Genomic DNA, 56,805 nt, shown 5'->3' on the forward strand with positions numbered 1-56,805 from the left:
CAGAAGCGGACGATCGAGGAGACATGGCGACACATCGGCCATCTCGTCTCAACCATCCAACCCGGCGAATGCGAAAACTACTTCGCAAACGCCGGATACGCTTCCGTCAAATCGTGAACGACTCTAACCGAGAACCCATGGGTCTTCGGGGTCGTCGCCGAAGAGGATGGGCGCATCGTCGGCTCCAATTTCCTGTCGGAGGGGGACACGATTCGCGGTCTCGGCCCGATCACCGTCGATCCGAATGCCCAGGGCGGCGGCGTGGGTCGGCGGCTGATGCAGGCTGCCCTGCGCCGTGCAAACGGCGCCAGGGGCGTCCGCTTGCTCCAGGACGCCTTCAATATGCGTTCGATCGCGCTCTATGCCTCGCTCGGCTTCGAAGTCCGGGAGCCCGTGCTCGTGATGACCGGGCGCCCGACCAGTGAGCCGACCACCGGCATCACGATTCGCCCGATGGGCGAGCACGACCTGGACGCCTGCGATACGCTCGGTCGTCAGGTGCACGGCATCTCTCGGCGCCGGGAGCTGGCGGAGACGCTGCAATCTTTGTCACCCCTCGTCGCCGAGCGCGCGGGCCGCATAACGGTATACATGACGGCTCCGAAGTTCTGGATTGCCAACCACGGTGTTGCAGAGACCGAAGCCGATATGAAGGGACTGCTCCTGGGAGCGGTGGCCGTGCGCTCCGAGCCGCTCTCCCTCCTGCTGCCGCCTCGGCAAACGGGATTGCTCCAGTGGTGTCTCGAACAAGGCATGCGAGCGGTGAAGCCGATGACACTCATGTCGATCGGCGAATACCACGCGCCTGCTGGGGCCTATATGCCGTCCGTCTTCTACTGATGAACACAGGATGGGCCGCAACTATCTCGCCCACGCCAGCGGAGATGCGGTCAACGCCATCCTGGCCGCCGCCGGTTACAACTTGTCCCTCCTGCTCGGTGGCTGAGGGCTTTTTTGTGGCTGATGATCGTCGCGCTACTGTTCCGGCCCAAGCCGCTCGCTGCTTATTACTACTACGAGGCGATCGAGAAGCGTCTTGGCGGCCAGGCGCGGCGCGATGAGCGGTCCGCGGTCTGATGAGCGGTGTCGGGGCTTTGGTCGCTCTGACATTCTCGGCGGCCATCGACAATTCTGCCGGCGGAAATCGAACGTCAGCTTCTACGACTACGACAGCCACTATGTCCTAGTCGTAGAAGCTGACCAGGAAGTATTAAGCTGGTGCGCCACCAATCGGGACAACCTTCCCAGTCTAGCGGCAGATGCACTTCAATGCGCGGCAGGGGATGGGTCCCGCTGCCTGTGCGTTCCGGTCCTTCGTAACGGACATTAACCTCCGCCTGTACGCGACGCTTTGATAACCGAAGCATCCTCAGTCGAACGTGCCGAGCATCGCGACGAGTTCGCCTTGTCTATGCGTGCCTGTCTTGTGGAAGATCGCCTTGCTCCTGTGGCGGGCCGTTTCGATCGCTATGCCGAGGAGTCCGGCGGCCTCGGCGAGCGAATCTCCTTTGGCCAGCCGCTCACACAGCAGAATCTCGGCCGGGGTCAGTCCGAATTGGGCCGAAAGCGAAGAAAAGTCTGCCGAATGCCGCCTGCGCGCGTTCAGGTCCCGCACGAGCACGAGGACCATCGGGCCCGCGGGGAGAAGTGCCGAGACCCCGGTTTCAGCGCGCGACACGGACGGGAGCGCTGCCAATGAAACCTGCCAGTTTCCTGCACCGTTGCTGAAATGGATCCGGGATCGGTCAGTGGGAAACCCTCGTGACAATGCGGCGACTGCGCGGCGGAAGAGACTGTCAGCCTCCAGCTCCGCGATGCCTACGCGGCCGTGCCGCAGCGCTGCCGCCAATCCTGACGAGAACAGGTCCACGGCTTGCTGGTTGGCATCGCGGAGATGGCGGTCGCCGTCGATGACGAACGCGGCGCAACAAGCCCGCTCGACCAGCGCGGCTCCCGCTACTGCCTCTTCCGACCGTTTCCTCAGCAACTGTGCGAGATTGACTGCCCTGGCAAGATTGCCGCGGACACGGCCCAGGACTTCCACCGCCGGTCCGTCGTAGACGCGGCCCAGAGACTGCGGGTAGTGCATCGGCATGCGGAACAAGTCTTTGGGGCCGCCATCGATCTTGATGCCCACGGCGGCTTCGATATCTTTCTGGGGCCTCAGCCACTCATTGTAGAACTCCGTATGGGAGAACATGCGGGCCGGGCAGTCTTGCTCGGCGATGAGCACTTTGCCGCTCTCGGCCGAGTCCCAAAACGCCGCCCACGGATTGATGCGAGCGTAGTGGTTCAGGTAGGATTCCAGGAACTCGTTGTCGATGTTGTGCACCGACAGGAATTTCACTTTTCCCTCGGCAATGTTCTCGTTGCTGAAAGAAACCATTGAGCCGGGGAACGCCTCACCGATGGTCCTCGGCACCAAGTCCCAGGAAGCGGTCCCAAGCGCTGCCGCGTCGATGGCCTCGGCGGCGGCGCGGCCTATCGCGGCAATGCGGTTCTCGTCATAGGCGGCAGGTGGTCTTCGCCCCATCCTGTTGTCGCACCGGTCGCTTGGGCACGCTCCAATCCCAAATCAGCCAAGCAGAAAGCCAAGCCGGATCGGACGACGCTATCCCATGCTGACTGATTATCCAACAGGGCAAAAGTGATGAAATCCAGGTCATGAATTACCCAAGTTTGCTTAGTTGCCAGGCCGCGACGACACCCCAACGGAATACGGCAATGCCTTCGATCACCAACCCCCAAACGGGTGGTGACAACTCGGTGGGACGGGGCGCAGTGTTTTGACCCGGCATTTGCCGGGCGGTGCCACGCTTTTGTTGGGAGGATGCCATGGATAGACTGCTGACTTCGATCTTTACCCTACTTTGCCTTTGCCTATTTGCGTTGTCCCCTGCCAAGGCGGACGCGATCGAGGACCAGGTGAAGGCCGCTTACTCTGACTGGGATGCCGCGTTCGGCGAGGCAGACGCCAAGGCGATTGCGGCGTTCTACACCGACGATGCCATTTTCCTGCCCGCCACACATGACGTGATCAAGGGGCCGGAAGGGGTGGAGAAGTTCTTTGCCGGAATCTTCGATATGGGCGTCACAGGCCACAAGCTTGAACTGATCGAGGCTCAAGGCGACGGCGACCTGCTGTTTGGCACGGCGAAATGGTCAGCCAACGGCAAAGACACCAATGGCGCGGATCAGCCGTGGGGAGGGGTGGCAACGCACATCTTCGAAAAACAGGCAGACGGCAGCCTGAAACTGAGGCTGCACACCTTCAACTGAAGGCATCGCGGCGCTTGCCGAGCAAAACGGCAGCGCCGTCCTCTTGAATTCGCCTGCAGGATGTCTCCCTTCCGATGACGGATGCAGGCGAATGCTTCTCCGAGACCTCCCCGCCCGAAATAAGAGTCTTCGTTAGACGTAACCCATCTGGGTGTTTCGCGCCGCCGCGGTTTTCTGGAGTATGGGGAGTCAACGGCAATTCGCCACTCTGATGTGAACGGGGAGAAGAACGATGTTGCAGAAAAAATTGTTCAGCGTAGCGACTTTCGCAGGAACGATCGCCGCGAGCTTGTTGGCTCTGGCTCCAACCGCGTCGGGCGGCCCGCTCGGGACGGCGGAAGGCCAAGACCAGTATCTGCCGGTCCAGAGCATCAGCTACGAATTCGGCTCAAAATACATGAGCGGGTATTTCGTGCAGGAGACCGCGATGTGCTTCGTTGCCCTGATGGTTATCGAGAAAAGCGATCCCGAGGCGGTGCTGCCGGTTACGGCCACGCGTGTCCGCCTGGTCCTCAACCCGGGGCAGATTGCCGGCCTCGACAGCGAGGAGGGTCGTTCGCTCAACTTCACCTGCGGCAAGGACGCCGCGACAATGCTCGTGGACGTCGGCGAGAGGGAAAAGCTCGTCGCACGTCAGGCCATGGCGCTGCCGACCGACATTGCAAAATCGCGGTAGAGTTCAGCCAAACCGCCGTATGCGTCGTCCAGATCTGATGGCAACCATCGACAGGGGTGCCCCGTGCCGAGAAGTGCGGCACGGGCAGACGATGCTACCAATACGGCAACTGGTGTTGTCGACCGTGATTGCTTGTATTCTCGCAGCCAGTCCGGGTGCGTCTTCGCAAGAGGAGCCGGCCGCCGGCAAGTTCTACAGGGTGGTCGACGGCAAGGCCGATGCGCGGACCTACAACGGCTTCCGGCGCTATCATGCGGGCTGCAGTCACTGTCACGGGCCGGATGGCGTGGGTTCGACATTCGCCTCTTCGCTTGTCGACCGACCGCTCGACATCGAAACGTTCCGGCGCGTCGTCCGCGAGGGCCAAAGCAACGGCGCTTCGGTCATGAAAGGGTTCGCTGACGACCCCAATTTCGCTCCGTATGTGGACGACATCTATGCCTATCTGCAGGCGCGCGCCGACGGCGCCCTCGGCCGTGGTCGGCCTGGCAGACTGGAGCCGTGATATAACGGTCCCAATAATCTCACTAGTTTGCCGAACATCGCATCACAAACGTCAGAGGCATTGCAGCTGGGAACCTAGTGCCAAAGCAATGAAGGGCAGTTCCGCTCCGTTGCCTCACTCGGAGAGAGGGGACTTTCTATTGAGCGCAGGGTGACTCCGGTGTGGCCGATGAAACTCTCTTCCGCGCTTCGTTCCGGCTGTCATCGGCGGCGACACGGTCTTCATTGTTCAGATGAAGTGCGAAGCCGCTCGCGCCGGGATTGCTCAGCTCTGTGCGGCGGCACGGAGCGGTTTGAAATATGCCGTTGCGCCAGATGTCACCTTTCGGGCATTCGGGCGCGAAGGATCCCACCACGGTGTCGAGGATTATATGGAGCCGACATAGGTATGCGTGTCCGTTTGACGCCTCTGATTCTGGTTGGACGAATTGCGGCTGGCTGATCTGCGGAAGCTCCTATGGCGAAAATGCTCTAGCAGTCCCAAGGATTGACCCGGTAAGTTCCCTTCGTATAACTGCTCAGAAACAATGTAGATGGGAGGAACGCATGAAACTGGGCGCTTCTATTGCTGCGCTGGTATGCACGCTGGCCACCGCGGGATCGGCTGCTGCACAGACGCAGATCGAATTCTGGCACGCCTTCACAGGCCGCCTCGGCGAACTGGTTGCCGAGCAGGTCGAAACCTTCAATGAGAGCCAGGACGACTATCTTGTCAACGCTTCCCACAAAGGAAATTACTCCGAGACGCTGAATGCCGGCATAGCGGCGGTAAGAGCCGACGAACAGCCGCACATCCTGATGGTTTTCGAGGTCGGCACGGCAACGATGATGGCCGCGGAGGGTGCTATCAAGCCGGTATACGAGTTGATGGCGGAGGCCGGGGCGGATTTCGATCCGGATGCCTTCATCGGTTCGGTGAAGGGCTATTATACGACCACCGAGGGCGAGATGCTCTCGATGCCGTTCAATTCCTCCACGCCCGTGCTTTGGGTCAATCGCGACGCCCTGCAGGAAGCCGGCATAGACCCCGATACCGACATGACGACCTGGCAGAAGGTGGGTGACGTCCTCGACGAGCTCAAGGCCGCTGGCCACGAATGCCCCCTGACCACGGCATGGCAGAGTTGGGTCCATCTGGAAAATATGTCAGCCTATCACGATGTCCCCTTCGCGACGAAGGAGAACGGTTTCGCCGGTCTCGACACCGAACTCGCCTTCAACGGCCCCGTTCAGGTGCAACACATCCAGGCTATGGGCGACTGGGCCGAGGATGGAAAATTCATCTATACCGGACGGCGCAACGAGGGCGGCGCGAATTTCCGCGCCGGAGAATGCGCGCTCTTCACCGAGAGCTCGGCCGGATATGCCGGCATCGAAGCGGAGGCGGAATTCGAGTTCGACGTGCGGCCGCTTCCCTATTGGGAAGGCGTGGAAGGCGCGCCGCAGAACACCATCATCGGCGGGGCCTCCCTCTGGGTTCTTGCCGGCCATGAGCCGGAGGAGTACGAGGGTGTCGCGGCCTTTCTGAATTTCCTCTCGTCGCCCGAAATCCAGGCGAAATGGCATCAGGATACCGGCTATCTTCCCATCACCACGGCGGCCGGCGAGCTGACGCGCGAGCAGGGTTACTATGAGGCCAATCCCGGCACCGACATCGCGGTCAAGCAGATGACCGCGAATGAGCCGACCGAGAATTCCAAAGGACTGCGGCTCGGTTCGTTCGACCAGATACGCGGCATCGTCGACGAGGAGCTCGAGGCCGTGTGGTCGGGGGACAAGACGGCGCAGGCCGCACTGGATTCGGCGGTGGAACGCGGCAACAGGCTGCTTCGCCGTTTCGAACAGGCCAACCGCTAAGGCGGAAAACGCGCCCCGGCTCCAGCCGGGGCGCGCGTTCTCATGGAAAAGCGGGTCCGTTTCAAAGGATATCTGCTGCCGATCTGCCTGGTCATGCCGCAGATCGTGATAACGGCTGTCTTCTTCTTCTACCCGGCTGGCCAGGCGATCTGGCAATCTCTGTTCATCCCGGATCCTTTCGGGTTTTCTGCGCAGTTCGTGGGGCTCGGAAATTTCGAGTTCCTGCTCTCCGACCCCTTTTATCGTGCGTCGTTCATCACCACGGCCATCTTCTCGATCCTGGTGACCGCCGTCTCGATGGGCGTAGCCCTGTTCCTGGCGGTGCTCGCTGATCGGCTGATCAAGGGTTCGGGCACCTATCGGACGCTGCTGATCTGGCCTTACGCGGTTGCACCCGCCGTAGCCGGCGTGCTGTGGCTCTTCATGTTCAACACGCGGGTAGGCGTGGTGACCTGGTATCTCGGCGTACTGGGCTACGACTGGAACCACGTGCTGAATCCGGGAGAAGCGATGGGCCTCGTGGTCCTGGCATCGTCCTGGGGGCGCATCAGCTATAACTTCCTTTTCTTTCTCGCCGGCCTCCAGGCCATACCGCGTTCCGTTATAGAGGCGGCGGCGATCGACGGCGCGCATTTCTGGACGCGGTTTCGGACGATCGTGTTTCCGCTCCTGTCTCCGACGACCTTTTTCCTGCTCGTGGTCAATGTCGTTTATGCCTTCTTCGAAACCTTCGGGGTGGTCCACACCATCACGGCCGGCGGCCCGCAGCAGGCCACGACGATCCTGGTCTACAAGGTCTACTCCGATGGGTTTGTCGGACAGGACCTCGGCTCGTCCGCCGCGCAGTCGGTCATACTGCTGATCATCGTCAGCGTCCTGACCGTCATCCAGTTCAGATATATCGAACGCAGGGTACACTACTAATGGCGGATACCGGTGGAATGGTGGAAAAGCGTGGCGCGGCGCTCTGGCTCACCCATCTGGGTCTGATCGTCGGCCTGTTCTTCATCTTCTTTCCCATCTGGCTGGCGTTCGTGGCCTCTACGATTTCCCAGCCGGAGATCGTTCGCCCTCCGATGCCGTTGCTGCCGGGCGATCGTTTCCTGGAGAACTACTCGAAAGCCCTGGTTTCGGGCATCAACGCGCCGGTTGCGCGAATGCTCTTCAATTCCGCGGTGATGGCGCTGGGCATCGCATTCGGAAAGATTGCCATCTCGCTGCTTTCCGCCTTCGCCATCGTCTACTTCCGCTTTCCCGGAAGGCAGCTTTTCTTCTGGCTCATTTTCCTGACCCTCATGCTGCCCGTGGAGGTCCGGATCGTGCCCACATACGAGGTGGCGGCGCAGTTCGGGATGCTCAACAGCTATTCCGGACTGATCTTTCCGCTGATCGCCTCCGCGACCGCCACCTTCCTCTTCCGGCAGTTCTTTCTCACCGTTCCCGACGAGCTGGCTGAGGCTGCTCGGGTGGACGGTGCTCGGCCGATGCGGTTCTTCTGGGATATCCTCCTGCCCATGAGCCGTACCAACATCGCGGCGCTTTTCGTGATCCTCTTCATTTACGGATGGAACCAGTATCTGTGGCCGCTGCTGATCACGACGGACCCGTCGATGAACACCATCGTGATGGGGATCAAGCAAATGTTCCCTTCCGGCGACGACACCGCGGATTGGCCGGTGATCATGGCGACATCGCTACTCGCCATGCTGCCGCCGATCCTGGTGGTGATCGGCATGCAGAGACTGTTCATTCGCGGCCTAGTTGAAAGCGAGAAGTAGATGGCGACCGTCACCCTGGAAAACCTGAAGAAGAGCTTCGGCAGGACCGAGGTGATCCACGGCGTGAACATCGACATCGCCGACGGTGAATTCATCGTCATCGTCGGGCCTTCCGGCTGCGGCAAGTCGACCCTCTTGCGGATGGTCGCGGGGCTCGAGACCGTTACCTCGGGAAAGGTCTTCATCGGCGGCCATCTGGTCAACGAGCGCGAGCCCATGGACCGCGACATCGCAATGGTGTTCCAGAACTACGCGCTTTACCCGCATATGAGCGTGTTCGACAACATGGCATACGGCCTGAAGATTGCCGGGAGGTCGAAGGCCGAGATCGCCGAGCGTGTCGCAGCTGCCGCCCACGTCCTTCAGATAGAGCCCTTTCTCGACCGCAAGCCGCGCGAACTTTCCGGCGGGCAGCGCCAGCGTGTCGCCATGGGTCGGGCCATCGTCCGCAAGCCGGCCGTGTTTCTGTTCGACGAGCCGCTTTCCAATCTGGACGCGAAGCTTAGGGTCCAGATGCGCCTGGAAATCAAACAGCTTCAGCGGGAACTGGGGGTGACCTCCCTCTACGTCACGCACGATCAGGTGGAGGCAATGACGCTCGCCGACAGGATGATCGTCATGAATGAAGGCCGGGCGGATCAGATCGGTGCGCCGCTGGAGGTCTACGCCAACCCACAGACGGTCTTCGTGGCCGGCTTTATCGGCTCTCCCCCGACAAATTTTCTCCCGGCCTTGTCGGTCTCCAGGGGAAGCACGGAAGAACTGCTGGGCATCCGCCCGGAGCACCTGCGTATAGTCGGGCCAGATAAATGTGAGCTACGAGCACGCGTGGTTAATGCCGAGGCCTTGGGCGCTGAGACGCTTGTACACACTCGTATCCACAGCGGGGAGTATGTCACCGTGCGTCAGGAGGGCAGCCGGCCGGTTCCTGAAGAGGGGGAGGAGGTTGGCCTTGGCTGGGCGAAAGAAAACGAAATGCTCTTCTTCACCAACGGCGCGCGCAGGTATTAGGCACTCCCGGAGTAAGGACGGTTTTGCGCTGGTGATGCAGGAGATGCTCATAGGCGAAATCGCGATCGGCGCGGTAATATCAAAAAGCCGACGGATGGCCCGTTGCGGCGCTCCATATCACCGGCTCGTTCTCGGAGTGGCGGCAACAGGACTTCCGTGACCGCTTCGCCCCACTCGCGATGGAGGCCGCAGCTGCCCTGTGGCAGTGATCGCTTGGCCTTCCATCGGTCACCAATGCCGGTGCCCGGTCCCGTCTGAGCAAGGCGCAATTTTGGGGCGTGCGGGAACCCGCTCTATGTCGCGATGACCAGTAGGACGACGCCGTAGACAGCTAGAGCGAGCGTGCTCTCGAAGCCAACCCTGGCGAATCCCGCGCGCTCCCGGTGGAGCTATGTGCGCAATGAGGAAAGCTGCAGGCCAAGCGAATGGCACCAGGCGCTCCACGACGGCTTCGCCATCGATGGCATCCTGTGTGGCGGTCTATGGCCCCTGCTGGCGCGCCACGCCGAGTACCTTACCGCCGGCGTAGTTCGAGGTTGGAAGGGCGCGCTCAGAAGGCTGGCGTGATCAGCGTCAGTGAAGGGAAATAGGTCTGGTAGCGGCCGACATCGCGGGTGAGCAGCGGCAGCCGACTGACCGCCGCATGAGCGCCGATGAAGAAATCCGGCAGCACACCGGTCCGTGTCCCGCCTGACTTGCGGTAGCGGCTGAACACCTTTCCGGCAAGGAACAGCGCCGGCCGTGGCATCGCCCCGATCTCGAGGCCAGCAGCGTCAAGAAACCCGTCGAGATCCTCGATCCGACTGTAGCGGACCGAGAGCTCTGCATAGACGACGTCGTTGATCAGCAACGGTCCGCGCAACGAGGCGCCCTCGAGTTGCTCGATCGACCACTCCGCCCAGTGCTGATCGTCGGTGACGAGGTCGAGTAGAACGTTGGTGTCGACCAGCGTCACGCTTCGCCGCGCGTCAGCGCCATGATCGCCTCTGTGCTGAGCCCCTTGCCGGCATGGCCACGCAGCCTGGCAAAGCGACTTGTCGGCCGTTTTTCATCGGCAAGCACCAGCACTACGCTGCCGTCGGCGGCGCGGCGGAAATCTACCTTGCTGCCCGGTGCGATTCCCAGCAGATCACGAACCGGCTTAGGGATCGTCACCTGGCCTTTTGCGGTTACAGTCGCGGTCATTGCACCCTCGGTAAGGACGTTTCGCAAGAAGGTATTACCTCTCGGCAGGGGATGCAAGCGATCGATGCAAACACAGCCCCGGAGCAGGCCAGTCACGTCTTCGGTGTGAAGTTGTAGGACAGAACCGTCGGCGCGGCTGAGTGCCCTGTTGGCGCTTTCAGAGGCAAGCCAGCGGGATCGTAAGCCATTGATTCTTTTGTATCCGATCCGGGTCGTGCCCCGCTGAGTGGTGTAGCTCGGCGGTGACGAAGCCGCTCGCGAGCGCGCCCTCAACAGCGCTGTAGCGAGCGAGCGGCGAGCAGTGGTCATCGATGTTCTCCGGTAGGGTCGGGTTGCTCACACCAACCTGATTCGAAGGAAGCACCGATGACCAACGACATGATGAACCTGCGCACGCTCGTAGAGAAGACCCCCGACGCCGATATCCTGCGCGAGATGATCGGCTTTGCCGCCGAACGGCTGATGGAGATGGAGGTTGGCGCTGCCACCGGCGCTGGCTATGGCGAGAAGAACCCGCTGCGCACGGCCCAGCGCAACGGCTATCGCGACCGGGACTGGGAGACGCGGGCCGGCACGGTCGAGCTGCGCATCCCCAAGCTCAGGAGGGGGTCCTATTTCCCCTCGTTCCTGGAGCCGCGGCGCATGGCCGAGAAGGCGCTGACGGCTGTCATCCAGGAAGCCTATATCCAGGGCATCTCGACGCGCTCGGTCGACGACCTGGTCAAGGCGATGGGCATGAGCGGTGTCTCCAAGAGCCAGGTCAGCCGGCTGTGCGAGGAAGGCTTTCCTCGACCGACCCATCGAGGGCGACTGGCCGTATCTCTAGGTCGATGCCACCTATCTGAAGGTGCGCCGTGGTGGGCGCATCGTCTCCGTCGCCGTCATCATCGCCGTCGGCGTCAACAGTGATGGCCGCCGCGAGGTGCTCGGCATGGAGGTTGGCGCGTCGGAAGCCGAGCCGATCTGGACGGAGTTCCTGCGCAAGCTGACGCGGCGCGGCCTGCGTGGCGTCAAGCTGGTCGTCTCCGACGCTCACGAAGGCATCAAGGCGGCGGTTTCCAAGGTTCTGTGCGCCACCTGGCAACGCTGCAGGGTTCATTTCGCCCGCAACGTGCTCGCCCATGCCGGCAAGAGCGGCCGCCGCGTCGTCTCGGCCTTCAGCGCCACCGCCTTCGCCCAGGAGACGGCCGAGGCGGCAAGCCTGCAGTGGCGCGCCGTCGCCGACCAGATCCGGCCCAAGGTGCTGAAGCGCGCCGCCATCATGGACGAGGCCGAGCACGACGTGCTGGCCTACATGAGCTTCCCCAAGGAGCACCGCGTCAAGCTGCACTCGACGGATGACATCGACAAGTCTGACGTTGGCTCATTCGTTTCTTTGTTCGGTTCCGGTGAGCCGTTTCTTTGTGCTATGGTCGCCCAGCACGGACGACCACGTGGCGAAGAGTGGCGCGAGAGGATGAAAGCGCCGCCGCGCAGCCTATAGTCGCTCCTCCTTTGTGGCGTCCGTGCGCCGCTTCGGCCCTCGTGATCGCCAGTGCCGGACCATCAGCTCGTAGGCATGCTCGGCATTTTCGGCCGCGGCCTTCTCCCGGTTGCGCACCTCCTTCACATTGTAGGCGTAGGCCGCTCCGCGGCGCCCAACACCGCGCTGGCTCGGCGCGCCGGCCTTGAGGGCGCGTTGCCGTTGCTTCGCCGCCACCAGCGCAGGGCGGACCCAGAAGTAGCCCTGCTCCCTGGTCAGCAAGTGCCAGATCAGCACGGCGAGCTTGCGGGCAACGGCGACCGCCGCGACCTGATGGCCACGTTTGCTGCGGATGCGCAGGAAGAAGGCTCTGAGTGGGCCGGGCGCCTTCGCCGCCGCCCAGGCAGCCTCGACCAGCACGGCGCGGGCATGGGAACGCCCATGTTTGCTGATCCGCCCATACTGAGCGATGCCAAGGCCGGATTGGCGGACACGCGGATTGAGGCCAAAGTAGCTCACCAGTTTCTGTGGCTCATTGAACCGCCGGATGTCGCCGATGGCGGCGATGATACCGGTTGCCACGATGGCATTCACGCCGGTGATCGTTTGAAGCCGACGGACCTGCGGGTCGTCGACCGCCTCCATGGCGATGTCGACATCAAGGTCTGCCAAGTCCTCGGCCAGGCGATCAATCTCGCGAATGTGGCGAGCGATGGCGGCCCGCTCGTCGTCGGGGAGCACCTGCCGCTCGAGCCAGGCCCGGCCGCGATTGTTGAACAGATCGGCATGCGGGCACTTCGGCACCAGATGCGCTTGCAGGATGCCATGCACCTCGTTCTTCACCCGCGTGCGGTGCCGTACGACCTGATTGCGTCGGGCGACAAGACGGCGAAGACGCTCGGTGCGCTCGTCCGGAACCCACACTTCCGGCAAAAAGCCACCGGCCTGCAGCTGCGCCAGAACGCCAGCGTCGATCTTGTCGGTCTTGATCCTCGCGTGGGCGATCGCCTTCACCTGCATCGGGTTGGCGACAATCACCCGGCCGACGAAAGGCGACAGCACCCGCACCACCGCCATAGCATTGCCGGTCGCCTCGACAACGACCTCGTCCTTCTTGCCCAGACTGCGGCCGAACCCTTCCAGTCCCGAGCGGGTCATGTCGATCCGGCCGTGATGGCGCAGCCGGCCGTCTTCCCAGAACACCACCTCCGCGAAGGTGCGGTGAATGTCCATTCCAATCACACGTCTCATCGGCTCCTCTCCAAAAACAGTCGGGAGCCGGCGGGCGACGCGACACCTACGGATCCGCGCTCTCGGCGCAACCGGGCAGGTCGCAGGGGCGGCCAGCTATTAACGCGAGCTCGCAGCTCATCGAATGGATCGGCCTGCCCGCACTTGGCGTGCTCCCGGTGCCCCTGTCCCGGATGGTCGCACCATACGCCGAAAATCACGCATCTCCAGCGCGGACCGGATGGCACCGTCATGATCATACCGGCTATCAATCCGATCGAGCGGCTCAACGGCGAGATCAAGCGGCGCACCGAGGTCGTTGGCATCTTCCCCAATGACGGCGCCATCGTCCGCCTCGTCGGCGCCTTGCTGCTTGAACAGAATGATGAATGGGCCGTGCAGCGGGCCCGATACATGACGCTTGTGTGGATGCCAGCCGTTTTGCAAGGAAGATGTTGAACCTTTGAGCACGTGATCGAGTGCGGTCTTGTGTCAGGCCTTCATTTTGCGGCCATCGAAGTGCCGCGGGCCGGTATGGTGATACGCGGATCAGGTCCAAATCTAGAAAACGAGCGCGAGGCTCGAAGCGTCATTCTGGTTCTCCTGACCCCGATCTGATCGATCATTTGCCCATGCAGTTCATGCCTTCCTCACATCCCCGACGGACCGGCTTCAGCTTTCCTGGGCCGTGGTCATACAGGCGCCGCCGCCGGATACCGGTAGTTCTCTCCTTTCGTCAGCATGGCCCAAATCCCGCGCGCCATTTTGTTGGCCAGCGCGACAGCCACCAGCATGCGTGGCTTCTTGGCCATCATCCGGGCCAGCCAGGAGCCCCGTGGAGCCCCCTTCCGGGACGCCCATCGAATAACGGCCATTGCGCCAATTATGAGCAGCCGTCGAATGTCTTGCTGGCCCATCTTCGATACCTTCCCCAGCCGCTGTTTCCCGCCGGTCGAACTCTGCCGTGGTACAAGTCCAAGCCATGCGGCAAAATCGCGGCCGCATTTGAACGTTGCCATGGGTGGCGCAAAGGTCTCGATCGCAAGAGCGGTGATAGCGCCCACGCCCGGCATCGTCCGCAAGCGTCGGGACGTCTCGGCCCGGTCGGATAACGCATCTATCTTCCGGCTCAGCGCTTCGACCCGCCGTGTCAATTGCGAGATCTGCCCCAACAGGTCGCGGCAGATCTCGCGCACCAGAGCCGGCACATTGGACTTCGCGTCCTCAACGATCTCCTCAAGGCGGCTTAGGTAACGGATTCCTTGCGGTGCGATTTGGCCGAATTCATAGAGGTGCGCACGCAATGCGTTGACCAGTTCGGTGCGCTGATTGATCAGCTGTTCGCGGGCGCGAAACACAATCGCGCGAGCCTGCTGCTCTTCCGTTTTGGCCTCGACAAAGCGCATCGTCGGCCGTTGTGCAGCTTCAACTATTGCTTCCGCATCAGCAGCATCGTTTTTTGCCGTTTGAGGAACGGCTTCACATAACGCGGCGCGATCAGCCTCGCTTCATGGCCAAGTCGGGCCATCTCGCGAGCCCAATAGTGCGAGCCGGCACACGCCTCCATGGCGACAATGCAGGCCGGCTGGACCGTCATAAACCTACGAAATTGGAAACGCGTCAGCTTCTTCCGGAATATGACTGAGCCGTCAGCCGCCGCCCCATGCAGCTGAAATACATTCTTTGCCAGATCAACCCCGATGATGGTAACCGTTCTCATGGATGCCTGCCTCTCCTTTGCGTGGCCTAACACCACAACCTTGGCACATTGCGATGCCGTCGGAGAAGGCTGGCATCCACCCCATCTTGAGACCATCAGCCAGATGAGCGATGATTCGCTCATCAGCCTGCCGGCAGTGGCACGCTGATCATTCCGGCCCTGCCGGAGAGCGCGGCGACCAAGGCCGTCAGTTACACCACCTCCGTGGGCACAATCCCGATCCGCGTAACGGAGGCTATCGTTGCTATCACTTCCGTCACCGCGGATGATCTTCGGCATCCGTTCTCCCTAGCGATAATGACTTCACGTCGGGACTGTACAGGACTGCGCCCTGGAGGCCTCAGGGGCCTGAAAAGCGCTGATCTCTGACGGTTTCGAAGCCGTAGGGACGGTGAGAAGGCGCTCTAGAGACGTTTGTGTTTGTACAGCGGCATTGCGAACGCCCATTTATGTCGATATATTTGCGAATCATCGACACATTTCAATGATGTGTCGACGCTATCGACATTTTCCGACGACGTGTCGATCCAGATAGGAACCATCGACATGCCGTTTCGGCCGGACCGCCCCTACAACGATCTCCCTCCCCTGCCCCCGCAACAGGATTTGGAGACGAAAGCCATCTTGAAGGCGTGTATCGCGGCCCGCGCCGCACTGGCCGAGGTCAGAGTATCGGGTCAACTCATTCCGAACCAGGCCGTGCTGATCAACTCTATACCGCTCCTTGAGGCACAAGCGAGCTCGGAAATCGAAAACATCGTCACAACAGCTGACCGCCTGTTCCGTTTCGCCAACGAACCCGGGAACCAGGCCGACGCGGCGACGAAGGAGGCGCTGCGCTATCGCACCGCTCTCCATCAGGGATTCAGGATGCTCAAAGATCGTCCACTATCGACGTCGATGGCAGTCGAAGTCTGTCGGACAATCAAGGGTGTCGAACTTGACATTCGCGCTACGCCTGGCACCGCACTGATGAACGATGCCACCGGGCACGTCATCTACACACCGCCTGAAGGCAGAGAGCTGCTTCGCGATAAGCTCGCAAACTGGGAGCGGTATATCCACGAGGCCGAGGAGATCGATCCCCTGATCCGACTCGCTGTCATGCACTACCAATTCGAGGCGATCCATCCATTCACCGACGGCAACGGCCGAACCGGGCGTGTCCTGAATCTGCTTTATCTCGTCGACAAGGGCCTTCTCGACATCCCGGTGCTCTATCTCAGCCGATACATCATCCGCAACAAGCCGGCCTACTACCGCCACCTCCTAGGGGTCACAACCAACGGCGCCTGGGAGAGCTGGATCCTTTTCATGCTCGAGGCTGTGCGGGAGACGGCCGAGTGGTCGACGAACAAGATCCGCGCGGTACGCGAGCTGCTCGATCAGACTGCCGAGCGGATGCGGCGAGACACCCCGAAGATCTATTCGCGTGAGCTCGCCGAAATCATCTTCGTCAACCCCTATTGCCGGATCAGCGATTTGGTCGCAGCAGGCATCGCCAAGCGGCAATCAGCATCGGTTTATCTGAAGGCTCTTGTGGAGCGAGGCCTGCTTGAAGAGATCAAGGCTGGCCGCGAGAACCTCTACATCAATCCGGCCTTAATGCGCCTTCTGACAGACGGACGGGTTAGCGAGGCGCAACGATGAACTCTTCTGCTGCTCATGGTCGGTTATCAGAAATCGCTGACCTGTCGGCGCCGAGCGTCATGCGGCGCGCCGTGGGGCCGGCGCCCGTTTGACCGCTGTTCAGCCCGCCGTTGTAGGCTGTGCTTGGCGTGCAGGTGACACCGAGCCCCCCGTGGCGTCGACTGCGCTGTCCAGCACGCGCACGTCCTTGTCCGGACGACCGCGACCAAGCAGATAGTCGACATCGATATGCGGATCGACGACGACGGCAGGCGCAGCGTCGAAAGGGAGAAGGTCTTCATCTACATTTACGACATCGGCCTCGGGCTGGGAGAAGGGGCAGGTCGAAAACGAGCTCGGATGCGCTTCAAGAACTACACAGCTGGCGCTTGGAATAACAGCACGTTCCGGGCCGCATGTGGCATACTGCTGAAGTAAAACCTGCCACCGCCTGTCGTGGCGCAGTCGCCACGACAGGCGACCTGCTACCTCACTGTAGCGCGAAGCAGTAGAACAACCCGTCTCCGCCAGTGCCTTGCAGGGCTGTTTGGCTGCATCCGCGAGACGGGTGCGATGAATTCCAGGATTTCGCTTCGGCGGACTCGTCAAGGCCCATTCGGTCATGGTGGCCTACCATTGCGCTCCCGTCATCTGCATTGGATGTCCAGTCCTCGCATGTGGCCTCATGCACTGTCCCATCCGGCATTGACCCTGTCAGAATATCATGGCGATTTGGGTCGTCGCCGCGGCCGTTCACCATCTCACCATGTTCGTCGAGCGCCGTCTCTTTGCTGATGCGGTTCTGTTCGCTGTGCAGCGCATCCAAACTCTCGGCGATTGTTTCGCCCTTAGCATTGACCCATGGGCCGGCGCCTATGCGATCACGCGCGTTGGTATCGCTGGTACTAAGATAGGCTGCCCAAGTTTTGCCTGTAACGCCTGCCGCTTCGGCGAGACTGGAACAGTGGGCATCGGCTCCCTCCAACCCACCTAAATTGGCGCCGTCACCCGATCCCTCGCTGGTGACGAAGAAGCTCATGGAACCGTCTTGCGCAGTAGCGACTGCAACGTTGGAGAGGGCAAGAATGACTGAAGCAGACAGTATGGTGACATGTTTCATCGTTTCCTCCCGGTTCCCCGCCGCTGGAAACTTAACTCGCGGAGGGCTGGAGGCGGTAATCAAAATGGCGTGTGGCGGGCCCGATTATGCTTTTGCGGTGCCGCGCAATTCCCAGAGCGCCGTTCTCAGCCTACGGCAATCCCGTTCGCGGATAATGGTTGTCTCATCAGCGGCCTCCGCGAGTCACTTGACGGTATGGGAACAATGGTCGGAGTGCCGAGGTCTGGCTCGCCAGATCATGCCTGCTTCCATTCTCTCCAGATCCGTCTTTGCCCCGCGGGCTCCCAAGGGGCTTTTGCGTTTCATTCAGCTGCACATGAGCCAATTCCTCGCTTGGCTCGCGCGGTTTCGGTCGCTGTCAACGCGACCACTGCAATCCCGTGGCCCAAAAGCCCGCTTCCTCTGCTACCCGACTTCACGAGACCAGTCGTCAACCTGACGCTCGGCCTCTTCCTTTGCGATGCCATAGCGTTCCTGAATCCGGCCGACAAGCTGGTCGCGATTACCTTCAGCCCGGTCGAGGTCGTCGTCGGTGAGGTTGCCCCACTGCTCTTTCGCCTTACCTTTTAACTGCGTCCACTGGCCCTTGATCTGGTCCCAATTCATCTCCTTCTCCTTTCGCTGGGTGAACTAGAACGAACATAGGCGGCCGATGTTCCGAACGCGTGAAATAGCAGGACGGGCCGGAGGAACAGCCGGCTTTGTACGTGTCGTAGTGGTTTCTGTTGGGGGCGCTGCCACCGCGGTGACGGCGTTGCCCCTTATCCCAAACAATGAATGGTGGATCAGGATCTGGGATTTCCCACGAATTCAGGTAGCGGTCGTACTGCTGCTGGTTCTGGTTACGGCACCATTCGTGATGCCCCTTCAGCGCCGTGGAAGTGCTGCCTTTATGGGTCTGGTGGTGCTGGCGATTGGATGGCAAGCCTACAAGATCGCCCCCTATACGCCGTTTCATCAAACCGAGGCAGAGGCTGCCCGACTATGCAAGATGGACTCGCGCCTTCGGCTGCTGGTTATCAACGTTGTGGCGAGGAACAAGGACGGGGCGCCCATTCTCGCGATAAGCAAGCGGGCTGGACCTGACCTCCTCCTTCTGGTCGAGACCGATCGCTGGTGGGACCGCCGCCTCGAACCGCTCAAGTCATCTTATCCCCACGTGATCAGTCACCCCCAGGACAACGGGTACGGCCTCCACCTGTTTTCCCGTTTTGAGCTCGTCGAGCCGAATGTGCGCTTGCTCATCGAGGACGACGTCCCCTCGATCAAGGCGGGTGTGCGCCTCCCCTCCGGGGCCTTGATCGACTTCTATGGCCTGCATCCCAAACCCCCGCCCATCCAGGACACCGCAGAGCGTGAAGCAGAGCTTCTGATCGTAGGACGGGAAGTGAGGGAGCTGCGCCCGCCATTGTCGCCGGCGACTTGAACGATGTCGCCTGGTCGCGGACCAACCGCCTGTTTCAGGAGATCAGTGGCCTTCTGGATCCGCGGATTGGTCGCGGGCCATATGCGACCTTCATGCCAATTGGCCGCTGTTGCGATGGCCGCTCGACCATGTCTTCTTCGAGCACTCTTTTCGCCTCCTCGAGATTGCGGTCCTGCAGGACGTCGGCTCGGACCACTTCCCTTTTTTCGTTTCGCTTTGCCACGTTCCCCGGGGAGGCAAACGTTGGTGTGCAGCCGGATACCGGGCTTTTAGAGATGAAAGCCGCGGAAGAGGCGATCGAGGACGGGCGCGAAGAAGCCGGTGAGTAATGGCAGCTCGAGCCGCGGGCGCGTGCATGGGAGAGTACGTCATGACGGACGACGCGATGGCGAAACGGCACATGCCGAAGATGGGCGCCTTGATAAGGGCGAGCCTTGTGGTAGGCGGCGTTATCGTCGGGGCGCTCCTGTTGTGGCACTCTCGAATGTGCTGCTGCTGTTTTTCGGAGCCGTCGTGATGGCGGTCATTCTCCGCAGCGGGGCCAAGGCGCTTGAAGACCATACTCCGCTTAAGGCTCCCTGGTCGCTCGTCCTCTCCATTCTGGCGATAGCGGTGCTGATGGCCGGCTTCTTTTTCTGCTTGGCGCCCAGATCGCAAGCGAAGCCTCCAGTCTCGTGCAGCGGTTATGCTCTCGGGCGACACAGCTTACGAGCCCGCGGATGGATCGTCGCTTTCATGAGATTGCTCCGGCGGCTTCGAGAATCTGCGCTTCATCTTCGCGCTGCGTCCGACCATGAATTTGGCATTGTCCAACGCCCTCAACGCGCGGCGGTGTTGTTCATGGCAAACGAGATCGGCGACCTCGGGCTCCTGCGCGGCATTCTCGAATTGGCACGCTCATACGAGCGGTAGGTCGCGTCCTCATCTTGAGAGGAACAGCGGCCGACATTTTGCCGGCCGCCAAGCTCAAAGGCCTCAGCCGATATATTTCTCCCGCTGAGCGTATAGCGGCACATCGTAAAGCCGTTTGTATTCGGAGGCGCGCTTCACATAGCCGTAATAGCTATCCATCAGTTTGCTGACGAAGCCGCTGGTGCCGGCGACTTCGTCCATCACCTCGTGAGACGCCGTACGAAGTGCATCCCAGACATCGCCCGGCAGTGTGTCAATCGTCAGGCCCTCGACCTCCTTGAGCGCGTCGAGGCCGTCCATGTTCATGTTTAGCGCGTCCGCCGACGAGCGGTTGGCCTCAGCCTCGGTAGCCGTAATCACGATCGTCTGCAGTTCCTCGGACAAGGCATTCCAGGCGTCGAGATTGATGCCGAATTCGATCCCGCCGTAAACATCGGCGAAGGACGGCGCATACATGTGCGACATGATCTTTTGGAAGCCGAAAGCCTGATCGAACGAAGGGCCGACCCATTCCGCTCCGTCCAAGGCACCCGATTGCAGCGCCGGGAAAATCTCGCCGGGTGGTGTCGAGACGGCGTTCATGCCGATCTTGTTCAGAACGCTGGCGCCGAAACCTGTGATCCGGAAGTTGAGGCCCCGCAGATCGTCCAGGGAATTGATGGGCTTCTTGAACCAGCCGAAGGTCTGTACGCCCGAGCCGCCGCCAATGAAGACCTGCAGGCCGCGCGGGTTCGTGAACTCGTCGAGCAGTTCCTGCCCGCCGCCATAGTACATCCAGGCGTGCATTTCATCGAAAGTGAGCCCGAAGGGCGCCGAAAAGAAGAATGCATGCGAGATGTCACGGCCCGAGAACCAGGAGCCCGATCCGTGATAGGCTTGCGCAGTGCCGTTCTCGACCGCTTCTTGCGTACCGAAGGGCGGAACTAACTCGCCGGCCGCAAAGACGCTGATGTCGATTTCACCACCCGACATTCTGGTGATCCTGTCGGCCCAGCGCTGTGCCGAAACGCCCGGGCCGGGAAGATTCGCGGGCAAGGAAGTCACCAGCTTCCATTCGTGCTTGGCTTGGGCGCGGCCGATTGCCGGTGCGGCGAGGGCCGCCGGGGCGGCTATTGCGCTTGTTGTCAGAAATTTGCGTCTGTTCATCGTTCTCCTCCCATTTTGCCTACGCGTTCAGTTGAAGATGACGTTTGGAAGCCAGGTCGCGAGTTCCGGGAGTGCAGCGACCAGCGCTAAGGCGAAAAGCTGCAGCAGGATGAAGGGTATGACCGAGGCATAGACATCCCGCGTCGTAAGGGACGCCGGCGCCACGGAGCGGAAATAAAAGAGCGCGTAGCCGAATGGCGGCGTCAAGAAGCTCATCTGTAGGTTCATGCTGATCAGAATGGCGAACCACACCGGGTCCACCCCAGCAGCCATCAGCGGAGGGCCCGCGACCGGGACGACGATGAAGATGATCTCGATATACTCGATGAGAAAGCCGAGGAGGAAGATCACCAGCATGACGGCAAACAGCGCCGTCATCGTGCCACCCGGAAGGTTGGTGAGGAAGTCGCTCACCATCTCGTCGCCGCCAAGCCCGCGAAAGACCAGAGAAAGCATCGTCGCACCCAGCACGATCAAGGTCAGCATTGACACCATCGTGGCCGTGCCGCGCGCCACATCGAGCAGCGCTCCCAGTCGCAGCTCCTGCCAGGTTGCCAAGGCGACGCCAGAAAGCAGAACGGCGAGCGAGAGCACCCCGGTCGCCATCAGGAAAGAAGATGCATTGGCGCCACCGAAGGATCTCACAAGGACAAGCAGGAAGGCGGCCGGCAGCACAGCACCGATGATACTTCGCCGCCAGATCGGCATTTCCTGGCGCTCCATGGCGACCATGACGAGCGCGCCGGCAGCGCCGAGCCCGGCACTTTCGGTCGGCGTGGCTATGCCGCCGAGGATCGAGCCAAGCACGAGCAGGATCAACGCGAGCGGAAGCACCAGCGCCGTCACGAGCTCACCCGTATCGATCTTGTCCCCGCTTTTCCCGCCGGAATAGCGGATCGGCGGGCAGGTTTCCGGGCGGAGGATCGACACCGCAAAGGTGTAAAGAAGATAGAGGCCGACAAGCACCAGACCTGGCAGCAGCGCCCCGGCAAAAAGATCGCCGACCGATACTGGCTCGGGGGCGAAATCGCCCGCTGCGCGGCGACCGGATTGGTAAGCGGCGGAGACCTGGTCCGCGAGGAGGATCAGCAGGATCGACGGCGGGATAATTTGCCCAAGGGAACCGGACGCGCAGATCACGCCCGAGGAAAGGCGCGGCGAGTAGTTGGCGCTGAGCATCGCGGGAAGCGCGATCAGCCCCAGCATGAAAATCGTCGCGCCGATTACGCCGGTTGAGGCGGCAAGCAGCGCACCGACGACGATGACGGCATACGCCATCCCGCCCCTGCGCTCTCCGAAAAGCGCCCCCGCCATCAGCATCATGCGCTTGGCGATATTGGCCTTTTCGAGAAGACTTCCCATGAGCACGAAGAGTGGCACGGCGACAAAGACAGGATTTGTCAGCAGGCCGAAGGCACGCGATGGAAATGCGCTGACGAACGCCAGGTCGAAAACTCCGATGATCGTCCCCAGCGCCGCCACCAGAAACGGCGCCCCCAGAAGCACTAAGCTGACCGGTACTCCGCTCAGGATTCCGCCGAAGAGGAGCACACCCAGCAGGATGAGCAGGAGTTCATGGCTCATCGTGCTCCTCCGTGGCGTACGGCACCCGCCGCAACGCCATGACGAACGCGGCGACGGCGAGCGCGAAGAAGACCAGGCTCAACACGGATTTCAGAAGGAAATAGCCGGGTAGTCCGCCATAGGTGGGAGAGGTTTCCAGCACCCGCCAAGACCTCAGCGTGATCGGCAGCGAGGCCCAGCAGGCATACGCCATAGACGGGAAAAGCAGCACCAGCAGCGCAATCCGGTCGACAAGGCGCCGCCTCTCGTCAGGCCAGCGAGAATAAAAGACATCGACTCGCACGCTGACATTGCGGATCAGCACGAACAGCGCAGGCAGCAAAGCCGAAAAGAGAAAGCAATAGACAAGGAGGTCGAGTGCCCAGGGCCACCCGAGCGAGAAGACGTAGCGCAGGGCAACGACGACAACCTGCGCGAACATGAGGAGGAGAACGACGCTCCCGGCGACCGTCCTCATGGTTTCCGCCACGCTCGCGATCAGCGTCTTCATCCATCCATGCCCTCAGAACCCCAAAGCCGCGCCGTCCTTGCGGGGATCGCTGCCGCCTTCCAGTACATTTCGCGCAAGATCGATCCGGATCGCCTGCGCGCCCCCCATGCCGATGCGGGGGCAGGTTACCTCATGCCCCATTTCGGTAAGCTTGGAGGCGATCTCGTCGCCAAAGCCCTGTTCGAGCGACAGGGCTCCGGTGGCCGGGTCGAGGAAGCTGCGCGGGCTGTCGATGGCCTCCTGGATGTCCATCCCGAAATCGACGAGGTTCGACAGGAAGTGCGCATGCCCCGTCGCCTGATAAGGGCCGCCCATGACGCCGAACGGCATTGCGTAGGCGTCCTGCTTTTCAAGGAAGCCGGGGATGAGCGTGTGCAGCGGCCGCCGGCCGCCCTTGAGCTCGTTCACATGGCCGGCTTGCAAGGAAAATCCGGCGCCGCGGTTCTGAAAGCTGATGCCGAAGCGCCGCGAGGCCATGCCCGAGCCGAACGGCCAAAATGTCGAATAGATCAGGGAGACCGCGAGGCGGTCTTCGTCCACCACGCAGATAAAGACCGTGTCGCGGTGAACGGCCTCCGCCCGTCGGTTGATATCCGGGCTGACGCGCCGGGGATCAATGAGCGCGGCCAGCGCATCGGCTGTTTCGTCGCTCAGCATATGTTCAATGTGTTCCGACGCGGCTTCCGGGTCGCCGATGAAGCGATTGCGCGCGCCATAGGCCAGCCTTGTCGCCTCCGCCTCGAGGTGAACCCGCTCCGCCCCGTTGGGGTCGAGCCTGGAGATGTCGAAGCGCTTGAGAATGTTGGCCAGAAGCAGCGCGGTTGCCCCCTGCCCGTTCGGCGGCAGTTCCACCAGATTGTGGCCGCGATAGTCCGTGAGAAGCGGCTCCGCCTCGGTGGCGGCGGTGGCGGCAAAATCCTCGGCCGTGTGGCGTCCCCCCGCCGCGCGCAGGGTGTCGAGTATGTCCTCCATGACCTCGCCCGCATAGAACGCATCGCGGCCATGGCGGGCAATCAGCCGCAATGCCTCGGCCTGCGCCGGCGAGGCAAAGATGTTGCCCGCCGCATAGGGTTCGCCTTGCTTGAGATAGTGGTCGCGCCCTGAGCCCTGGAGACGTGGTCCGAACTCCGCCCAGTCGAGCGCGGAGCGATGGCACACCGGCACACCCGTCTCGGCATAGCGTATGGCGGGCTGAAGGACTGTGCCGAGATCGAGCCGGCCGTGCGTATGCACGAGCCTGTCGAACGCATCGATGGCGCCGGGTACGGTGACAGAATGAACGGAATCGACCGGCACCGCGCTCAGGCCCTCTTCACGCAGCATCGAGGCATCGAGCGCCATGGGCGCGCGCCCGGAGCCGTTGAGGCCGAAAATCGCTCCGGTCTTCGGGTCACGGACCATCGCAAACACATCTCCGCCGAGCCCGCACATCATGGGCTCGCAGAAACCCAGCACCACCGCGCCGGCCACGGCCGCATCCACGGCGTTTCCGCCCGCCTTCAGAATGTCGAGGGCCGTCATGGCTGCAAGCGGATGCGAGGTCGCGCACATCGCTCCCGTGGCAAAAGCGACCGATCGGCCTGGTCCGCTATAGTGATGCATCAGATAACCTCTTGCCAGGTCTTGCCTTGGGCCTGACCGGGAACGGCGAAGCCGCCGTGCACCGATGCAAGCGCGCTCCCCTCTTCCTCCAGGATGCCTTTGACGGTCAGAAAACTGCGGCCGATATGTTCAATCATGAGGCAATGCGCCGCCTCCGCATCCCTGTCCAGCACGGCCTGGACAATCTGCTCGTGCTGCCGGTGGGGAACGTGAAGCTGTGTCTCGAAATTTGGCAGCGTGTAGGGCGCCGAGCTGTAGAGTTCGACGCGCACCCGCATTTCGTTGGCGACCGAGCACAAGGCGCCGTTGTGCGCTCCCGTATGCAGCAGCGCATGAATTTGAGCATCCAGATCGCGGCAGCGAAGGCGATCGCCCTCTTCGCTGGCCCTGCGAGAGTGATCGATGAGCGCCTTCAAGGCGATGCGCTCCGCCTGGGTCATCCGTTCGGCCGCATATCGCGCGCAGATCGCCTCGATTTCGCCCATGGCCTCGAAGGAACTCTCAAGCTCCGGCATGCTGAGCGCTCTGACACGCGCCGAGCGCCTCGGGCGCATCTCCACGAGCCCTGCCGCCCCGAGCTGCTGCAGCGCCTCGCGTATGGGAGTTCGTGAGACACCGAAACGTGAGGCGAGCGACTGCTCATCAAGACGCTGTCCGGGCTTCAGGTGGCCCGACAGGATCAGGTCGGCAATCTTGTTTTTCAGTCGGCTTCTCAGCATAGACCGCTTCCCACGCCTGGAAGCGTACCTTCACATCGTTTTGTACTCAAATCAATGGTCTTGTATGCAGAATTTGTAAAGATGAACAATAACAGCTGTTTATGTAAGCCCGAATCACTCGTAACCGCACTCGATGGGGCGACAGCCGTCGCGTTAGCCGACAACCACGGGATCGATCGGCCCCCGCGGGCCGCCGGTCGCAACTTCGACCGCGCGAGCAACCGCCAGTAGCCGAGCCTCGCCGCGGTGATGTCCGATAAGTTGGAGCCCGATTGGGAGACCGCCCTCGCTCAGGCCGACCGGAACCGAAATGGCAGGTAACGCGGTCGTGGTGGCGAGGAAGGAAAACCTCAGCCAGGAGATATAGTCCGTAAGCGGCACGCTATCGATTTCGGTCGGATATTCCTCTTCGACAGGACCCGGCATGAGCCCGACAACCGGGCAAGCGAGCACATCGAAGTCACGGAGGAAGCCGACAACATTGTCGAACAAGCGCGAGCGGTTCAGTTGGGCGTCGTAGACATCATCGATGCTGAGCTTGCGTCCAAACGCGATATTCTCGCTCAGGGTCCGCTTGAAATGCTTCTGGACCGCATCCGGTGCACGGCCGGGCAATGCGGCCCACAACATCGCCCGGAGGACGCGGTAGGTCCTGTCGAGATCGGGGAGCTCCGGGCAATCCTCAACCACCACGGCGCCCGCAGCCTCAGTCTTGCGCAGTGCGTCGCGGAGACAACCATCCATCTCCTGCGAAACGAGCCCGAAGCTGTTCATGTCGGCGGTAAAGGCGATACGGATGTTGGCGTCCGCCCGTTCCACCGCCTGTTGGTAGGACGTAGCGGGCGCGGGCCAGGAAAGCGGATCATCGGCGCTGAAGCCCGACATGGCGTCGAGAAACAGGGCGGTGTCGCGCACGCTGCGCGCCATCGGTCCTTGCACACCTTCGGTGTGGAATTTCATCAACTGCGGTCCGCCCCCGGCGACTCCCGGGCTGGGGCGCAGGCCGACGACGCCGCAATAGGCGGCCGGTGTGCGCAACGATCCGGCCAAGTCCGATCCATGAGCGAGCCAAACCTCGCCCGTTGCAAGCGCCGCAGCCGCACCACCCGAGGAGCCACCTGCATTCAGCTTCGTGTTCCACGGATTTCGGGTCATGCCGAAGATGTCGTTGAAGGTGTTGGCGCCGGCGCCGAATTCAGGCGTGTTCGTCTTTCCCACGACGATGGCACCGCGCGCCTCCAGCCGCTCTACGAGCGCGCCCGAGCGCTCGGGGACGTAGTCGGCCAGGCCCTTCGTGCCCATTGTCGTGCGGACGCCGCCCACCTCCATCAGATCCTTGATCGCAATCGGCAGGCCGCCGAGCCAGCCGGGCATTCCGGCATCGTCGCTGGAGATATCCCGCGCGGCTGCCTCCGCGCGGTCCCGGCACAAGGTTGGCATTGCGTTGATATGTGGCTCCACAGCCGCAATGCGTGCGAAGGAAGCCTCAACCAGCTCTACCGGAGAAATTTCCCTTTTCTTCAAAAGGTCCACGATCTCGTGGGCCTCATACGCACACAGCTCCGGTCCGGTATAGGTTGGGAGAACCATGTCGCTTGCCTCCAGATAGCAGGGCCGGCTGACCGCAATATTCGTCAATCCAGCAGGCAGTTTCCAAGGTCGAAATCTACGCAGGTCGCTGCGCCCTGTCGGGCCATTCGCTCAGACTGTGGCAAGACCGGCATCGAGCGCCTCGCCTATTGTCTGCACCTCCTCGGCGGTCAAGATCAGCGGCGGCGAGAGGATGATGTTCGATCCGGAGACACGCAGCATGACGCCCGCCTCGTATGCGGCGTCGGAGACGCGCTTCATCACGCCCTTGTCGGCCGGCTTCTTGGTGGAGCGGTCGGAGACGAGTTCGAGTGCTGCCATCAGGCCCTTATAGCGGACGTCGCCGACAAGGTCGTGCTTGGCCTTCAAGTCCTCGAGCGCTGTGGCCAGTTCCAGCCCGCGCGCAGCGGCGTTCTCGTTCACTTTCAGCCGCCGTGTCTCGGCCAGCGCGGCGACGCCGGCGGCGCAGCCGACCGGATGGCCGGAATATGTGTAGCCATGGCCGATTGAACCGAAGCTCGACTTGTCAGCCTCGAATACCTCGGCCACCGCGCCGCTGATCAGGGTGGCGCCGAGGGGGAAGTAGCCCGATGTGATGGCCTTTGCGATGGTCATCATGTCCGGCTTGACGTTGCTCAGCCGCGATCCTGACCACGCGCCGGTGCGCCCGAAGCCGGTCACCACCTCGTCTGCGATCAGAAGGATCTCGTGGCGGTCGCAGATGTCGCGCACCAGCGGCATGAAGCTTTCATGCGGTACGATCACGCCGCCCGCCCCCAACACGGGCTCCATGATGAAGGCGGCGATGGTGTCGGCGCCCTGGAAAGCGATCTCGTCTTCGAGCGCGTTGGCGCACAGTCGCGCCAGCTTCTGCGGATCAGTTTCGTCGAACGGGTTGCGATAGGTGTAGGGCGCGGGAATGTGGTAGACGCCCGGCAGCAGCGGTTCGTAGTTGCGGCGGAAATTGGCATTGCCGTTGACCGAGGCGCCGCCGAAATGCGTACCGTGATAGCCCTTCTTCAGCGCCAGGAACTTGGTGCGGTCACCCTGCCGCCGGATTTTCCAATATTGCCGCGCCAGCCTCAGCGCCGACTCCACCGAGTCGGAGCCGCCGGAGGTGAAGAAGGCGCGCGCCATGCCCTCCGGCTCGAACCACTGTGTGAGTTCCCACGCGAGCTCGATGGATGGCCCCGTCGACGTGCCGCGAAAGCCGGAATAGTAGGGCAGCATATCGAGTTGCGCGGCAATCGCTGCTTTCACCGGCTCGCAGCTATAACCGAGGTTGACGTTCCAAAGACCGCCCACAGCATCGAGCACGGTGCGGCCTTCGAGATCCGTCACGTGGGCGCCCTGCCCTTCCATGACGACACGCGGCGGGTTCGCGCGCATATCGGCCGGGTGCGCCATGGGGTGCCATATCTGCTTGGCGTTGTTTTCGGCGAGAAAGTTGGTGTCGCGCATGTTTGCTCCCTGTCTGTCAGTCCCCGAAGGCGAGGCCGAAATGGGCGAGCGCTTCGGAATAGGATTTATGGGGATCGCCGACATCGAAATGAACAGTACGCATTCCGGCTGCCGTCGCGCCGTCGATGTTGCGCTTCTGATCGTCGACAAAGACGCAGGCCCCGGCCGGCAGGTCCAGGGTGGAGGTCACGGCGGCGTAGGTGAGCGGATCGGGCTTCAGGATGCCGGTGTAGGTCGCGTCGACAATCGTGTCGAACAGCGAAAGCAGCGGCAGCCGGCGGCGGAAATCAGCGCCATAGAAAAGGTCGAGCTCGTTCGACAGGACTGCCAGGCGCACACCCGATTCACTGGCCATGCGGATCGTGCGCTCGGCCTCCGGCCGCACCACGGCTTCCGGATCGGCGCCGCGGGCGCGCTGGACGAAGGTCTCCATCTGCTCCCAGTCTTCGCCCACCAGCCGTCCGACCTCGCGCGTGCGCGCCCGCCAATAGTCGCGTTCGCTGATTTCATCCGCCTGCATGGCCTGCCAGAGCTGGTCCGTCTCGGGCGCGAACGGACCGCGCCACGTCAGCGTGCCGGCGGGAATCCCCAGCGCCTCCTCCGTCAGATCATGCGTCTCGAACAGGGTGCGCGTGACCACGCCGCCGAAGTCGAGGACAAGGGCCTGCGGACGGGTCATGTCGCAGCCTGCCGTTCCGAAACGCCGGATGGGACCACACCTTCCTTGACCCAAGCATCGAAGATCGAAAGCGCCTTGTCGATGAAGGCCCTGCTGTTGATGTGCTCCGGGATCTCATGAAGATCGACTTTCTCGGGCACGCTGCGGCGCATCTCGTCCACGAAGGCCGCAAGCGCCTCCGGCTCGTAGAGCGGCTCGCCTTGCCTGTCCCATTCCTGAATGCCGCCCGCCGGCAGGATGAAGGCTGCGGGCCCCTTGGCAGCGGCCAGCTTCGCACCAATCTCCCGTGCGATGCCGCGCCGCGCCTCACTGTCGCTCGTGACGGAGGCAAGCAGACGGTTGTGCGCGTGATAAGGCCGATCGGCAAAACGCTTCGGCACGGGCTGCCACGTGGGAAAATCGACCATGTCGATGGCACCGGGAGCGACGATCTGCGGCAAACCTGCGCGGCCTGCATTTTCCAACCGGTCGGCGCCGGAGGTCACGACCGAATCGGCCAGATGGTTCGCCAATTCCTGCAGGCTGAAATCCATGACAGCGGCGAACCCGCGCTGGGCGGCAATCGCCTCCAGCGCCCGGCCACCCATGCCCGTCGTGTGAAAGATGACCACCTCGTAGCCGCGTTTTTCCAGCTCTGGCTTCAGCGTCGTCATATAGCTCAGGCAGCTCTTGCCCAACGAGCTGATCGCGACGACCGGCCGCTCCCGGCTTGGTTGCTCGGCCACGCGCGCCGCGCCGACCACTGCGCCGCAAGCCTGCGACAGCACGGCCTTGCAGGTGGAGTTCAGCCCGTAGAGCCCGCCGGCCCACAGGATCATCATCAGGTCCGTGGCAATGCGCTCTGGCGGGATGAGGTGCGAGTAGGCAATGGTAGAGACCACGAATTTCGGCACGCCGAGTGGCAGCGCCAGGGCGACGTCCAAGGCCAGATCGGTCCCCATCGTGCCTCCGAGCGCGATGATGCCGTCGATTTCGCCACGCTCGCGAAGCTCCTTCGCCAAGCGCGATGCGCCGGCTGCCATCAGCGTCATCGCACTGTTTTCGTCGCCTGAATCGATGATTGCCGTGATCGTGGTATCGGCTGCGGCGGCAACCGCATGCTTGTCGTATTCCGGCGTATAGGGCGGGTCGCCAAGCACGCTGACGTCTAGCATGACGGGCGCACCGCCCGCCTCGCGCACTTTCGCCCGCATGAAATCGAGCTCGTCCGCCTTGGTGTCACCGGTCCCGATGATCAGGATCCGTGGCTGCATGTCCGTTACCTCCCTCGTCATGCAATAGCCCTGGTTTCGAGAGCTTCGAAGCTTTCGCCGTTGAGCCTCTCACTGATTTCGCGCGCCGCGGCCGCGACGGCCTTGCCGCGCTCCGTGGCGGCCGCCTTCGGTGTGCGCACCACGGGGGCGGCGATGGCCAACGTTCCGATGGAGTAGCCGTCCGTCCCCAGGATCGCCGCGCCCACGCTGATGACGCCCTCCTCATAGCCCTGGTCGCTGATGGAAAATCCGCGCTTGCGCGTGGCCTCGATCAAGCTCGCGAGATCTGCCGGATCGGTGACCGTACGCGAGGTGAAGGGAGCGAGCGGCTCGGCCATCGCCGTCTCCAACACCGGCTCCCGCGCATGCGCCAGAAAGGCAATGCCCGAGGCTGTCGAGTGGAGCGGAAGATATTCACCGACATTGACATTGACGCGGTTGGCGCGCGCCGGATGCTCCACATGGACGGTGAGCAGAAATCCATTGCTGGCCTCCGACAGGTGCACGGTCTCGGCCGTCGTCGCGGCCAGATCGCGAATGAAGGGCAGCGCGGTTTGAAGAAGCGGGAACCGTGCCTCGCGGATGCGCGCCAGCCGCGTGAGGCCGGCGCCCAGTCGGTAAAAGCGCGTTTCGGAATCCTGCTCGACAAAGCCATGCTGCGTCAGCGAAACCAGGAGGCGCCGCGTGGTCGCCTTGTCGAATCCAGAGCGGCGCGCAATCTCCGTAAGACCGAGTTCCGGCTCATCGACGCTGAACAGCTCAAGCAGCGAAATCGCTTTGCTGACCGTGCTCAAGCATCCCTCCTCGCCTTTTTGCAATCCTGGTGTCGAATTTCAGGTTGACAGGTAGCAAATTGGTTTGCAAGTCTATATTTGAAATAAGAGTTCAAATAATGAACCGATGAAAATAAGGGGAATGCGGGTGGCTGGCCCGCACAACAGGGAGTTGAAGCATGCGAAAACTGATAGGCGTTCTGCTGACGGGCACTGCGCTGGCACTGGCCGCCGCCGGCGCTGCTTACGCGGACTATCCCGAGCGCCCGGTCACCTTCATCGTGCCGTGGCCGCCAGGGGATCTCGAGGACCAACTGACGCGCGTCATCGCCGAGGAGATGCAGCGCGAGACGGGCGTTCCGGCCAAGGTGGTGAACCGGCCCGGAGGCGGCGGGATCGAGGGCGCGACGGCCGTCTCGCAGGCTGACGCGGATGGCTACACGATCGGCTCCTTCGTCATCGACATCCCGACGATGCATGTCATCAAGGGCAATGCCGAATATACGCGCGACACATTCGAGCCGATCGGCATTTTCCTGACCTATCCCTTCGCGCTCGTCGCGCCCGCGGATGCGCCCTACTCCAATCTCAGCGAGCTTGCCGAATACGCCAAGTCCAATCCGGTTCGCCTCGGCCACTTCGGTTATGACTTGGTGCCCACCATGGCGACGTTTGCCGCGGCGCAGGAACACGGCTTCTCCTTCAGCACCGATGCCGCTTTCGACTCGCTCGATTGCTCGACACTGGCGACCGGCGACGTGGATGTGATGAATACCACGATGGCGACGGTGCTCGGCTGCCTGGAAGATGTGAAGGTGCTGGCGGCCTATACGGACGAGCCGCTTTCCATCAAACCCGACGCACCACTCCTTTCCGAGCAGGTGCCGGGCCTCGACATCACCCTGTGGAACGGGCTCTTCGTACCGAAGGGTACGCCGCAGGAGGTGAAGGACAAGATCGCGGAGATCGCCGAAAAGGCCGTTCAATCCGACAAGGCCCAGGACATAGCGAAAGCCACGGGCGCCGGCGTCTATTGGACGGGCGCGGACGAGGCGGCGAAGCGCATCGATGAAGACTATGCGGCCGCCGAAGCGCTCGTCGAATCCGTGCAAGGAAAATGAAGCTCTCGCGGCGCGCCTTTCATAGGGCGCGCCGTTTTTCCATCCGCCGGAGATGGTAATGACCCACAGCGGCCCGGCCGGAACCGAACCCGAGATCGTCGAGGATAAGCCAGAGGATGTCGCCCCGCCGCCCGCGGAAGGGCTGGCTGCCCTCGTCTTCACCGGGATTGCCCTGATCCTGCTGGTGCTGGCGCCCGTTGAGACCCAGCCACAGCCGGCGGACAGGGGCTGGTATCTGGCGCCGGTCAACTGGCCGGTGATCAGTCTTCTGCTCGCGGCTATATCCGGCGCCGTTCTGAGCTGGCAATTCTTCGCCGAGTACGGCGCAACGACGGACAAGGCCCTGTTCCGGCGACAGGCATTCAGCGCTTTCGACGGGCTCGGCAGGGCGCTGGAATACAGTTTCTGGTTCTGCCTTTACCTGATCGGCATAAGCTATCTCGGCTTCGCCCTCGCAACACTCGCCTTCATGCAACTCGTCATCTGGCGGGCCGGACTGCGTGGCCCGAAATGGGTACTGACGGCCGCTCTGATGACGGTGGCCATCGTGGTCATCTTCCGGCTCGGCATCGGGCTCTGGTTCCCGCTGGCACCGATCTTCAAGCTATTGCCAGCCTGGGTGGGCAACACCTTCGGGAGCGTGCTGTGATCGAAACATTTCTGCTCGGCCTGGAGAATGTCGCGCAATGGCAGGTGATTCTGGCGCTTCTGTTCGGCGCATTGCTGGGCATCATGGTTGGCGCCGTTCCCGGACTGGAGCCGGCGGGTGCCATGGCAATCCTCCTGCCCTTCAGCCTGCAGCTCGAGCCGCTGCCGGGCGTCATGCTGCTGCTCGGTGCTTATGGCGGCGCCTGGTATGGGGGCGCGATTCCGGCCATCCTGATCCGCGTTCCCGGCACGCCCGTCAATGTGCTGACCACCTATGACGGCTACCCGATGGCCAAGCGCGGCGAGCCGCACCGGGCGCTGTCGCTTGCCTACTCCTCCTCGTTCGTCGGCGGCATAGTCTCGGTGCTCGCGCTTGTCCTGCTTGCGCCCTATCTGGCCACTGTCGCTGCGCGTTTCGGCGCGCCGGAATATGCGATGGTCGCCATTCTCGCCTTGGTTTCCGTGCTGCTTGCCCATCAAAAGCACGTCGTCGCGGCGATCCTGTCGCTGGGCTTTGGCCTGTTCCTGGGGTCTGTCGGGTTCGAATCCCCGTTCAATACGCAACGCTATACCTTTGATCAGCAATGGCTTCTGGGCGGTATTCCGATGGTGCCGGTGGTCATCGGCCTGTTCGCCATGTCGCAGGCTTTCGTGCTGCTCGACAAGGAAAGCCCGACCGGACAGGCCAAGAGCTTTACCCAGCGCAACCGCTTTCGAGGCCTGATGGAGGTCTTCTGCTATCCGCGCACCCTGGCGCGCTCTTCGGGGCTCGGTGTCACCATGGGCCTGTTGCCGGGCGTGGGCGAGTTCGGCGCGCAATTCCTTTCCTATTCGCTCGCCCGGCGTTTTTCAAAGAAGCCGGAAGAGTTCGGCAAGGGCTCCCCCGAAGGTCTGATCGCGTCCGAAAGTTCGATCAACGCCTGCACCTGCACGGTTCTCGTTCCGCTCTTGTCGCTCGGCATTCCGGCCGACCCGCTGATGGCGATGCTTCTCGCCGTCTTCATGATCCACAATATCATTCCCGGCCCGCAACTCTTTGCCGAGCATCCGGATTTCATCTCCGGGCTTTATATATCGCTCTTCTTGCTCAATGTTATCGTGCTTGTTTTCCTGCTCTTTGCGACGAAGCACATTGTGAAACTGTCGCGGATCAACCCGAAGATCATCGGCGCGACCATTCTCGTGCTGGCGCTTATCGGCTCCTACACGCAGAATTACCGGCTTTCCGATGCGCTGATCACGGTGATCTTCGCCATCATCGGACGCTTCATGCTGCGGAACGGCATTCCCGCCTTCCCGCTGGTTATCGGCCTGGTGCTCGGACCGATACTGGAAGTGCGGCTGAAACAGTCCCTCAGCCTCTCCAACGGCGATCCGACGACTTTTCTCACACGGCCGATCGCGGCGACGCTGCTTGCGCTCGCCGTTACCGCGGTCGTCCTCTTCACCGTCTCGCAGGTCCGCGCCGCACGGGCGCGGCCGAAGCAATCCCTCAGATCGAACGAGAGCTAAGTCATGCTCCAGCAACAGATCGACAATCTGCGCCAAGAACCGATCCCGCCGCAGAGCCTGTTCATCGGCGGCAAGTGGCAAACGGCAGAAGCCGGCGGTTCGCTCGACGTCGCCTCACCGATTGATGGCAGCCGGCTGACCACCATCGCTGACGCCGATGCGTTCGATGTGGATCGCGCCGTCCAGGCCGCACGAACGGCCTTCGACAAGGGCACCTGGTCGCGCGCGGCCCCAGCCGAACGCAAGAAGGTCCTCCACCGCATCGCAGACTTTATCGAGAAGCACGCGCTGGAACTCGCTGTTCTCGGCGTGCGCGACAACGGCACCGAAATCTCGATGGCGCTGAAGGCCGAGCCGGGAAGTGCGGCCGGAACCTTCCGCTACTATGCCGAGGCAATCGACAAGGTCTATGGCGAGATTGCGCCGACGGCGGAGAATGTGCTGGGCCTCGTGCATCGCGAGCCGATTGGCGTCGTAGGGGCTATTGTGCCGTGGAACTTTCCGATGATGATCGGCGCCTGGAAAATCGCCCCGGCACTTGCCGCCGGCAATTCCGTGGTGCTGAAGCCTGCCGAGACGGCTTCGCTGTCGCTTCTGCGCTTGGCGGAGCTATGCACCGAGGCCGGGCTGCCGGACGGCGTCTTCAATGTCGTCACCGGACGCGGCGCAGTCGCCGGCGAGGCGCTGGGGCTGCACATGGATGTCGACGTTCTGGCCTTCACCGGCTCGGGCGGCGTCGGGCGTCGGCTGCTCGAATATTCGGCGCGCTCGAACCTGAAACGGGTCTATCTGGAGCTTGGCGGCAAATCGCCCAACATTGTTTTCGCTGACGCGCCGGATCTGGACAGGGCAGCCAAGGTCGCCGCCTACGGCATCTTCCGCAATTCCGGCCAGGTCTGCGTGGCCGGCTCGCGCCTGCTGGTGGAACGCTCTATCCATGATGCTTTCGCGGAGAAGGTTGCGGCAATTGCCGCGGGGATGAAGGTCGGCGACCCGCTGGACACGGCCACGGAAGCCGGTGCGATCAACAGCGCCGAGCAATTGTCGAAAACCCTGTCTCATGTGGAGAAGGCTGTTTCGGAGGGCGCCAGCCTGAAGACTGGCGGCAAGCGCATCCTTGAAGAGACGGGCGGCTTCTACATGGCACCCGCCGTATTAGATGCCGTGCGATCCGACATGACGCTGGCATGCGAGGAGGCGTTCGGGCCGGTACTGGCCGTCATGCCCTTTGGCGACGAGGCGGAGGCCGTCCGCATCGCCAATGCGACGACCTACGGCCTCGCCTCCGCCGTCTGGACCGCGAACCTTTCCCGCGCGCACCGCATGGTCCGGGAAATCCGGGCGGGTGTGGTGCACGTCAACACCTATGGCGGCGCAGACGTCACCGTGCCGCTTGGCGGGGTGAAGCAGTCCGGCAATGGCCACGACAAGTCGCTGCACGCCCTCGACAAATACACCGACCTTAAGACCGCATGGATTTCGCTCTCATGACCGCAACCGACGGCACCGTTTCGCAGACCATCGACAGGCTGATCGACGCCGAACAGGAGCGCTTTGCCGAAACACACCCGCGTTCGGCCGAGGCCTGGGCGCGCGGGCGCAAGCATTTCCTTTACGGGGGGCCATCGCACTGGATGCGACGGTGGGCCGGCGGCTTCCCGATCTATGTCGAGGAGGCGCGAGGCTGCCACGTGCGCGACATCGATGGGAACGATTTTATCGATTTCTGTCTCGGCGACACGGGCGGCATGTGCGGTCATGCGCCGGAAGCGGTGACCCGCGCTGCTGTGCGCCAGCTGGAGCGCGGTACCACGCACATGATGCCGACCGAGGACAGTCTTTGGGTCGGTGAGGAACTCACCCGCCGCTTCGGCCTGCCCTACTGGACGCTGACCACCTCCGCCACCGATGCCAACCGCGGCGCCATCCGCATCGCCCGCATGATCACCGGGCGCGACAAGGTGCTGGTGTTTTCGGGATGCTATCACGGGGGGGTCGAGGAGGCACACGTCGAGCTGCGCGACGGCCAGATGCAGATGCGCAACATGATCCATCCCAATGGCGTGGACCATGCGCGCGTGTCGAAGGTCGTCGAGTTCAACGATGTGAACGCGCTGGAGGAGGCGCTGGCGGCGGAGGACGTGGCTTGCGTGCTGATGGAGCCACTGATGACAAATTTCGGCATGATCCCGGTCGCCGGGGGCTTCCACGACGCGGTACACGAGGCGACGCGGCGCACCGGCACGCTATTGATCATCGACGAGACGCATACGCTTTCCTGCGGGCCGGGCGGATATACGCGGCTGCACGGCCTAGAGCCCGACATCTTGGTCGCCGGCAAGGCGATTGCGGGCGGCATTCCGGCCGGAGTCTTCGGCGTCAGCGAGGAGACTGCAGCTCGACTCTGGAAGGAGGTGCCGCACGTCAACCCGCGCCAGCGTCAGTCGGCCCATTTCGGCATCGGCGGCACGTTGGCGGGCAACGCTCTGACAATCGCCACGATGCGTGCGGTACTGGAAGGGGTCCTAACGCCGAAAAACTATGAGAAGATGATCGGCCGTGCAGATCAGCTGGCGGGGGCTGCCCGCGCGGTCATCGCACAGCACGGCCTGCCCTGGCACGTCACGCAGATCGGCGCCCGGATGGAGATCATGTTCTCCCCTCGCCCGCCGCTGAACGGGGCGGAGGTGATCGCCACGCGGCGTGGCAACCTGGAGACGCTTCTGCACGCGTTCTACATGAACGAAGGCATTCTCGTTACACCCTTCCACACCATGTTCCTGATGTGCCCGGCCACCGAGGATGCCGACGTGGACAAGCACAGCGCCGTTTTCGGGCGCTTCACCAAGGCCGTGATCGAGGCGGGAGTGACCTGAGATGATGGCCTTCGATCTTTCCGGCAGAGTTGCCATCATCACCGGCGGCGGCCGGGGCATAGGTGCTGCCATCGCCACGCGTTTCGCCGAGGCCGGTGCTCGTGTCATTATCGCCAACCGCACGCCGGAACCGGCGGAAGAATTGGCGGCCACGCTGAGTGAGCACGGTCTAACCGTAGGCACCACCGCCTGGCCCGGCACGGGACGCACCGAAATCCGTGAGATGGTCGACCGGATCGCCGACGAAGAAGGCCGGCTCGACATCCTCGTCCACAACGCCGGCGGCTGTCCGTGGGCAAATATCGAGGAACTCGACGAAACGAAGCTTACCGAGGCGCTGGACATCAATCTCCAGGCCTTCGTCTGGCTGACGCAGGCGGCGATCCCGCACATGAAACGCAACGGTTTCGGGCGGTTGCTCGTCACCTCCTCCGTCTCCTCGCGCGTAGCAATGGCGGGTGGTGCGCACTATTCAGCCGCCAAGGCCGGCGTGAACGCCTTCGTGCGCGGCGCCGCCTTCGAGCTCGCGCGCACGGGCATCACGGTCAACGGCGTGGAGCCGGGCTTCATCGCCAAGCCCGGGCGCGGAACGCTTTCAACGCCCGAGAAGCAAGCAGCGATCGGCCGCTACATCCCCATGGGACACATGGGCGAGGCCGACGACATCGCGTATGCCATGCTCTATCTGGCCTCCCCGGAAGCCAAATATACGACCGGCCAGACCATCGTCGTCGATGGCGGCTCGACCCTGCCGGAGACCGGCTATGCCATCGAAGACTACTGGGGGCTTTCGTGAGCGGGCGGCTTGCCGGACGGACGGCGCTGATCACGGGGGCCGCCACCGGAATGGGCCGGGCGACGGCGGAGCGGTTTGCCAAGGAAGGCGCCGGCCTGGTGCTCTTCGGGCTGGGCGGTGATGTGCTTGAGGAAGCGGCCGCCATAACCGGCTGTAGCGCAATCCACGGTGATGTTACCGAAAAGGATGATATTGCACGCGCCATTGAAGCTTGCGGCGGCCGGCTCGACATCGTCGTCAACACCGCCGGCGTAATTCTGCTCGATGAACCCGAGACGCTTACGGACGAGACCTGGGAAAAGAGCTTCGCTGTCAACGTCACCGGCGCTATGAAGGTCTGCCGCGCATCCCTGCCGCTGCTCAAGCTTCGCGGCGGCGCTGTCGTCAATATCGCCTCGGTCGGCGCCTTCAACGCCAGTGCCGTGAACGCCGCCTATTCGGCCAGCAAGGCGGCGCTCGTCTCCTACACGCGCTCGCTTGCTTATGCCCATGGAGCCGACGGAATTCGCGCGAACGCCGTTGCGCCCGGCTGGGTTCGCACGCCGATGAGCGAATATGAGATGGAGGTGGCGGCGCGTGAGAACGGCACCACGCCTGAGGAGGAATTCATGGCGCTGACGAAGCGGATCGCGTTGCGCCGGGTAGCAACACCGGACGAGATCGCCTCTTGCTGCCTATTCCTTGCCTCTGATGAGGCTTCCTTTGTCACTGGCGCCGTGCTCGTCGCAGACGGTGGCGGCCGGCCACCAACCCAAAACAGGGCGGTATAACGCGAGGAAGCGCGTCTTCGCTGCAACGCCGCAATCTTCTGTGACCCTCCTTGAGAGCCGGATGACGATGACAAAGATCTGGGGGCTATTCAGATCCCGCGACCGTTCTGACAGGCCTGCCACGAACCATGCGGCGACATGAACTCCGGCTCATCGTGCCGCCCGCTGACAGCACCATCTACGAGATGCAAGCGCGGCAAATTCCCTCGGCGCTTCAATCTCACGCCCCCTCAACCTGAAGCGGGCAAAGGAAAGCGGCAGGCTAGTCGACCTTTGCTTCCCGGCTGATCGTCGTTTCGGATACCGGCCAAACGCTTAGCAGCGTGGCCACTAGCTCTGGCAGGTAAGATGCTCTCCGCTGGAATTTTTGAGCTCGATGCGCTATATGACTATCTACATGGTCAGGAGCGCAAACATGAACACGATCAATCTGGCGGACGCCAAGGCACATCTGAGCGAACTCGTCGACCGGGTCGAGGCTGGGGATTCGATCGATATTACCCGACGCGGCAAGCCGGTCGCGCGCCTCACAGCTGTGGCCAGGCCGCGCAAGCGGATCGATGCCGTTCTGCTCCAGTCCCTGACGGCGACCATGCCGCCGCAGGCCCAGAGCGCCGCCGAACTCGTGCGGTCGATGCGGGATGGCGATCGCTACTGATGCTCTATCTCGACACGTCGCTGATCGTCGCGGCGCTCTCCAACGAAGCCATGACCCCGCGTGTTCAGGACTGGCTGGCGGAGCAGGATCCGGCGCAACTTTTGATCAGCGACTGGACCATCACCGAAATGTCTTCAGCTATGGCGATCAAGCTGCGGACCGGCCAGATCAGTCTGGAGCAGCGCGCCGCGGCGCTCGCCATGTTCAACAAGCTAATCGCCGAGAGCTTCACCGTACTGCCGGTGACAGGCGGGCATTTCCGGTCGGCGGCAAGGTTCGCCGACCAGCACACGCTGGGGCTCCGTGCCGGCGACGCACTGCATCTCGCGACCGGGTCCGAGCATGGCGCCACGGTCCACACGCTCGACCAGCGTCTTGCCGAGGCCGGTCCGGTGCTCGGTGTGCCGACGCAGTTGCTGGCATGATCCAGGCCCTCTCCTGCCCGGCCGATAGCGGTTGATGAGACAAGGAGCGATAGTAATTCCGGCGCTCGACAGGAGGGTGGCGGACTTAACACTACGGTCTTCAGTCAGCGATTGAAGGCTTTCGGTCCGTTTTCCGGGGCAGAGAAGTTGCTGTTGCGAATCAGAATTTTGAACGCGAAGAGTTGCGCCAGGGGCACGGATCACGCTGCGAGAAGGTCTCTTGTCCATATAAATCGCTATGCACTTTGCGACAGAACCTCATCGCTGGAGGCAGCACTCGCACAAGCAAATCTCCTGTGAGCGACGATCCAAAGGCGGAAGCCCCGCGGGCCCCGCACCGTCACTGCCCCTCATCTCTTCGCCCGGCGTCAACAACCCCGTCGCGCTTGCCTTGCGGGCATGACCGCCTAGAGCACACCAGGGAATTCTGAAGGGAACAACTCGATGAAGAAAAACAGCGTGCCCTACAAGCAGCTTTGGAAGAGAGGAATCCATTAGGAAGTAGCGGCATAGGCTGCAATCGCCTGGTGGAGATGATCGAATGTCAGCGGCATGCGGCGGTCACTGCAGAGGTCCTCGTGCTGGTGATCCAGGTTTCGAGCGGAACTACCACCGCGTCGGGGAGCAGTCGAACGAGTTGGGGAGCGCGCCTGGCGAGCCCGACCTGGCAGATACCGATGCCGCATCCCGCACGGATTGCCGCGAGCTGGGCGAGCTGGTTGTCGATGCGGTAACATCTCGGCACCGCGGTGGCACGGCATTGCACGATATAGGCGGCTCGTTCTACGATTTGTCGCCGAACGCTATCTCGGCACCGCGCGGGTGCGCGTCGCCTCACCGCCCGACGACTGGGGCGGACCGGTGCCTGGTGAATTGGGCCGCGCTACTTGCCGCCAGCCCGCGCTACGCCCCCCAGGCTGAGGGACTGCGGCCCGTGGCCAACGAACTCGGCCGCATTTGCGGCCGAAGGCGCGCGCGCCCCTGTGAGGAGGTCCGATCCATGTCCCAACTACCGAATGAAGAGCTCGAAGGAAGACTGAACGCCCAGCGCGAGACACTGGCATTCCTCATCGCCCATCTGACACATCTGGAGGGCGACAGCTTGCTGGATGCCCTCGATGAGCAGTCGCAGTTCCAGGATCACCAGGAGGACCCCGGCGCAGTGCCTACGAGCGCCTTCGCCATCGAGGGCGCCATGATGCGCGAGTTCCGCCTGATCCTCGAAGAGGCCCGCGCCCGACTGAAGGAGATGCGCAACGGATGTTGAGGTTGACGCGCGGCCACGAGATCACAGCTCATCGAAACGCCCGCCCTCGTGCGCATTGGTGCGCTCCTCCTCGTCATAAGGCAGGCAAGGTACGGGGATTGGCGGCTTATCTGGATCAGCTAGCTTTCGTGAGCCCGCATGCTCGGCGCGCTGCTCCTCGATCAGGAGCAACTGGAGGAAGCCGAGGCGGTCTACCGCGCAGACCTAGGGCTCGACGACACACTGGCCCGCGCCTGCCAGCATCCCCAGAACGTCTGGAGCCTCCACGGCCTCCATGAGTGCCTCACCCGCCGGGGCGAGACGGTGGAGAAACGGCACATACAGCGCCGGCTCAACCAAGCCTTGGCCCGCGCCGAGGTACCGGTGCGCGCGCCCTGCTACTGTCGGCGAAAGGCTGGCCAGGTTCAAATTGGCGCAGTTGTATGGCGGCGGCTTCATCGTCCGCGGCACTTCCACTGGTTGTGATTGGACCGTGATCCGTCAGAGGCGTTGGTATGACCGGAAGCAAAACTGCGCTTTATCGGATAAGCCATCATGCTGACGTTGGTTCGCATATTTGTTCTCTCCGTCCCGATCGTCGCCGCCGCCGCCCAGGCCATCGCGGATCCCACAAGTTGGTCTCGCGAGGGCTGGGAGACGGATTTTTCCAAGTCGTCGGTCCCCTTCGAGGAGATCATCTCCGGCGGCCCGCCGCGCGACGGCATTCCCTCCATCGACGACCCAAAATTCGCGGCTGCGTCGGCGGTGCCGGATATCGAGGCGCGCGAGCCGGTGATCCAGTTCGGCCTCGGCGGCGACATCCGGGCCTATCCGCTGCGGGTGCTCACCTGGCACGAAATCGTCAACGACGTGGTCGGCGGCGTTCCTGTCGCGGTGACCTATTGCCCGCTCTGCAACGCCGCACTCGTCTTCGATAGGCGTCTGGATGACAGGGTTCTGGAGTTTGGCACGACGGGTAAGCTGCGCAACTCCGATCTCGTCATGTATGATCGGCAGACCGAGTCCTGGTGGCAGCAGTTCACCGGCGAGGCTATCGTCGGCACGCTGAACGGCCGGAAGCTGAAGCTCCTTCCCTCGCGCATCGTTGCCTTCAGTGCCTTCCGCGAGGCCTATTCGGGCGGCCCCGTTCTCGTCCCCAACGATCCCAGCTTCCGCGACTACGGCCGAAATCCCTACGCCAGCTACGACAGTTCCGCGACGCCGTTCCTCTATCGCGGCGACCTGCCGGAGGACATTCCGGCGATGGCGCGCGTGGTGGTCGTCAGGACGCAGGACGAGCCGATCATAGTGACACTCGATCGGGTGCGTGCAGGCACCTTGGAAAGGGACGGCTACCGGATCGAATTCGAGGAAGGCGTAGCCTCGGCGCTCGATCATTCGACCATAGCCAAGGGTCGCGACGTCGGCACCGTTCGGGTGACTCGGGACGGCAGGGACGTAGTGCACGACGTCACTTTTGCCTTCGTCGCCCACGCCTTTCACCCGGACGTTCCAATCATCGGCAAGTAATGCGAGATTGCACACGGCTTACAGACGACCGCCGCTCTCGCCGGTGGACGGAGAGACGAGCATTCGGCCTCTCGCATCAAGAGAGCTGCTCCCGTCTTAGCGGGAAGCGCTCACCGCTGCACATCATGCGGTGCAGGACCACCGGCCAGCTTGCGTGCTGGCGCCACCTTGGCCTTGCGCATCCCGGCGCGCTGGCCCACCGCAAGCGCCCAGAACTTCAAGGCTGAGCCCTTGACCGGCGGTGTCAGCATCACGTGGCTTCGGCCATGACGCCGTTCACATCTTCATTGTGAGGGACGACCGCCTCGACCAAAACCCTCGGTCGCCGGCGCTAGAGGCCCGTTACCCCATCTAAGGCGGGGAGTCGGGTTCCCGTTTCGAAAGGCCGGTCGCGGCGAGGCTTTTCACCCGACGGCAGGACATCAGTCCGCGGCTGCTCCGCGAACGGCATCGTCAGAAGCAACGCGGATCATGTGCGTTGCCCCTCGTAGATTCTGGGTTTGACGGCTGGACGTTGGGCCGGCAGGCGCATAGCCTGCCGGCCACGGAGATTTCGTCGGGCCTGCTCGGCAGGCTATTCGTCCATGGCGGATGTCGCTTCCAGGTCCATCCACATCGGCTCGAAGACATGACCGTCGGGATCCTCGAAGGTGCGGAGATACATGAAGCCCATGTCCTGCTTTTCGCGGATGTCGGCCTTGCCGCCGGCGGCGGCCGCCGCCTCGGTGATGGCGTCCACCTCATCACGACTGTCACGCGAAAGCGCGATCAGCATGCCGACGGCATCTCGCGGGTTTGCAATCGGCTTTGACGTAAACGTCGAGAAATAGTTGCGCGTCATCAATTGGAAGGTGATCGTATCCGACCAGACCATCGAAGCTGCATTCTCGTCGCTGAACTGTTCGTTCTTCTCGCACCCGATCGCCTCATAGAAGCGCGTCGAAGCGACGATGTCCTGCACCGGCAAGTTTACGAAGATCATCTTGGGCATTTGGGCTCTCCTTTTGGGTTGACCCCTCATACATAGCATCTCCCAATATTGCGAATAATCCATCGAGTTTGTTACATACTCTCCAGCGAAGTGAGATAATCGATGGCCCGGCTTGAAGATCTGGAAACGTTTGTCGCCATTGTTGAGAACGGCAGCCTGACGGCCGCTGCCAAGCGGCTTGGGCGCCCGCTCCAGTCGGTGAGCCGGTCGCTCTCGGTGCTGGAGCAGGATGTCGGGGTCGAGCTGGCACGCCGGACGACTCGCCGGATGAGCCCGACAGAAGCCGGGCTCACCTTCTATAACCGTGTGAAACCAGCGGTGGCAGAGATAGAAGAAGCGAAACTTCAGGCCGGCAATCGCCGCATCGAGGCCACGGGCCTTTTGCGTGTCGGCGCCCCAGTGTTCTTTGCTCCCGCCTACATCGTGCCCGCCGCTGTCGAATACATGTCGCGTCACCCGCGGGTCGAAGTCGACCTGAAGCTGTCCGACAAGTTTGTCGACCTCGTCGAAGAGAAGCTGGATCTGGCGATCAGAATTGGGGATCTTCCCGACGCCGACCTGAAGGCGAGGCGCTTTGGTGCGTTGCGCCGCGTTTTCTTTGGTGCACCATCCTATTTTGAAAAGCATGGCCGGCCGGAACATCCCGCCGCGCTCGTCGAACATCAATGCGTCGTGCGGTCGGTATCGGCCAATGATTCCCGATGGCCGTACAAGGATGGAAATACGGTCAAATCCATCCGGGTGTCGGGCCGTTTCCGAGCGGATCACGGCGCATCCATGTATGCCGCGGTGGCTGCCGGCCTGGGGATCGGCTTCACGCCGTTGTGGCAGATACGTCAGCTGGTTGACGAAGGACGGGTGGAACTCATCCTCATCGACCATGAGCCCCCTCCTGTTCCGATCCACGTTGTCTGGCAAGGCGGCAAGCTGATGCCGGCGAAAACCAGGCTCTTGATCGATACCCTCGCCCGTCGCTTGAAGAACGCGCGGCTCTAAACGCTCCGCGACAGCGGCGGTAGAACCCTGCCAGCGAGGTGTACGCACCTGCTGGCAGCAGCTCTGCTCATTTGACGGCGAGAGCCGTGACGAAAAATGTCAGCGCTGCGGCCGACGAGATCGTCCGGACATGATTCCAGAATGTCCAATCCCGACGAAAGCGTGCCCAGAGATCGGCCGCCTGCCCGGTAGTCGGATCGACGCCCGCCAGCGCGTCGTTGAGTGGCACATTGAAGACCATCGTGACGACGAACATCCCAAGCACGTATACAACGCCACCGGTGAGCGTCGCGATCGCGCCGGGCTCACCAAGCCGGAACAGCGCGAGAACGACGAGTGCGGCGGCCGCTAGCGTGGTGCCGAAAAAGAACGGCATGAATAATGAGCGATAGATCACCACATTGATGGCGTTCATGGCAGCGATCCCCGCCGCCTGGTCAACGCGGCCGAGCGCCGTCATGATGAAGGCCGAGAACGCGAAGTAGACGCCCGCAAGCAGTCCGCAACCGACGGCGGAGAACCACAGCAGGGCCGATGTGAGGTGCTGGCTCATGTCTCAGGTCCTCCATACGCCGGTTTCCGCCGTCGCGCGGACATAGTCCGAGAAATCGCGTGGTGCGCGGCCCAGCGCTTTTTGGACGCCGTCCGTGACGTAGGCATTCCGCCCGTCCAGCACCTCGCGGGTCAGGCGCTCCAGCAGCCCGACGAATTCCGCCGGGATGTTGTCCTGCTTTCTGAGTTCAACCGCATAGTCCTCGACCGATACCGGAATATAGCGGATGTCACGGCCGGCAGTTGCGGCGATCTCGGCAATGGCCTGGCGAAAGGTCAGCATGCGCGGGCCCGTAAGTTCGTAGAGTTGTCCGATGTGGCGGTCATCCGTCAGCGCCGCGACCACCACGTCGGCAATATCTTCCGCATCGATGAACGGCTCCAGCACGCCATCGCGTGGGAATACGACCTCACCGGCCAGGATGCCATCAAGAAAGAAATTCTCGGAGAAGTTCTGGGCGAACCAGCTGGGGCGAACGACGGTCCATTCCGCACCCGAAGCAATGAGGACTTGTTCGGCTTCCTGCGCCTCTGGCTCGCCGCGGCCTGAAAGCAGCACCAGGCGCTTCAGACCATTTTGCACGGCGAAAGAGGTGAAGGCGCGGATTGCCTCGTCCGCACCCGGCAGGGCGAGATCCGGATAGTATGAGATGTAGGCGGCTTGCACGCCGTCGATCGCCGCGCCCCAGGTCTGGCGGTCGTTCCAGTCGAAGCGCGGGTTCGCTGAACGCGATCCGACGCGGACGTTGAAACCCCGAGAAGTGAGGCGGTCTGCGACGCGACGCCCGACCTTTCCTTTGCCGCCGATGACAAGGATGGGCTCATGAAAGATGATGCTCATTTCAGTTCTCCTGCACAATGTGAGCTTATCTCACATTTGCAAAAGCGATAAGTCCTCATATTATGAGAGTCAAGTAAAATGTGAGGATTTCTCATAAATGGCCAAGCGGCAATCGACTTCAGACACCGGTGCGAAGCATCACGATATGCGCAGGGGCGCGCGGATTACGCCCACGCAAAAGCGCAGCCGCGAGCGAATGGAGCGCATCCTGAGCGTCGCCACGGAACTGATCGCCGCGACCGGAAGCGACGCCATGCGGATGAGCGAGGTGGCCGAACGCAGCGGCATCTCGATCGGGTCGCTGTATCAGTATTTTCCGGATAAGCGAGCGATCATCGCCGCACTGGCCGAACGCTACCACGAGACCAGTCGGGCGTGCATAAGCGAGGATTTGGCCGACGTGCAGACCCTCGGTCAGTTCCGAGATGCATTTTCAGCACTGATCGAGACATACTACCAGCTGTTCCTCGAACAGCCTGCCATGCGCGACGTGTGGTCCGGCACGCAGGCCGACAAGACCTTGCTGGATATCGAGCTCCTCAACAGCAGGGAAAACGGCGACCTCGTTGCCAGCACGCTGGCCAAGCTGATGCCCGCAGCGGATGAGGCGGCACTCGCCACCAAAGCTTTCCTTGTCATGTCTTTGGGCGAGGCCACCATGCGTCTGGCAATTTCCGTCACGCCTGAAGAAGGTCGCTTGATCGTGGAAACCTATAAGCGCATGGCGCTGAAAGAGCTCACGTCGAAGTAGCTCAGCAGTCCGAGCTCGTCGCCACCTTCTTTACTTATCAACCTCGGGAATACCTGACGTTTGTACTTGAATATTGAGATAGGAATTTCGAGGTCGCCCGTATGTCGCAATGCGCCCATTACCTGCACCAATCACCGACTTCCGCTGCGATCGCGCTCCATACACAACCAGAAGCCGTCTTCCGCGACTTTTCGCCGGCGCGACGATCGGGTAAAAGCTGGCAGGAGGATCGCCTTGACCGACGGGAGCCCGTATCTGTGCCATCTTTCCAACGTGAGTGCGATTTGCCCGGATTTCGTCGATGGCCGATGGCCGCGGACATCCTAAAGCGTGTGCTGTGGTCATAGCTCAACACGCTCACGGAGGGGACCCACCACAAACTTGTGAGGCGGAAGTCGCCCATGCGCTGCCCTTTTTTGCCGGCATTAGGCTGCCGATCCGGTTCGTGCCGTGGTGTATCTTCAAGTCATTGAAGCGATGAGTACAGCATTTGGCCGAACGGTGGAGCAAAGGGCGCAGATCATTGCCGTTGCGCTCGCCTGCCTCCTTGTTGCCGGTGTCGGCGCACGGTTCTATCGCCTAGATGCCCAAAGCCTGTGGCTCGATGAGTTGTGGACGGCAGCGGCCTCGGACCCGGATCTGAGGCTCGCCGACATGTTCAACAGGTGGATCCTGCCCGATGTCCATCCACCGCTCTACTACATGATGATGCGCGGATGGCGCATGGCCTTTGGCGCGGGCGAATGGGCGCTGCGCTTGCCAAGCGCAGTCCTGAGCGCCCTCTGTGTGGCGGTGGTCCCGTTGGTGCAACGATGGACGCCGGTGGTGCGGCGGCCGCTCGCGCTCGCCGCTTGGTTTGCGACGTCCACAGGCGCCATCCTCTACGCTCAGGAGGCTCGATCCTACGCGCTGCTTCTTCTTCTGGCGACAACCGCGACCTGCCTAGGCGTCGCGATCGCTCGGCGCATCAAACAGCGGGATACGATCCTTGGGTCAACGGTTGTCCTGGCTGCAGTGACGGTCACCCTTGAGTATGTGCACTACTTCGGCGTTCTCATCGCCGCAGGGCTGTTCGGGGCGCTGTTCCTGTTTGCCATCGCCCATCGAGATCATCGTGCCCTCGGCACCATCGTGATGACCGGCTTGGCCACGATCCTCGCCTTTCTGCCGTGGATGCTGATCCACATTCCACGCCTGGGTGGAAAGCTCGGGGGAGAGTTCTGGATCTCAAACAACTGGTCGGTGATCTTCACGAGGCTTGCGGCCTTTGCCATAGGCGCCCCGGTCGTCTTCGCGGCCGTCGCCGTCGTGGTCATTGGTAGTTTGGTCCGTCGCCCGTATTTGATGCGCCAGCCAGAATACTTTGTGTCGCTTGTAGCGATGGGGATCATTCTGATGGCAGCGCTCGCGATCTCATTCCATACACCCGTCATCACAGACCGCAACCTGTTCATTCTGATCCCGCCCTTCTACATCGTGTCAATCGCTGCCTTCAGCGACCTCGAGGACATTGGAGGTGGCTCCTACAGGCAAGTGCTGCGCGCGGTGCCGGCAGCGATCGCTGCGGTCAGTCTCGGCGTTGCGACCTATCGGATGGCGACGGAGACCAAGGAGCAGTGGCGCGATGCAGCGGCCCTAATCGTGTCGCTTCCGGGCTGCGAGGTGGGGCCGCTACCCGTCAACCAGTTGCCGAAGGAATTCTACGCATACTATTTGCCGCCGGGCTATCGCGACCGACTTCTTGAGGTGTCGGCCACAGGTGTTGAACCAATGCCCATATCGGCATCGGAGCTTATCGACCGCCCCTGCCCGCTGCTGTTGTGGAGCGGCAACAACGCCAGGGAAGAGGTGGTGGTGACGTGGCTCGATCGCCTCGGGCTCGACCGGCAGGATGTGCTGGTCAAGAAGTTCGAACGCAATATGATCGTCCTTGCCCCGCGCGCCAGCGGCCTGGAGATCGGCTCCGAGCCTGCCAGCTCGTCACCGTGAATGAGTTGTAATGGCCAGCGCTTGCAAAGGTCGGTTCGTTGCGTTCACCAGTGTCGCAGAGGGTGGAGAAAGGGCGTTCGGCATAAGCGCACGGAATAGCCGCCTTGCCGGAAAAGACAGAAATCCAACTATCCGAACTGCTGCCACATCCGCCCTCCAATCAACATCACCGTGCCCGAAGAAATGTCGAAGCGTTGTCGAGCCGGATTGAAAACGGCGTGACGTGCTCCACCGTAGATGAAGGGGACCGTTGTTAGGGCCGTTTGAACAGACCTCGTTATGAAACACAATCACCTACGGGACGACATCGCCAGTTACTACGGCAAGGCGTCGCTGTACTGGCTTTTGAGGCTAGAAAATCTCTTCTCGACGCCGGGGCTCCTGACGGCAACGCTCTTCTTCGCCGCCTCTTTGACCCCCAGCCTGATCCCCCGCACATACGTGATGCAGGGTGTCCTTTCAGGCGTTTCACTAGCCGCCGGCTATGCCATAGGTGTTTTCGGTCACTGGCTGTGGGCCTATCTGGAACTTCCCGAGCCCCGCGAGCGTATCGAGGCGATCATCAAGCTCGTCGCCACCGTGATCTGCGCGACAATCGCTCTGGTCTTTCTGGGGCGGGCATCCGAATGGCAGAATTCCAGTCGGGTGCTGATGGAGATGGAGCCGGTTGACAGTGCGCACCCGTTCAAGGTGGGCGCAATCGCCATAGCGGTTTTCATCGTGCTCCATGTTCTTGGTCGCCTCTTTCGGCTGACAGTCCACATCTCGTCCGAATGGCTCAAGCAGCATATCCCGAGGCGGATTTCCAACCTGGTGGGCGTCGTGGCAGCCGTCGCGTTGTTCTGGTCGCTCGTCGACGGTGTTCTCATCAAATACGGCATGCGCATGGCGGATGCGTCTTACCAGAAATTCGACTCGCTGGTGGAAAGCAACGTGAGCCCGCCGCTCAATCCCATCAGAACGGGAAGCGCGGCGTCGCTTCTCGACTGGGACCAACTGGGAAGAACCGGCCGCCAGTTCGTCTCCTGGGGACCGAGAAGGGCAAGGCTGAGCGCGTTCTTCAATGGCGAAAGGACACTTGATCCCATACGCGTATATGTTGGGCTGAACTCGGCAGAAACGGTCGAGGAGCGCGTGGAACTGGCGCTGCAGGAACTCAAGCGCGTCAATGCGTTCGACCGGTCCGTGCTCGTCATCGCCACGCCGACCGGTAAGGGGATGGTCGACGAGGGCGCCATCAACTCCCTTGAATATCTTCATCGCGGCGATGTCGCGACCGTTGCTGTCCAATATTCCTATCTGGCCAGTTGGCTGTCGCTGCTCGTCGAGCCCGACTATGGCGCGGAAACGGCGCAGGTTCTGTTCAACAAGATCTATGATCACTGGACACAACTGCCGAAGGACGAGCGTCCGAAGCTCTATCTCTACGGGTTGAGCCTCGGGGCGCTGAATTCGCAGCTGTCGGCTGACATCTATGATGTTGTGGGAGACCCCATCCAAGGCGCGCTGTGGGCCGGCCCACCATTCGCGAGCGAGAGATGGCAAAACATCACTAAGAAGCGCATGCCGTGGTCGCCGGCGTGGCTGCCTGTTTTTAGGGAAGGGTCCACCATACGGTTCATGAATCAGTGGGACACACTGGAGACGCCGAACGCACGTTGGGGGCCGATCCGTTTCGTCTATCTGCAATATGCAAGCGATCCGGTGACCTTCTTCGACCCCGAGGCATTCTACCGGGCGCCCCCCTGGATGACACATCCGCGCGGTCCGGACGTCTCGCGCGAACTGCGGTGGTATCCGATCGTGACACAGCTCCAACTGACGGTCGACATCGCCGCTGCCGACGAAGCTCCCCTTGGCTACGGTCATCGATACGCGCCCGAAGACTATATCGACGCATGGGTGGCCGTGACGGCGCCGGAGGGCTGGTCGGAGGAAGAGATCGAGCGACTGAAATCGATCTACAAGGACTGGAGATGAAGCTCGCGCGGCTCGATCCCTGGCACGCTCCATTTGAAATGTCACCCGCGTCCAATGCCCATCGGCGGAAGAGGGGCAAAGTCGGCAACCTCAAGAGTGAATGGTCCTCAAAGGACCGGTTGAGAGCCTCCGGGATTTCAATTGGCATGTATCCGTCGATACAGGCCTCGCGCAAATCGCCGCTCGAGAGCTGAGGTACGAATGGGACTTCAAATGCGCCCGCCGCTCATCGCCACACGCGGTTGGGATTGCCGGAACTCAAGATTCCAGCGCCTCACTGGGAATCAAGCCATCATCCAACATCCGCTGCCAGAGGGGCAAGAGCCCGCTGGTGAACAGTCCTTCCAGAATTCACGCATTGGCTGTGAGCCTCCGTTCCGTGGCCACCTACTGTTCCGGACGACTGGGCCATTGCGGGCTGCGGGATGTAGCTCCTACGCTCCAGCTAAAGGATACGGTTTCCTAGATCTATCCCCGATGCAAGTTTGTTGATGTTGTCTGCGATGGTTTCCCGACGCCGGCTGATCGTGCCATAGGTCCAGCCTGACATGTGCGGCGTCATCACCAGGTTGTTAAGTTCGTGAAAGGGCAGATTCGCCGGCAATGGACCCGGCTTGTTCGCATTCGGGTAGACGAACCAAGTGTCGATGATCGCACCGCCGATCCGCCCAGCCTTCAGCGCGTTGTAAAGCGCTGCTTCGTCGATCACCGCGCCGCGGCCGACGTTGAGGATTACTGCGTCCGGCCGCATAGCGGCGAGATCCGCCTCGCCGATCAATCCGCGCGTCTCATCCGTCAGAGGAAGCGTATTGACGATCGCATCGGCCGATCCCATGAAAGCCGGCAGGTCTTTGAGCGCATATGCCTTGTCTACGATGTCAGAAACCAGGACCGGGCTGCGGTTGGCGACCGTCACCTTCATACCGAAAGCCTTGGCGCGAAGGGCAAGTGTCTTACCGATGTGGCCGTAGCCCAAAATGCCGATACCGGTTTCACCGAGGTCGGTGCGCAGGCCGGTCGGCCCCCCCGCCCAGTACTTCCAGTCGCCCATCCGCAGTCGGCGGTCAGCGTCGGCGAGCGGTACATGGCGTGCGAGCAGCGCCGCCATCACGTATTCTGCTATCGCATTCTCATGACCGAAGCAGTTGCACAGCGCCGCGCCCGCAGGCAGGGCAGCGGGATCGATCCGGTCATATCCGGCGGCAGGAACCTGATAAAGCCTGAGGCTGTGCGATACCGGCATCGCTGCAGTAAGTTGGACCCCCACGATGACATCTGCCGCCGCATAGGTGGCCCGTGCGGTCTCAGTCGCAAGATCGTCCGGAACCTCAGCAACCTCATGGGCTTGATCGAGAAGACTTTCGAGCCCGTCGCGGAACGTCAATGCGTTCGCTCCATGGAAGACGATTTTCATTGAAGCGCTCCTGTCAAGCGTGGAAGGCAAAGTTGGACTTTCATCGATTGCGTCCGGTCGGAAGCGGGCTGGAACGCCTCCTCGGCGCTGTCGAGCGGCAGTGTCGCGGTCACCAGCAGCGGCAAATCGACCGCTCCCTTGGCAATGAGGTCCATGGCCCGGCGGAGTTCGGCCTCGAAGAGGAAGCTGCCACCGCGCTCGATGCGGAAGCGCACTTCGCCAGAACCGGGCGGAACTACCGGCACCCTCCCCCTCGATCCTGATGTCGTGCGGCTTGTGGACAACGAGCGTGCGCACGCAACAACTCCTGCGCAACGTCAAAGGACGGAGATCATACCGCCGTCGACATAGATGATCTGGCCGTTGACATAATCGGACGCGGTGGAGGCGAGAAAGACAGCGGTGCCGACCAGTTCTTCCGGCTTGCCCCAGCGCCGCGCCGGCGTCCGGCCCCTCACCCAGTCGTCAAATTGGGCGTTGGCCATCAGGGCCTCGTTCATGTCTGTCAGCATATAGCCCGGGCCGACGGCGTTGACCTGGATGCCGTGCTCAGCCCATTCAGCGGTCATTGACCGCGTCAGCATCTTGATACCGCCTTTGGAGACGGTATAGGGGGCGACGGTGGCGCGCGCCAGTTCACTGGTCAACGAGCCCATGTTGATGATCTTGCCACTACCGCGCGCAATCATCCGCTTTGCTGCCTCGCGGCCGACGACGAAGGCGCTGGTGAGGTTCGTATCGATCACTCTCTGCCATTCCTCGGTGGTCAGTTCCACCATCGGCTTGCGGAGCTGGATGCCGGCATTGTTGACGAGAATGTCTAGGGCGACGCCTTCCCGGTCGAAGGCTTCGAAGGCGGCAATGACCGAAGCCTCATCCGTCACGTCGAAGCATGCTTCGCTTACGCTGAGCCCCTCGTCACGCATCTTCTCAGAAGCCGCCTGGAGACGTTCCTGGTCGACGCCGTTCAGAACGATCGATGCGCCGGCCTGCGCGAGCCCAATTGCAATCGCATGGCCAAGCCCGCGCGAGGAGCCCGTCACAAGGGCGGTCTTATTCTTGAGGCTGAACAGGCTATTCGACATTCTGGGTTTCCGCTGGATTATAAGGACGAGGCGCGCACCGTGAGGTCGCTTCTATCGAAGACTGACGAGAGGAGTTCGAGACCGAGGCCCGGCCCCTCCATCGGATAGACATAGCCGTTCTCGATCTTCGGCACCGCGGTCACGAGTTCATTGTACCAGCCCCGATAGAAGGCACGGACCGATTCCTGGATGAGCGTGTTGGGCTGGCTGAAGGAGGCGTGGACAGCCGCGGCGAAGCCAACGGGCCCGATGCAATCGTGCGGCGCAAACGGCCGGTGATAGGTCTCGGCGAGTGCGGCAATCTTGCGCCCCTCAGTCAGACCGCCGGTCCAGCAAAGATCGACCATCACGACATGGGTGGCGTCGCGGTCGAGGATGTCCTTGTAGGGCCAGCGCGAGCCGAGCGTTTCGCTGGCGCACACCCACACGTCCGTTGAGTCCGCATACTCGGCGAGCGCCTGAGCCGAGTTCATCCGGATCGGATCCTCGAACCAGGTCGGCGAATAAGGCTCGAGCGCCTTGGCGATCTTCTTGGCTGTCGGCAGGTTCCAAAGTGAGTGGAACTCAACCATGATCTCAATGCGATCACCGACCGTATTGCGGATCTGCTCGAATGGCTCGATCGCCTTCTTCATCTGTTCGGTAGTGATATACTGGCCGCGGGTTTCCTGCGCCGCCGGATCGAACGGCCATATCTTCATGGCGGTGATGCCGGATTCCAGCAGATTCTCGGCAAGCGCGGCGGGCCGGTTCATGAAGCCGTCAAGGTCCTCATAGGGACCTTCGCTATCGCCGACATTCCAGTTGGAAACCGGCTTTATGTTGTTTGTGCGGACATACCGATAGCCCGCGCAGGTATTGTAGACGCGGATCCTGTCCCAGCACTGCCCGCCCAGCATCTGATGCACCGGCTGCCCACAGACCTTGCCGAAGAGGTCCCAAAGCGCGATATCGACCGCCGAAGCGGCACGGTATTCCGCTCCGGTCGACGATTGAGCCATCGGCAGCGAGACCATTTCCTTGTTGAGGGCTTCTATGTGCAGGGGATTCCTGCCCAGAAGGCGCGCCGCCAGCGTGTCGTGGATGTGGGCCTCCACCGCGCCTGCGCCGTAGAAGGTTTCGCCAAGTCCGGTCACGCCCGCATCGGTTTCGACATGAACCCACAGGACGTTGGCGAATTCGTCCAGCCGGAAGGTCTTGATCGACGTGATTTTCATCGTGGTGCCTTGAGAGTTTTCCTAGCTGAAAAACTCCTCCGTTGCGAGATCACGTCGCCTCCACGACGCGATTGACATTTTGTAAAATATCACGAAATCTCACTAGCGGAATCTCGTCGCCCAAGCAATCACAATTTGAGTGTATGCCTGATACCGGAAACAGAAAAAGCATGAGCAAGCAAGCTGCGAGGAATCGCACGAAGCCCAAGGAGGCGAAAAGGTCGGCTATCGATATCACACCACCAACTCGCCGGAACGCGGTCAACTTGCTGGAGCTCGCCTATGAACGGCTGGAGCACCTGATCGTCACCTGTGAGCTAAGGCCCGGAGCGTTTCTGACGATACAAGACCTGCAGGATATCTTGGGCTTCAGCCGCACACCTGTCCACCAGGCTGTCGCGCGGCTGGCGATCGACACACTGATGATCGTCAGACCCCGGCATGGCTTGCAGGTCGCGCCGATGGATCTTGCGCGAGAGCGGCTGCTGCTCAAGCTCCGCCGCGACCTTGAACGTTTCGTCATTCGCCTCGCAGCTGAGCGGTCAAGCTCCTCGCACCGTAACCAGATGCTGCACCTAGCCCGTTATCTGCGAGAACGGCGCGATGCGATCACAATCGGCGAGTTCAATGCTTTCGACTGGCGGATCGATCAGTTGATCTTGGCCGCCGCGGGCGAACCGTTCCTGGAGCACACGTTGAGGCCATTGCACACCATCTTCAGGCGGATCGGCTGGATCTATCACAATCGCACCAGCGGTCACTCCAATATCAGCGAAACCATCGACGCGCATCTGTCGGTGCTGGACGCGGTGGTCAATCGGGACGCCGAGCGGGCTGTTCTGTCCTCTGATTCCTTAATCGATTTCGTCGACAGCATGTTCGATGTCGTCGAGCGCGATGTCGATCCCGAATTCTTGGACTGTACCCTCGAGCCAATTCTGCCGACTGTTTCTAGTGAACGTCAGGCGTAAAAGCTATTCTATGCAGGATCCTTTAATATTTTCCATGGCTCGCCCTCCGTGCGTGAGGATCGGTCGGCCCATCCGAGTAACCCTCGTTCTTTCAATCGCACGAAAGGGCGGACCACCGATCTCCTCCCCGGAACATGACGTCTAGCGCCACACACAGGCGGGTTTTTTCCCCGCCTGTGTGTATTGCTCACGTCACTGGGATTGGGCTAGGCAGGTGTCGGCGTTCTCCTGCGTGCAGACGTCGAGACCAGTGTAGATCGGGTCCTCGACCGACTTGTCCTCAGCCAGATCCTTCAGGATCTGCATGGACTTGTACCCCATGTCGTAGGGGCGCTGGCCGACCTGGCCGTGGCTCAGCCCATCCTTGAGCTGCTGCATCTGCATGGGCAGCGTGTCCGCGACCACCACCACCAGCTCACCAGAATCGAGCTTCTCCTTGTAGGGCTGTATGGCCTGGCGGTAGGCATTGTCCGACCATTGCGTGAAGGCGCCGGTGGAGATGAAGGCGTCGAGGTCCTGGTACCGGTTCAGGATGTCCGACATCTGCTGGATCGCCTTGGCGCTGTCGTCGTCGGTGAAGAGCGGACAGCCGTCCACTTCCGTCCAGCCGTTGGCGCCGGCTAGCCGCTCGCCCGGGGGCTGCGCGCTCTCCTCGCCGGACAATGTATCGCGGATGCCCTGCAGGCGCTCGTTGTGATTGGCTGCCGCGGCCCCACCCGACTGCAGGCAGATGGAGCCGCCCTCCGGCTTCATCTCCTGGGCGAGTTTGGCGAGGTTCACGCCGATGTCGTAGTTGCGCGTGCCGACATAGGTGGCGCGGACTTCCTTGTCCTGTTCAAGCAGGTCGGCATCCCAGGTCATGGTCGGTATGCCGGCGTCGTTGGCCGCCTTGAGGGCGCGCGCCGCTGCCGGTGCGTTTGATGGCGACACGGCGATGCCGTCGACGCCCTGCGTGATCAGATCCTGGATGATCTGGATCTGCTCCTGCTCGGTATGCTCGCTCGGACCGATATAGTAGCACTCAACGCCCTCCATCTCGGCCTCGGCGGCCTTGCAGCCGTCGCGCGCGAGGTCGAAGAAAGGATTGTTCATGGCTTTCGGCACGAGCGCGAAGCGGTAGTTGTCCTGAGCAAGTGCCGTTACGCCCGTTGCCATGAGAATGGCGGCACCTGTCAGGAGAGCACATCTCAGTTGTTTCATCATCGTTATTCCTCCCTTGGTTGCAGTTTGATCCCTCTCCTATTCGCTCCGTCTTCCGCGGATTCTCTCGAGCAGCACGGCTAGAATGATGAAGCCGCCGAGGAAGGTGCCCTGCCAGTAGGGATCGACGCCGGCGAGCAACAGGCTGTT

The 56,805-nt window shown here is 61.9% G+C and carries 52 protein-coding genes and 8 pseudogenes (1 of these 60 only partly in view); 32 read left to right on the forward strand and 28 right to left on the reverse strand.

Annotated elements, in window-relative coordinates; translation table 11 throughout:
• The 3 pseudogenes from N5A92_RS22975 to N5A92_RS27530 form a co-directional block, all read left to right on the forward strand.
• Positions 1-117, forward strand: a pseudogene (locus N5A92_RS22975) (IS630 family transposase); the annotation flags it as partial.
• Positions 118-156: 39 nt separating this feature from the next.
• A pseudogene (locus tag N5A92_RS22980) lies at positions 157-840 on the forward strand (GNAT family N-acetyltransferase); the annotation flags it as partial.
• A 1-nt stretch (position 841) separates the two neighbouring features.
• A pseudogene (locus N5A92_RS27530) lies at positions 842-996 on the forward strand (IS5/IS1182 family transposase); the annotation flags it as partial.
• A gap of 373 nt (positions 997-1,369) precedes the next feature.
• Here the strand turns inward: N5A92_RS27530 and N5A92_RS22990 are convergent.
• Complete coding sequence (locus tag N5A92_RS22990; protein ID WP_260906624.1) at positions 1,370-2,422, reverse strand: helix-turn-helix transcriptional regulator; 1,053 nt, start codon at positions 2,420-2,422, stop codon at positions 1,370-1,372.
• 413 nt (positions 2,423-2,835) lie between these two features.
• Here N5A92_RS22990 and N5A92_RS22995 point away from each other — a divergent pair, with 413 nt between their 5' ends.
• From N5A92_RS22995 to ugpC, 7 genes are all read left to right on the forward strand, one after another.
• Positions 2,836-3,279 (forward strand): YybH family protein, encoded by a 444-nt coding sequence (locus tag N5A92_RS22995; RefSeq protein WP_260906626.1) that lies wholly within the window; start codon positions 2,836-2,838, stop codon positions 3,277-3,279.
• A gap of 232 nt (positions 3,280-3,511) precedes the next feature.
• On the forward strand, positions 3,512-3,955 hold the full coding sequence (locus N5A92_RS23000; protein ID WP_260906628.1) for a hypothetical protein: 444 nt from the start codon (positions 3,512-3,514) through the stop codon (positions 3,953-3,955).
• Positions 3,956-4,046: 91 nt separating this feature from the next.
• Positions 4,047-4,460: a c-type cytochrome gene (locus N5A92_RS23005; protein ID WP_260906629.1), complete on the forward strand. Its 414-nt coding sequence runs from the start codon at positions 4,047-4,049 to the stop codon at positions 4,458-4,460.
• Between the two features lie 545 nt (positions 4,461-5,005).
• Positions 5,006-6,316 carry a sn-glycerol-3-phosphate ABC transporter substrate-binding protein UgpB gene (gene ugpB / locus N5A92_RS23010; RefSeq protein WP_260906630.1) on the forward strand — a complete coding sequence of 437 codons (1,311 nt, stop codon included), beginning with the start codon at positions 5,006-5,008 and terminating at the stop codon, positions 6,314-6,316.
• 42 nt (positions 6,317-6,358) lie between these two features.
• Complete coding sequence (gene ugpA / locus N5A92_RS23015; RefSeq protein WP_260906631.1) at positions 6,359-7,240, forward strand: sn-glycerol-3-phosphate ABC transporter permease UgpA; 882 nt, start codon at positions 6,359-6,361, stop codon at positions 7,238-7,240.
• 17 nt (positions 7,241-7,257) lie between these two features.
• Positions 7,258-8,094, forward strand: a complete 837-nt coding sequence (ugpE, locus tag N5A92_RS23020) for a sn-glycerol-3-phosphate ABC transporter permease UgpE (RefSeq protein ID WP_260906632.1) — start codon at positions 7,258-7,260, stop codon at positions 8,092-8,094.
• Positions 8,095-9,105: a sn-glycerol-3-phosphate ABC transporter ATP-binding protein UgpC gene (gene ugpC, locus N5A92_RS23025; RefSeq protein WP_260906633.1), complete on the forward strand. Its 1,011-nt coding sequence runs from the start codon at positions 8,095-8,097 to the stop codon at positions 9,103-9,105.
• Between the two features lie 550 nt (positions 9,106-9,655).
• Here ugpC and N5A92_RS23030 read toward each other — a convergent pair.
• Both N5A92_RS23030 and N5A92_RS23035 read right to left on the reverse strand, forming a co-directional pair.
• Entirely contained in the window at positions 9,656-10,060 is a 405-nt protein-coding gene (locus N5A92_RS23030; RefSeq protein WP_260906634.1) for a type II toxin-antitoxin system VapC family toxin, read from the reverse strand.
• Positions 10,057-10,290 carry an AbrB/MazE/SpoVT family DNA-binding domain-containing protein gene (locus N5A92_RS23035; protein ID WP_260906635.1) on the reverse strand — a complete coding sequence of 78 codons (234 nt, stop codon included), beginning with the start codon at positions 10,288-10,290 and terminating at the stop codon, positions 10,057-10,059. Before N5A92_RS23035 ends, N5A92_RS23030 begins: the two co-directional genes overlap by 4 nt.
• A 366-nt stretch (positions 10,291-10,656) precedes the next feature.
• On the opposite strand from N5A92_RS23035, the pseudogene N5A92_RS23040 reads away from it, so the two are divergent.
• A pseudogene (locus N5A92_RS23040) lies at positions 10,657-11,641 on the forward strand (IS256 family transposase); the annotation flags it as partial.
• A 126-nt stretch (positions 11,642-11,767) separates the two neighbouring features.
• Here the strand turns inward: N5A92_RS23040 and N5A92_RS23045 are convergent.
• Positions 11,768-12,985: an IS110 family RNA-guided transposase gene (locus N5A92_RS23045; RefSeq protein ID WP_260906827.1), complete on the reverse strand. Its 1,218-nt coding sequence runs from the start codon at positions 12,983-12,985 to the stop codon at positions 11,768-11,770.
• 267 nt (positions 12,986-13,252) lie between these two features.
• Between N5A92_RS23045 and N5A92_RS23050 the strand changes: the two are divergent.
• Positions 13,253-13,441, forward strand: a pseudogene (locus tag N5A92_RS23050) (transposase); the annotation flags it as partial.
• Positions 13,442-13,674: 233 nt separating this feature from the next.
• Here N5A92_RS23050 and N5A92_RS23055 read toward each other — a convergent pair.
• Positions 13,675-14,702: pseudogene (locus N5A92_RS23055) on the reverse strand (IS110 family RNA-guided transposase).
• A gap of 546 nt (positions 14,703-15,248) precedes the next feature.
• Between N5A92_RS23055 and fic the strand changes: the two are divergent.
• Positions 15,249-16,352 carry a protein adenylyltransferase Fic gene (gene fic / locus N5A92_RS23060; protein ID WP_260906828.1) on the forward strand — a complete coding sequence of 368 codons (1,104 nt, stop codon included), beginning with the start codon at positions 15,249-15,251 and terminating at the stop codon, positions 16,350-16,352.
• 13 nt (positions 16,353-16,365) lie between these two features.
• On the opposite strand, the pseudogene N5A92_RS27535 reads toward fic, so the two are convergent.
• The 3 genes and pseudogenes from N5A92_RS27535 to N5A92_RS23070 all read right to left on the reverse strand — a co-directional run.
• A pseudogene (locus N5A92_RS27535) lies at positions 16,366-16,476 on the reverse strand (hypothetical protein); the annotation flags it as partial.
• Between the two features lie 345 nt (positions 16,477-16,821).
• Positions 16,822-17,451 (reverse strand): hypothetical protein, encoded by a 630-nt coding sequence (locus N5A92_RS23065; RefSeq protein ID WP_260906636.1) that lies wholly within the window; start codon positions 17,449-17,451, stop codon positions 16,822-16,824.
• 405 nt (positions 17,452-17,856) lie between these two features.
• Entirely contained in the window at positions 17,857-18,057 is a 201-nt protein-coding gene (locus N5A92_RS23070) for a CsbD family protein (RefSeq protein ID WP_260906638.1), read from the reverse strand.
• Positions 18,058-18,442: 385 nt separating this feature from the next.
• Here N5A92_RS23070 and N5A92_RS27540 point away from each other — a divergent pair.
• Positions 18,443-19,206, forward strand: a pseudogene (locus N5A92_RS27540) (endonuclease/exonuclease/phosphatase family protein).
• 142 nt (positions 19,207-19,348) lie between these two features.
• Entirely contained in the window at positions 19,349-19,789 is a 441-nt protein-coding gene (locus N5A92_RS23080) for a hypothetical protein (RefSeq protein ID WP_260906642.1), read from the forward strand.
• 63 nt (positions 19,790-19,852) lie between these two features.
• On the opposite strand, the gene N5A92_RS23085 is transcribed toward N5A92_RS23080, so the two are convergent.
• From N5A92_RS23085 to N5A92_RS23130, 10 genes are all read right to left on the reverse strand, one after another.
• Positions 19,853-20,935, reverse strand: coding sequence for a TRAP transporter substrate-binding protein (locus N5A92_RS23085; protein WP_260906644.1), 1,083 nt, complete (start codon positions 20,933-20,935; stop codon positions 19,853-19,855).
• Positions 20,936-20,962: 27 nt separating this feature from the next.
• A complete protein-coding gene (locus N5A92_RS23090; RefSeq protein WP_260906645.1) occupies positions 20,963-22,519 on the reverse strand; it encodes a TRAP transporter large permease in 1,557 nt (518 codons plus the stop codon).
• Positions 22,509-23,009 carry a TRAP transporter small permease subunit gene (locus N5A92_RS23095; protein WP_260906647.1) on the reverse strand — a complete coding sequence of 167 codons (501 nt, stop codon included), beginning with the start codon at positions 23,007-23,009 and terminating at the stop codon, positions 22,509-22,511. Before N5A92_RS23095 ends, N5A92_RS23090 begins: the two co-directional genes overlap by 11 nt.
• Positions 23,010-23,021: 12 nt before the next feature.
• Positions 23,022-24,611 carry a gamma-glutamyltransferase family protein gene (locus tag N5A92_RS23100; RefSeq protein ID WP_260906649.1) on the reverse strand — a complete coding sequence of 530 codons (1,590 nt, stop codon included), beginning with the start codon at positions 24,609-24,611 and terminating at the stop codon, positions 23,022-23,024.
• Positions 24,611-25,330: a GntR family transcriptional regulator gene (locus N5A92_RS23105; RefSeq protein ID WP_260906651.1), complete on the reverse strand. Its 720-nt coding sequence runs from the start codon at positions 25,328-25,330 to the stop codon at positions 24,611-24,613. Before N5A92_RS23105 ends, N5A92_RS23100 begins: the two co-directional genes overlap by 1 nt.
• Positions 25,331-25,483: 153 nt before the next feature.
• Positions 25,484-26,920, reverse strand: a complete 1,437-nt coding sequence (locus tag N5A92_RS23110; RefSeq protein ID WP_260906652.1) for an amidase — start codon at positions 26,918-26,920, stop codon at positions 25,484-25,486.
• Between the two features lie 111 nt (positions 26,921-27,031).
• On the reverse strand, positions 27,032-28,381 hold the full coding sequence (locus N5A92_RS23115) for an aspartate aminotransferase family protein (RefSeq protein ID WP_260906654.1): 1,350 nt from the start codon (positions 28,379-28,381) through the stop codon (positions 27,032-27,034).
• 16 nt (positions 28,382-28,397) lie between these two features.
• Positions 28,398-29,060: an HAD family hydrolase gene (locus tag N5A92_RS23120; RefSeq protein WP_260906656.1), complete on the reverse strand. Its 663-nt coding sequence runs from the start codon at positions 29,058-29,060 to the stop codon at positions 28,398-28,400.
• On the reverse strand, positions 29,057-30,313 hold the full coding sequence (locus N5A92_RS23125; protein ID WP_260906657.1) for a Tm-1-like ATP-binding domain-containing protein: 1,257 nt from the start codon (positions 30,311-30,313) through the stop codon (positions 29,057-29,059). Before N5A92_RS23125 ends, N5A92_RS23120 begins: the two co-directional genes overlap by 4 nt.
• A gap of 17 nt (positions 30,314-30,330) precedes the next feature.
• Positions 30,331-31,107, reverse strand: a complete 777-nt coding sequence (locus N5A92_RS23130) for an IclR family transcriptional regulator (protein WP_260906658.1) — start codon at positions 31,105-31,107, stop codon at positions 30,331-30,333.
• A 158-nt stretch (positions 31,108-31,265) separates the two neighbouring features.
• Between N5A92_RS23130 and N5A92_RS23135 the strand changes: the two genes are divergently transcribed.
• From N5A92_RS23135 to N5A92_RS23190, 12 genes are all read left to right on the forward strand, one after another.
• Complete coding sequence (locus N5A92_RS23135; RefSeq protein ID WP_260906659.1) at positions 31,266-32,207, forward strand: tripartite tricarboxylate transporter substrate binding protein; 942 nt, start codon at positions 31,266-31,268, stop codon at positions 32,205-32,207.
• A gap of 58 nt (positions 32,208-32,265) precedes the next feature.
• On the forward strand, positions 32,266-32,856 hold the full coding sequence (locus N5A92_RS23140) for a tripartite tricarboxylate transporter TctB family protein (RefSeq protein ID WP_260906660.1): 591 nt from the start codon (positions 32,266-32,268) through the stop codon (positions 32,854-32,856).
• Positions 32,853-34,367 (forward strand): tripartite tricarboxylate transporter permease, encoded by a 1,515-nt coding sequence (locus N5A92_RS23145; RefSeq protein ID WP_260906661.1) that lies wholly within the window; start codon positions 32,853-32,855, stop codon positions 34,365-34,367. Before N5A92_RS23140 ends, N5A92_RS23145 begins: the two co-directional genes overlap by 4 nt.
• A 3-nt stretch (positions 34,368-34,370) precedes the next feature.
• Positions 34,371-35,858, forward strand: coding sequence for an aldehyde dehydrogenase (locus tag N5A92_RS23150; RefSeq protein ID WP_260906662.1), 1,488 nt, complete (start codon positions 34,371-34,373; stop codon positions 35,856-35,858).
• Entirely contained in the window at positions 35,855-37,243 is a 1,389-nt protein-coding gene (locus tag N5A92_RS23155) for a transaminase (RefSeq protein ID WP_260906663.1), read from the forward strand. Before N5A92_RS23150 ends, N5A92_RS23155 begins: the two co-directional genes overlap by 4 nt.
• A gap of 1 nt (position 37,244) precedes the next feature.
• Positions 37,245-38,039, forward strand: a complete 795-nt coding sequence (locus tag N5A92_RS23160) for an SDR family oxidoreductase (RefSeq protein ID WP_260906665.1) — start codon at positions 37,245-37,247, stop codon at positions 38,037-38,039.
• Positions 38,036-38,809, forward strand: coding sequence for an SDR family NAD(P)-dependent oxidoreductase (locus N5A92_RS23165; protein ID WP_260906666.1), 774 nt, complete (start codon positions 38,036-38,038; stop codon positions 38,807-38,809). The genes N5A92_RS23160 and N5A92_RS23165 overlap by 4 nt, the downstream gene beginning before the upstream one ends.
• A 415-nt stretch (positions 38,810-39,224) precedes the next feature.
• On the forward strand, positions 39,225-39,467 hold the full coding sequence (locus N5A92_RS23170) for a type II toxin-antitoxin system Phd/YefM family antitoxin (protein WP_260906668.1): 243 nt from the start codon (positions 39,225-39,227) through the stop codon (positions 39,465-39,467).
• The gene (locus N5A92_RS23175; RefSeq protein WP_260906670.1) at positions 39,467-39,892 is read left to right on the forward strand and encodes a type II toxin-antitoxin system VapC family toxin; all 426 of its coding nucleotides are present in this window, start codon (positions 39,467-39,469) and stop codon (positions 39,890-39,892) included. The genes N5A92_RS23170 and N5A92_RS23175 overlap by 1 nt, the downstream gene beginning before the upstream one ends.
• A 1,000-nt stretch (positions 39,893-40,892) precedes the next feature.
• A complete protein-coding gene (locus N5A92_RS23180; protein ID WP_260906671.1) occupies positions 40,893-41,159 on the forward strand; it encodes a hypothetical protein in 267 nt (88 codons plus the stop codon).
• Positions 41,160-41,297: 138 nt separating this feature from the next.
• On the forward strand, positions 41,298-41,624 hold the full coding sequence (locus tag N5A92_RS23185; RefSeq protein WP_260906672.1) for a hypothetical protein: 327 nt from the start codon (positions 41,298-41,300) through the stop codon (positions 41,622-41,624).
• A gap of 69 nt (positions 41,625-41,693) precedes the next feature.
• On the forward strand, positions 41,694-42,668 hold the full coding sequence (locus N5A92_RS23190) for a DUF3179 domain-containing protein (protein ID WP_260906673.1): 975 nt from the start codon (positions 41,694-41,696) through the stop codon (positions 42,666-42,668).
• Positions 42,669-42,778: 110 nt separating this feature from the next.
• Here N5A92_RS23190 and N5A92_RS23195 read toward each other — a convergent pair whose 3' ends face one another.
• Together N5A92_RS23195 and N5A92_RS23200 are read right to left on the reverse strand one after the other, a co-directional pair.
• Entirely contained in the window at positions 42,779-42,922 is a 144-nt protein-coding gene (locus N5A92_RS23195) for a hypothetical protein (RefSeq protein WP_425248630.1), read from the reverse strand.
• A gap of 320 nt (positions 42,923-43,242) precedes the next feature.
• Entirely contained in the window at positions 43,243-43,659 is a 417-nt protein-coding gene (locus tag N5A92_RS23200) for a VOC family protein (RefSeq protein WP_260906674.1), read from the reverse strand.
• Between the two features lie 102 nt (positions 43,660-43,761).
• On the opposite strand from N5A92_RS23200, the gene N5A92_RS23205 reads away from it, so the two are divergent.
• A complete protein-coding gene (locus N5A92_RS23205; RefSeq protein ID WP_260906675.1) occupies positions 43,762-44,655 on the forward strand; it encodes a LysR family transcriptional regulator in 894 nt (297 codons plus the stop codon).
• Between the two features lie 67 nt (positions 44,656-44,722).
• Here the strand turns inward: N5A92_RS23205 and N5A92_RS23210 are convergent, their stop codons facing one another.
• Both N5A92_RS23210 and N5A92_RS23215 read right to left on the reverse strand, forming a co-directional pair.
• Positions 44,723-45,208, reverse strand: a complete 486-nt coding sequence (locus N5A92_RS23210) for an anthrone oxygenase family protein (RefSeq protein WP_260906676.1) — start codon at positions 45,206-45,208, stop codon at positions 44,723-44,725.
• A 3-nt stretch (positions 45,209-45,211) separates the two neighbouring features.
• On the reverse strand, positions 45,212-46,048 hold the full coding sequence (locus N5A92_RS23215) for an NAD(P)H-binding protein (protein WP_260906677.1): 837 nt from the start codon (positions 46,046-46,048) through the stop codon (positions 45,212-45,214).
• A 145-nt stretch (positions 46,049-46,193) separates the two neighbouring features.
• Between N5A92_RS23215 and N5A92_RS23220 the strand changes: the two genes are divergently transcribed.
• The 3 genes from N5A92_RS23220 (at position 46,194) to N5A92_RS23230 (ending at position 50,768) form a co-directional block, all read left to right on the forward strand.
• Entirely contained in the window at positions 46,194-46,799 is a 606-nt protein-coding gene (locus N5A92_RS23220) for a TetR/AcrR family transcriptional regulator (RefSeq protein WP_260906829.1), read from the forward strand.
• Positions 46,800-47,276: 477 nt separating this feature from the next.
• Entirely contained in the window at positions 47,277-48,788 is a 1,512-nt protein-coding gene (locus N5A92_RS23225; protein WP_260906678.1) for a glycosyltransferase family 39 protein, read from the forward strand.
• Positions 48,789-49,067: 279 nt separating this feature from the next.
• Positions 49,068-50,768: an alpha/beta hydrolase gene (locus N5A92_RS23230; RefSeq protein WP_260906679.1), complete on the forward strand. Its 1,701-nt coding sequence runs from the start codon at positions 49,068-49,070 to the stop codon at positions 50,766-50,768.
• Between the two features lie 445 nt (positions 50,769-51,213).
• Here N5A92_RS23230 and N5A92_RS23235 read toward each other — a convergent pair whose 3' ends face one another.
• The 4 genes from N5A92_RS23235 to N5A92_RS23250 all read right to left on the reverse strand — a co-directional run bounded on the left by N5A92_RS23235 (position 51,214) and on the right by N5A92_RS23250 (position 54,484).
• Entirely contained in the window at positions 51,214-52,182 is a 969-nt protein-coding gene (locus tag N5A92_RS23235) for a 2-hydroxyacid dehydrogenase (RefSeq protein ID WP_260906680.1), read from the reverse strand.
• Positions 52,179-52,397 carry a hypothetical protein gene (locus N5A92_RS23240; protein WP_260906681.1) on the reverse strand — a complete coding sequence of 73 codons (219 nt, stop codon included), beginning with the start codon at positions 52,395-52,397 and terminating at the stop codon, positions 52,179-52,181. Before N5A92_RS23240 ends, N5A92_RS23235 begins: the two co-directional genes overlap by 4 nt.
• Before the next feature lie 102 nt (positions 52,398-52,499).
• Positions 52,500-53,267, reverse strand: a complete 768-nt coding sequence (locus N5A92_RS23245) for an SDR family oxidoreductase (protein WP_260906682.1) — start codon at positions 53,265-53,267, stop codon at positions 52,500-52,502.
• A 17-nt stretch (positions 53,268-53,284) separates the two neighbouring features.
• Positions 53,285-54,484: a mandelate racemase/muconate lactonizing enzyme family protein gene (locus tag N5A92_RS23250; RefSeq protein WP_260906683.1), complete on the reverse strand. Its 1,200-nt coding sequence runs from the start codon at positions 54,482-54,484 to the stop codon at positions 53,285-53,287.
• A gap of 170 nt (positions 54,485-54,654) precedes the next feature.
• On the opposite strand from N5A92_RS23250, the gene N5A92_RS23255 reads away from it, so the two are divergent.
• Positions 54,655-55,455 (forward strand): GntR family transcriptional regulator, encoded by an 801-nt coding sequence (locus tag N5A92_RS23255; protein WP_260906684.1) that lies wholly within the window; start codon positions 54,655-54,657, stop codon positions 55,453-55,455.
• Between the two features lie 192 nt (positions 55,456-55,647).
• Here the strand turns inward: N5A92_RS23255 and N5A92_RS23260 are convergent, their stop codons facing one another.
• Positions 55,648-56,658: a sugar-binding protein gene (locus tag N5A92_RS23260; RefSeq protein ID WP_260906685.1), complete on the reverse strand. Its 1,011-nt coding sequence runs from the start codon at positions 56,656-56,658 to the stop codon at positions 55,648-55,650.
• A gap of 36 nt (positions 56,659-56,694) precedes the next feature.
• A protein-coding gene (locus N5A92_RS23265) for an ABC transporter permease (protein ID WP_260906686.1) crosses the window boundary here: on the reverse strand, positions 56,695-56,805 show its 3' portion. It continues 903 nt past the right edge of the window; only the last 111 of its 1,014 coding nucleotides appear in the window; the start codon falls outside the window, past its right edge — the gene reads right to left on this strand; it ends in the stop codon at positions 56,695-56,697.

The organism is Chelativorans salis, from assembly GCF_025336525.1.
GTDB classification, from domain to species: domain Bacteria; phylum Pseudomonadota; class Alphaproteobacteria; order Rhizobiales; family Rhizobiaceae; genus Chelativorans; species Chelativorans salis.

Bases quoted from the DNA above. Each gene is read 5' to 3' on its own strand.
- N5A92_RS23120 (WP_260906656.1), bottom strand. From the start codon at position 29,060: ATGACCCGTCCGCAGGCCCTTGTCCTCGACTTCGGCGGCGTGGTCACG.
- fic (WP_260906828.1), top strand. From the start codon at position 15,249: ATGCCGTTTCGGCCGGACCGCCCCTACAACGATCTCCCTCCCCTGCCC.
- N5A92_RS23190 (WP_260906673.1), top strand. From the start codon at position 41,694: ATGCTGACGTTGGTTCGCATATTTGTTCTCTCCGTCCCGATCGTCGCC.
- N5A92_RS23125 (WP_260906657.1), bottom strand. From the start codon at position 30,313: ATGCAGCCACGGATCCTGATCATCGGGACCGGTGACACCAAGGCGGAC.
- N5A92_RS23005 (WP_260906629.1), top strand. From the start codon at position 4,047: ATGCTACCAATACGGCAACTGGTGTTGTCGACCGTGATTGCTTGTATT.
- N5A92_RS23255 (WP_260906684.1), top strand. From the start codon at position 54,655: ATGAGCAAGCAAGCTGCGAGGAATCGCACGAAGCCCAAGGAGGCGAAA.
- N5A92_RS23250 (WP_260906683.1), bottom strand. From the start codon at position 54,484: ATGAAAATCACGTCGATCAAGACCTTCCGGCTGGACGAATTCGCCAAC.
- N5A92_RS23230 (WP_260906679.1), top strand. From the start codon at position 49,068: ATGAAACACAATCACCTACGGGACGACATCGCCAGTTACTACGGCAAG.
- N5A92_RS23245 (WP_260906682.1), bottom strand. From the start codon at position 53,267: ATGTCGAATAGCCTGTTCAGCCTCAAGAATAAGACCGCCCTTGTGACG.
- N5A92_RS23085 (WP_260906644.1), bottom strand. From the start codon at position 20,935: ATGAACAGACGCAAATTTCTGACAACAAGCGCAATAGCCGCCCCGGCG.
- N5A92_RS23000 (WP_260906628.1), top strand. From the start codon at position 3,512: ATGTTGCAGAAAAAATTGTTCAGCGTAGCGACTTTCGCAGGAACGATC.
- N5A92_RS23110 (WP_260906652.1), bottom strand. From the start codon at position 26,920: ATGGTTCTCCCAACCTATACCGGACCGGAGCTGTGTGCGTATGAGGCC.
- N5A92_RS23095 (WP_260906647.1), bottom strand. From the start codon at position 23,009: ATGAAGACGCTGATCGCGAGCGTGGCGGAAACCATGAGGACGGTCGCC.
- N5A92_RS23115 (WP_260906654.1), bottom strand. From the start codon at position 28,381: ATGCGCGACACCAACTTTCTCGCCGAAAACAACGCCAAGCAGATATGG.
- N5A92_RS23170 (WP_260906668.1), top strand. From the start codon at position 39,225: ATGAACACGATCAATCTGGCGGACGCCAAGGCACATCTGAGCGAACTC.
- N5A92_RS23210 (WP_260906676.1), bottom strand. From the start codon at position 45,208: ATGAGCCAGCACCTCACATCGGCCCTGCTGTGGTTCTCCGCCGTCGGT.
- N5A92_RS23175 (WP_260906670.1), top strand. From the start codon at position 39,467: ATGCTCTATCTCGACACGTCGCTGATCGTCGCGGCGCTCTCCAACGAA.
- N5A92_RS23225 (WP_260906678.1), top strand. From the start codon at position 47,277: ATGAGTACAGCATTTGGCCGAACGGTGGAGCAAAGGGCGCAGATCATT.
- ugpB (WP_260906630.1), top strand. From the start codon at position 5,006: ATGAAACTGGGCGCTTCTATTGCTGCGCTGGTATGCACGCTGGCCACC.
- ugpE (WP_260906632.1), top strand. From the start codon at position 7,258: ATGGTGGAAAAGCGTGGCGCGGCGCTCTGGCTCACCCATCTGGGTCTG.
- ugpC (WP_260906633.1), top strand. From the start codon at position 8,095: ATGGCGACCGTCACCCTGGAAAACCTGAAGAAGAGCTTCGGCAGGACC.
- N5A92_RS23045 (WP_260906827.1), bottom strand. From the start codon at position 12,985: ATGGACATTCACCGCACCTTCGCGGAGGTGGTGTTCTGGGAAGACGGC.
- N5A92_RS23155 (WP_260906663.1), top strand. From the start codon at position 35,855: ATGACCGCAACCGACGGCACCGTTTCGCAGACCATCGACAGGCTGATC.
- N5A92_RS23065 (WP_260906636.1), bottom strand. From the start codon at position 17,451: ATGAAACATGTCACCATACTGTCTGCTTCAGTCATTCTTGCCCTCTCC.
- N5A92_RS23150 (WP_260906662.1), top strand. From the start codon at position 34,371: ATGCTCCAGCAACAGATCGACAATCTGCGCCAAGAACCGATCCCGCCG.
- N5A92_RS23205 (WP_260906675.1), top strand. From the start codon at position 43,762: ATGGCCCGGCTTGAAGATCTGGAAACGTTTGTCGCCATTGTTGAGAAC.
- N5A92_RS23185 (WP_260906672.1), top strand. From the start codon at position 41,298: ATGCTCGGCGCGCTGCTCCTCGATCAGGAGCAACTGGAGGAAGCCGAG.
- N5A92_RS23100 (WP_260906649.1), bottom strand. From the start codon at position 24,611: ATGCATCACTATAGCGGACCAGGCCGATCGGTCGCTTTTGCCACGGGA.
- N5A92_RS23260 (WP_260906685.1), bottom strand. From the start codon at position 56,658: ATGATGAAACAACTGAGATGTGCTCTCCTGACAGGTGCCGCCATTCTC.
- N5A92_RS23135 (WP_260906659.1), top strand. From the start codon at position 31,266: ATGCGAAAACTGATAGGCGTTCTGCTGACGGGCACTGCGCTGGCACTG.
- N5A92_RS23215 (WP_260906677.1), bottom strand. From the start codon at position 46,048: ATGAGCATCATCTTTCATGAGCCCATCCTTGTCATCGGCGGCAAAGGA.
- N5A92_RS23220 (WP_260906829.1), top strand. From the start codon at position 46,194: ATGCGCAGGGGCGCGCGGATTACGCCCACGCAAAAGCGCAGCCGCGAG.
- N5A92_RS23200 (WP_260906674.1), bottom strand. From the start codon at position 43,659: ATGCCCAAGATGATCTTCGTAAACTTGCCGGTGCAGGACATCGTCGCT.
- N5A92_RS23235 (WP_260906680.1), bottom strand. From the start codon at position 52,182: ATGAAAATCGTCTTCCATGGAGCGAACGCATTGACGTTCCGCGACGGG.
- N5A92_RS23035 (WP_260906635.1), bottom strand. From the start codon at position 10,290: ATGACCGCGACTGTAACCGCAAAAGGCCAGGTGACGATCCCTAAGCCG.
- N5A92_RS23180 (WP_260906671.1), top strand. From the start codon at position 40,893: ATGTCCCAACTACCGAATGAAGAGCTCGAAGGAAGACTGAACGCCCAG.
- N5A92_RS23160 (WP_260906665.1), top strand. From the start codon at position 37,245: ATGATGGCCTTCGATCTTTCCGGCAGAGTTGCCATCATCACCGGCGGC.
- N5A92_RS23105 (WP_260906651.1), bottom strand. From the start codon at position 25,330: ATGCTGAGAAGCCGACTGAAAAACAAGATTGCCGACCTGATCCTGTCG.
- N5A92_RS22995 (WP_260906626.1), top strand. From the start codon at position 2,836: ATGGATAGACTGCTGACTTCGATCTTTACCCTACTTTGCCTTTGCCTA.
- N5A92_RS23140 (WP_260906660.1), top strand. From the start codon at position 32,266: ATGACCCACAGCGGCCCGGCCGGAACCGAACCCGAGATCGTCGAGGAT.
- ugpA (WP_260906631.1), top strand. From the start codon at position 6,359: ATGGAAAAGCGGGTCCGTTTCAAAGGATATCTGCTGCCGATCTGCCTG.
- N5A92_RS23090 (WP_260906645.1), bottom strand. From the start codon at position 22,519: ATGAGCCATGAACTCCTGCTCATCCTGCTGGGTGTGCTCCTCTTCGGC.
- N5A92_RS23070 (WP_260906638.1), bottom strand. From the start codon at position 18,057: ATGAATTGGGACCAGATCAAGGGCCAGTGGACGCAGTTAAAAGGTAAG.